Here is a 57671-nt window from a genome sequence, read left to right on the forward strand (position 1 = left end):
TGACGGTGCGAGAGGCTGAAAAACTGGTCAAATCAATACTGCAGCCTGCGCCCAAAGCCAATCGTATCGAACAAGCACAGTCTCGTGACGCTGAACGTCTAACCCAAAGACTGACCGATATGTTGGGTTCACAAGTTAAGCTTAAACATAAAAAAGATGGGCAGGGCAGTGTTGAGATTTTCTTTGAAAGTCAGGATCAGCTAGCCGCTTTAATCAAGCACATAGAAGGACAGTCTTAAGATAGGGTCGAGTTAGCATTTTCTGTTCATATACTGACTTGCCTGCATAGCAACGATAACGACGATAGCAACGATTTTTTCAACAACATGGAAGAAACTGAATATGTGGGAGTTGGTAAAAGCGGGTGGCTGGCTGATGACACCTATTGTTGTGTGCTCAATACTTGCACTGGTGATCATTATCGAGCGGAGCCATACCCTACAGTTCAACAAAATCGTTCCCAGCAGATTACGTGAGCAGCTCATTACTCGCCTGCGCGAAAATGGCGATATTGGCCGCACGCAATTGATGAATGTTCGAGAAAAAACGGCGCTTGGTGATATTCTAGCGACCGGCTTGCTGTATCGCCAGTATGGTCTAGAGTCTATGACCATGCATATGCAAAACCGTGCTAGTGTGCAAATACATCATCTAGAAAAAAACATCAATATGCTGGGTACGATTGGCGCGATTTCGCCATTGCTCGGTTTGCTAGGGACAGTACTAGGCATCATCTCCTCATTTTTAGCGATTACTGATGGGGCCATGCAAGACCCAACGATGTTAGCCGCTGGTGTCTCACAAGCGCTTATCACAACTGCTGCTGGTATGGTTGTTGCGATTCCTGCACTGGTGGCTTATCGATATTTTCAGCGCCGTATTATAGATATCAATGCTCAGTTTGAGACCCAAGCAGGGCTGATGGTGCAAGAGCTATACGATTATCAGTTGCTTGATTATGCTCATGTGGCGATGCCCGCTAATTATTTGCCAGTCGATGACAGTATGGCTGATGATCAGTCATTTGAAGGGTTAAGCTCAGACAAAACCAGCATCGCAGCACTATAGTGAGTGAGGTTTTTTATAGACAAGCATGCTCAATCCTATGATTGGCAGTTAAATTGAAGAGACGGATATGCGCTTTAGAAAACCGACGGTTGAGCCACTTGAAATTAATCTAACGCCGATGATTGACTGCTTATTATTTTTGATTGTATTTCTGCTATTAGCGACTTCATTTAACCACTTTAGTCGCTTAAATATTATTCTTCCTGACGCTGAAGGTGTCGCGCTGACCGAACAAAACAACAGCATTGAAGTCGCGGTACAAGAGGATGGCAGTTACTCAGTGAATGGCATCACCCTTGCCAGTAGCAATGAGGCTGAATTGATCAGCATGCTACAGCAAGAGGCAGGTAGTAATCGTGATATGCTCTTTGTGATTGCTGCTGATGCTAATGCCACTCATCAATCTGTGGTGCGGGTGATGGACGTCGCAGGAAAGCTAGGGTTTTTGAACCTTAATATCAGTACGGTTGTACCACTTGGTCAACCATTACCGCAATAGTATATAGTTGCTTTATATCACTGTTTTATATAGCTAATTTATATAGCCACTTTAGTACTACTAATAATCCTATGAAGCTGTGCTTTTAGCACAGTTTATTCATATCATAATACCCAAATCGAGGCTTTTATGAGCCAAATATATCAATCCGACTCAAAAGCATCCGCTAATAAACTGTCAGCGGAGCCATCAACGACGCCTAAACGTCAGACCCTACTTCGTCTACTAAGGTATTTAAAGCCGTATTGGTGGGCATTGGCACTGACTGTGTTAGGTTTTGCGATCAATGCTGGAACAGAGATATGGATTGCCAAGCTTTTGCAGTATATTACTGACGCTATCAATCAAGGCGATCAAAGCAAGCAGAACCTGTTTCCATTACTGATTATCGCATTGTTCTTCGTACGTGGTTTGGGTAGTTTTTTGGGTAACTATTATTCTGCTTTGGTCTCGCGTAACTTGGTGTATGAATTGCGAGTAGAGGTTTTTAACAAATTGCTGCGTTTACCAAGCTCATTTTATTTGGCCAACCCAGCAGGTACTATTTCATCAAAGCTGATATTTGACGTGGAACAGGTCACAGCAGCCAGTACAGAATCTATGAAGACGGTATTGCGTGATGGCTTGACAGTAGTGGCTCTGCTTGGGTTTTTGCTCTACAGCAATTGGCGTTTGACCTTAATTTTATTTCTGGTACTACCACCAATACTATGGCTTATTCGCATTGCATCTAAGCGTTACCTAAAATTGTCTAAGGGCATTCAAGAGACGATGGGTGATGTCAGTCATATTACCAATGAAGTCATCGGCGGCTATCAGGTGGTCAAAAACTATGGCGGACAAGCATACGAAGCCGAACGTTTTGATAAGACATCAAAAAAGAATCTACGCCAAGGTATGAAGGTCGTCGTTACCAATAGTATCAATACGCCAGCAGTACAGCTGTTGATGGCAATAGCGATGTCAGTTGTGGTGTGGCTCGCACTGCGTCCATCGGTGATTAATAATATTTCAGCCGGTGAGTTTATCTCCTATATTGCGGCGGCTGGTCTTCTGAGTAAGCCTGTCCGTTCGCTGACAGACGTGAACCAAAAGTTGCAAAAAGGCATCGCGGCTGGCGAGTCAATTTTTGCGCTTCTTGATGAGCCAGAAGAACAAGATACAGGTGTGCTCAGCTCAGCCTTAACCGGTGAGATGAAGCTTGATAATGTCAATTTGATCTATCCAGATTCGACAGTGGCACTGCGCGACTTTACGTTAGATATCCGTGCAGGAGAGACCGTTGCATTGGTAGGGCGTAGCGGGGCAGGTAAATCCTCCTTGGTAAACTTGTTAACACGTACGCTCACCACAACTTCAGGACAAATCACACTGGATGGTATGCCTATTGAAGATATAAAGCTTGAGAGCCTGCGTGCTCAAATTGCAATGGTCAATCAGCAAGTGGTTCTGTTTAATACGACGGTATTTAACAACATCGCTTATGGTAGCTTAGCCAATAAGAGTCAGTCCGACGTTGAGCGTGCTGCAAAAGATGCTTTCGCTCATGATTTTATTATGAAAATGCCGAATGGCTACCAAAGTGAAATCGGTGCCGAAGGTTTGCAGCTATCAGGTGGGCAGCGTCAGCGCTTGTCTATCGCTCGTGCACTACTAAAAGATGCGCCTATTCTTATTTTAGATGAAGCAACCAGTGCGCTAGACAACGAGTCAGAGCATTATATTCAGCAAGCGCTAGACAATGTGATGAAAAACCGCACGACGCTAGTGATTGCCCATCGACTGACCACTATCGAGTCTGCTGATCGTATCGCTGTGTTGGATGCAGGGCAGATTGTCGAGCTAGGCACGCATACAGAATTGATGCAGTTGCAAGGTCATTATGCACAGATGTATGACCGTGATTTTGAATAGCGTCATGTGATTCTGTTTCAATATACATCTTATGATAAAGCAGCACTGAATACATTTTATGATAAAGCGGCACTGAATTTATAGAATAAGTGGTCAATAAACATGAGCATTGAAACGACAGTGACAGGTGCATGGCAACGTAAAGCCCTTTGGTTGTGGCTATTGCTACCCATTAGCTGGTTGTACGGACTCATCACGATGCTCCGTCGTCAAGCTTATAAAATTGGGCTGTTATCAAGTTATCGTGCGCCTATTCCTATCATGGTTATTGGTAATATCAGTGTAGGCGGTAGTGGAAAAACGCCACTGATCATTGCATTGGTTGATTATTTACAAGACAAAGGCGTCAAAGTCGGGATTATCAGTCGCGGTTATGGTGGTGATACCAGTCAGATGCCAGCATTGGTCACTTTAGATAGCTCGCCCAGTGTGGTAGGCGATGAGCCCTGTTTAATCGTCAACATGACTGGTGTAGCGATGGCAGTCTGTCCCAATCGCCAGCAAGCAGTGACTACTTTATTAAATACCTATCCAGATTTACAATTAATTATTGCAGATGACGGTTTGCAGCACTATGCCTTACAACGTGATATCGAATGGATTGTCGTCGACGCCGCACGAGGTTTTGGCAATGAGCAACTACTGCCCACTGGGTTTTTACGTGAGCCGATGTCGCGGCTAAAAGGTGCAAATGTCATCTACCATGAAAAGTTAGAGACAGGCGCAAACGATAATAAAGGCAGTTTGCCTCTAGCCAATTGTTTGACTATGCATTTAATGCCTGACAAATTACAGCACCTGTGGCAACCTGAATCAACTGGTGCAAACAAAACTAATGCCAAAGTGAATAATATTGACAGGCCTGAGCTGGGTAGTCAGGTACACGCTGTCAGCGGTATTGGTTATCCGCAGCGGTTCTTCGATACCTTAGGTTCATTGGGTTTTGAAGTCATCGGGCATGCTTACCCTGACCATTATGATTTTAGCTTGACCGAGCTGTTGCAGTATCGCGATTATCCGATCGTTATCACTAGCAAAGATGCCGTGAAAATAAGAGCATTGTTAGTAGCGTATACAAGCAAGCAGGCACTGAGTGATGAATATAAAGAGCTGGTCAGTAGACTGTGGGTATTGCCGGTCACAGCCGTATTGTCTGATCGCTGTTATGATGATTTGTATCATCAGCTAAAGACGGTAGGAATTGATGTCGACGGCTAAGGCATGTCATCAATTCGAAAAACAACTGTTAAATTTGCACTTATTTATCTCATTTTTATCTCCATTTTCAAAATGAGGACGCGCCCTAATACTTGAGTTATATAAAAATTACTATAAGGATTAATCATGTCATTAGCGACCACACCTGCCAAAACTCATATTGTCATTCCTGCGCGCTTTAAAAGCACACGATTACCTGGCAAACCCTTGCTACAGATACATGGTAAGCCGATGATACTGTGGGTGGCTGAAAAAGCACAGGCTGCAGATTTCGCTGATGACTTGTGTATCGCAACCGATGACGAACGTATTGCTAAAGTATGTACAGAGGCGGGGTTTGATGTGGTGATGACCAGTAGCGAGCACGCTTCAGGTACAGATCGCTTGGCAGAAGTTGCCGCCATCAAAGACTGGGCGAGTAATGATATCGTTGTCAATATGCAAGGGGATGAACCACTCGTACCGCCTTTATTATTAGAACAGGTGCAGGCACTGTTGGTGGCTGACGAAGACAGTGTGATGGCGACGCTGTGTGAGCCTATCGAGGACTATGAGACATTCGTGCGACCTTCCGTGGTAAAAGTAGTTAGTCAGCAGGCCAATAATCGGCAGCGTGCGCTGTATTTTAGCCGAGCGCCGATTCCTTGTGACCGTGATGTTGCATTGGCAAACGAGCTGCAAACATCAGCCCCAAAAAATGCCTATCGTCATCTAGGGTTATACGCGTATAGAGTCAGTCTGTTGGAGCAGTTTGTGCATTGGCCACAAACGTCACTAGAAATCATGGAAAGTCTAGAGCAGCTGCGTGTTTTAGAAAACGCTGAGCATATTGCTATTGCCGTTGCGGCCTGCCAATTGCCTGCAGGTGTCGACACACAAGAAGATTTGGATCGCTTAAATGCGATGAGTTTGGCTGACTTTGATCTTAGCTAATGGGCGATATGGCTTCGCTTTAGTCAAATTTGATAGCTATCTAGTATATCGTTTTGAGCTGTGTCTTAACCAATCCCATCTGATAGAGCCCTCACTATGAATGATCTGACAGGAAGTACCCACGCACCAGAGATTTCTGATAGTGTATATTTTGCCCCGCTTTTGCCTTGGCAGCAGGGATTATGGTCACAGATGACAAAGCGAGTGTTGGCATCGCAGCAGTCGATACCCCATGCGTTACTAGCGGCTGGTATGCAAGGTATGGGTAAGCGCGCTTTTGTATGGAGATTGGTCGCGTGGCTACTGTGCCGCGAGCGTCATGCGCATCTATCTGGTGCTTGCGGTATATGTGAAAGCTGCCAATGGCTCAAATCAGGCACGCATCCAAGCTTGCAGGTATTACCTCTCATCAGCATGCCCATGCGTGCAGAAGACAGCACTACTAAAGAAAAACCAAGCAGTACCACAAAAGACAAGAAGGCTGCCAAAACAACCAGTAATACGGCTCTAAAGACAAAGGTAGATGATATTCGCGCTTTACAGCCTTTTATTTATCAAGGCGGGCAAGGCATGCGCATCTGTGTGTTAGATCATGCAGAACAAATGACCATTGCCGCGGCCAATGCCCTACTCAAAACATTAGAAGAGCCGCAGTCGCAAGTACATTTGTTTCTGATTAGTGATAGCCCAGCTCAGCTATTACCAACCATTAAAAGCCGGGTACAGCAGTTGGCATTACAGACTATTGAGTCATCTATCGCCGCTGATTATGTGACGCATGCGCTTGGGTCAACGATCAATCGTGAAGCAGTGGGCGATTCGGCGATCCATCAGCTTATACAGCTGAGCAATGGTGCGCCGTTAGCGGCAATCGCTTTAGCGCAGACACCATGGTACAGCAAACGTGCACTCTGGCTGACCACGTGGCAAGCATTACGTAGTGGCAAGCGCAGCAGCATTGCAGCTAGTGACTATTGGCAAAACCAGTTAGATATCAAGGCATTTATTCAATTGTCTGAGCTGATGCTATTGGATATACGCCGCGTTTGTCTTGGGCTAGATGAACTACAAAAAGACATGAGTCTGTCTGAAATTTTGGCTTCTTATCAACCTATAGACAGTGCTCTTGAGACGTTTGCCACTAGCTTACAGCAGACCAAAATTGCCCTACAACAAAATGTGCAAGAAAAATTTGCCTATGATAAGCTAATGCAAGAGTTGGCTTATTTGTAGAGCAGTATGCCAGAAATAAATCATGCCTAGCCACTCTTAAATGCTTTGATTTACATGGTATTAATGCCTGATAAACTCAATAACTCATAAAATATAGTAGACCCACTTAATCAAGGAAGCTGACTATGGCAATGCCAGGACGTGGCGGGATTTTGACCTGTCATATTGAAAATATCGAGATGCTGTATGCCAGCTATTTGTCTTTTGTGACCAATGGCGCTCTGTTTGTGCCTTCCGACCAACCGCAAAAACTTGGCAATGAGGTATTCATTGCAATCACACTTCCTAACTCAAGTGAACGCTTGCCTATGAATGGCAAGGTGGTTTGGATCAACTCTAAAGCGCAGGGCGGTCGACCAGCAGGTTTTGCCGTCCAAATCGGCACTGACGTTGCGGGACTCAGAATAAAGAACGAGGTTGAGCGGCTACTGGCAGGTAAAATTGATAGCTTACAATCGACTTATACGATGTAGTCTGTATGACTATCGATATTTTTACCCACTGTTATAATCAAAATAAATATCGCCATAAAAAAGCAGCCTTATACTTGATATAAGGCTGCTTTTTAGTAGAAGTATAGTCAGTGAACTACTAAACCGCTACGGTGTTACCCTTCCTAGAGGTACTATATTATGTACAATCTGCGGTCGGCTGCCTTGTAGCTGTTTTAGATTTCTTTGACTATATCAACAAACTGGCGGAATGTGAAAGCGTTCTAATAACGCGGCGGCACATACATATCGTTTGGGATAGGTTCACGGTAATATTCATCATCGCGCTTTCGATTGGGCAGTTCAACCTCGTCACGAGGCACTTCTTTATAAGGGATTTGTTCGAGCAAATGGGCTATACAGTTCAGCCTAGCACGTTTTTTATTATTGCCTTCAACGACCCACCAGGGTGCTTCAGGAATATGAGTGCGCTCAAACATGGTTTCTTTGGCTTTGGTGTAATCTTCCCAGCGCCGGCGTGACTGTAAGTCCATTGGCGAGAGTTTCCACTGCTTAAGCGGATCATATATTCGGCTCATAAATCGTGCATGTTGCTCATCATCAGTGATAGAAAACCAGTATTTTACGAGGCGAATGCCAGAGCGTACGAGCATGCGCTCAAACTCTGGTACCGATTGAAAAAACTCTTCATACTGTGCGTCTGTACAGAAGCCCATCACATGCTCAACACCGCCGCGGTTATACCAACTGCGGTCAAACAATACAATCTCGCCAGCTGCTGGCAAGTGAGCGACATAACGCTGAAAATACCACTGCGTCTGCTCACGTTCCGTGGGAGCGGGTAATGCGGCAACACGGCACACTCTGGGGTTCAAACGCTGAGTGATGCGTTTAATGGCGCCACCCTTACCAGCAGAATCACGCCCCTCAAAGATAACGACAATGCGCTCACCGCGATCAACGACCCAATCTTGTAGCTTTATGAGCTCTCGTTGTAGTCGAACCAATTCGTGGAAATATGTTCGTCTGTCTAGTTTTTCTTGTTCGCTCATCTCCCGTCCATCAAAACGAAAATCACGTGCACAGTCATCTATTTCATTCTCAAGCTCTTCATCATAGGTATCGATTAAATCTTGGTGCATTTTTCGACGTAACTCATCATCCAGAACTTCTTTTTCGATACGCTCCAAAAGAATCGATTGTTCTCGATTATATTGATCCACATGCTCTTTAGTCGCTAAAGATTCAAAGTCAGCCGTTGTACGCGGTTCTGTCATCACAAATTTCTCAGAACCAAAAATGACTTCCCTCAGCTTTTCTAATAAATATTTTGTCTTACCCATAAATATTACCTTTGTTTGGCATATTGGATTTTGTAAGATGGTGCTCCCTCGTTCACTTTTATAATAACAAAATACGGGCAATAAAAAATGCCCTTTAAGTTAATTAAAGGGCATTTTTACAGACAGATGCTGATTAAAATAATAAGTCAGGGTATCTCTCTTTTTAGACTACATACAATCCAGATTATTTTTCTAGAATACAAGTCACACCTTGACCACCTGCTGCGCAGATAGAGATGAGTGCACGACCTGAACCTTTTTGATCGAGTAGTTTGGCAGCAGTGGCTAAGATACGACCACCAGTAGCAGCAAACGGATGACCTGCAGCCAATGATGAACCATTAACGTTCAGTTTGCTACGATCGATAGATCCTAGTGGTGCCTCTAATCCTAGACGCTCTTCACAGAATTTCTCATCTTCCCATGAGGCAAGTGTTGACAATACTTGTGAAGCAAAGGCTTCATGAATCTCATAAAAATCAAAATCTTGCAGCGTCAGACCAGCACGTTCAAGCATACGCGGTACGGCATACGCTGGTGCCATTAGCAGGCCTTCCGTTGTGCCAGATTTACCAATGAAATCAACCGCAGCCGTTTCTTGATGCACGATATAGGCAAGCGGTTCTAGACCATGCTCTTTTGCCCACTCATCCGTACCCAATAGCACACAAGAAGCACCGTCAGTTAGCGGTGTAGAGTTGGCAGCAGTCATCGTTGGATTGGCGTTTCTTTTGCCAAATACTGGTTTTAGCTTCGCCAGTTTTTCTAAAGTGGTGTCTGGACGCAAGTTGTTGTCGCGAGTCAGACCTTTGTACGGCGTGATCAAGTCGTCAAAGAAACCTTCGTCATAAGCGCGTGCTAGATTTTGATGACTATTGAATGCAAGCTCATCTTGGGCTTCGCGGCTGATGTTCCATTCAAGCGTCGTGATCGCTTGGTGCTCACCCATTGACAAACCAGTGCGTGGCTCGCCATTTTGCGGTGAATCAATCAAGTCTTTTGGGTTTAGACCCATCAATGCTTTTAGGCGTTGTTTGTTGTCTTTTGCGGCACCCAGTTTGATAAGTACTTTACGTAGGCCATCGCCAACTGCGATAGGCGCATCAGAGGTCGTGTCTACGCCGCCAGTGATGGCTGAATCAATCAGACCAAGTGCAATTTTGTTTGCAGAGGCAAAAGTCGCTTGTAAGCCAGTACCACAAGCTTGTGAGATGTCATAAGTTGGCGTGTGCGGGTTCAATGCTGTGTTTAATGTTGCTTCACGAGTTAGGTTGATATCGCGGCTCAGTTTCATGACAGCGCCAGATACCACTTCACCTAGTGTCTCGCCTTGTAGGTTGTAACGCTCAACCAAACCATCTAAAGCAGCCGTTAGCATGTCTGTGTTGCTGACGTCGGCATAAGGACCGTTTGAGCGTGCAAATGGGATACGGTTACCACCGATGATGGCCACACGGTTTAGGCCTGATGCAGGCTTTGCTTGGCTGGCTTTTTTAGCGGTAGGCTTTTTGGCAGCAGGCGCATCTACTTTATCATCAGCTACTTTTTTGCTAGCAGTTTCTTTAACACTATTTTCTTTAGTAGCGGTTTCTTTTTTGGTATTGTCCGCTTTGGTACTAGTCGCTTTAACAACAGTGCTTTCAACAACAGGACTGTCTGGATGATTGTTTTTATTACTCATAGTATTATCCTTAAAAAGTATATGTAGAAAAAAAAGTTAAAAGATAGGCAACTTGTCTTAATCAATAAATATTAGCATTTATTATGTGACATAGATGCTTATCATAAGGTGTTTTTATTCAGTTAATGTATATCTTTAGCAAACGATGTGACGCTTGTATCAGGTCAATAATAAATTCATAACCATTATTCATCGCTTTGATAGACTGACTAGTAAGAAATATTAGCATTGCACAATGCTATGTTTGATAATATATTGTTATCAATTATAGGACATGCCATAACTTATTGGTCGGATTTTAACATGTTATAGTGTCCCTTAACGTGAGAAAAAGTGGCCGTCTTGTATACTGAGTTGTTTACAGATTGTTGTAGACATTGTCTGTTTTTGGACTTGTTTATGAGGTCAGTGTATAGTTAGGCAAGTTTTAGAGCGATTTACTAAATATCAATAATGATAATAACGATGAGCCTATATAATACGCCCATCGCATTTTCTATTTATTATTTTAACCATTAATTATAAGGATTATATTATGTCAGACCGTTATGGTGATTTTGTTCAGTCTTCTCTTGGCAAAAAAGTAGCTAAAAATCTAGGTTTACCAATGCCGACCACGCTTGATCGTTTTGAAAGCGGTGAGCGTCTGGTACGTGGTAGCGTGTTGGTTGGCCGTGCTAATGGTGATGACGCCAGCGTGAGCCAGTCTATTGCGCGCATCTTGTCAGATGTCCATGCTGAAGTATATGTGAACAGCGGCGATGATATGACTGATGCCCTAGCGGATGCAGGCGTTGAAGCAAAAGCCAACACAGGCGGTGATGACAAGTTCAAAGTCTTATTGTTTGATGCTAGCAATATCATCAATGCCGAACAACTAAAAGAAGTGTATGAATTCTTTCATACGGTTGCACGCCGCGTAGAGAAGTCTGGCCGTGTGATTATTGTTGGTCGTACGCCTGAGAGCATCACTGATATCGAAACGGCAATGGCTCAGCGTTCGCTTGAAGGGTTTGTAAAGTCAGTTGGCAAAGAGTTCAAGCGCGGTGTGACCGCACAGCTAGTCTATGTTGAGACTGGTGCTGAGCAAAACCTAGATTCAACATTGCGCTTTTTTACCTCAGCACGCTCAGCTTATGTTTCAGGACAGGTCATTCGCGTCAGCAAAGGCGATTCAGTTGACGTAGATTGGAATCAGCCTTTGGGCGGCAAAACCATGCTAGTAACCGGTGCTAGCCGCGGTATTGGTGAAGCCATCGCTCGCGTATTGGCGCGTGAAGGGGCGCATGTGATTTGCCTTGATGTCCCGCAGCAGCAAGCAGACCTACAAAAGGTGGCTAGTGAAATCAGTGGTTCTGTATTGACCGTTGATATCACCAGTGCTGATGCTGGTAAAGAGGTTGCAGAAGCAGCTGAAAAACGTGGTGGCCTTGATGCTGTGATTCATAATGCTGGCGTGACGCGTGACAAAACTTTGGCAAACATGGATGAGAAAAAGTGGGACATGGTTATCGACATCAATTTGGGCAGTATTGCCAGATTGAACCGCTATATGCTTGATAACGACGTGCTAAAAGACAGCGCACGTATCGTATGCGTATCGTCTATCTCAGGTATTGCAGGCAACATGGGTCAAACCAACTATGCCACGTCTAAAGCAGGCGTGATCGGTTTGGTTAATGCGACTGCGAAGCAGTTAGAAGATAATGCAAAAGGCATGACCATCAACGCAGTTGCTCCAGGATTTATCGAAACGCAAATGACAGAAGCCATTCCGTTTGCTATCCGTGAAGCGGGCCGCCGTATGAACTCAATGAGCCAAGGCGGCTTACCAGTCGATGTGGCTGAAACCATCGCATGGTTTGCATCACCTGCCTCTGGCGGCCTAAACGGCAACACAGTACGTGTTTGTGGTCAAAGCTTGCTTGGTGCATAATATCATTTAAGGTATGCTTACCAGATAATTGCTAATGAAGAGTAACAAAGCTGCCCATGGGTGGCTTTTTTATGATAAAAATACAAGAATCAATAGCCAAACGGTTTTTTGCTGATAGATATACTCATGAGGTTGATGAAATTTGATGCTTATTGGATGATTTAATAGTAGGCTTTAGTCAATGACTGTAGAATGTCTCTATATACGTTAAAAAACTTGTTCAAGCCACACTTAGGATCTATTTATGTCAGACAAACATTATGATGCGTTGCCAAAAGCGCACACCACTTATGCCAATATCGTCAAAAGCTTGCTGCCTATCGGAAACAGTGGCAAGGTCAGCAGAGACGAGTTACCACAAGCCACTTATTACGTGGATGATTTGCATATCGATCAAGACAATTTAGACGATTATCGTAAAATTTGTGGGTTCGCTGATGACGGTAAAGTACCAGCGACTTATTTTTCAGTATTGTCACAGACGCTACAGATGAATATGATGGTCAAAGAGCCATTCCCGTTTGCGATGTTGGGTTTGGTACACGTTGACAACAGCGTGACGCAGTACCGTCCGATCGGAGAGCGTGAAACAGTAGCATTGTCGGTCACGTTCGATAATCTGCGCGATCACGCTCAAGGTCAGCAATTTGACTTTATTACCATCGTCAAATCAGAAGACGAGGTCATCTGGGAAGGCACATCGACATATCTGTCACGTAGCAAAAAGCCTGCCAGTAGCAAAGACAAAAAAAGTGCACCGCGCCCAGCTGTGGTCAAACCAGAAGTTGACGAAGCAGGGGTACACAGTATATTTGAAGTACCAGAAGACATCGGTCGCCGTTATGCTTTTGTGTCAGGGGATTTTAACTTGATTCATTTGCACCCATTATCAGCACGTGCTTTCGGTTTCCCTAAAGCGATTGCCCATGGTATGTGGTCAAAAGCCAAGTGTCTTGCCCTAATGGGTGATTTACCTGATGCTTATACTGTTGATGTCTCATTTAAATTGCCTATCTTTTTGCCAGCTGAAGTAGAGCTGATTGCTGAGCCAGTCGCACAGCTTGCCAATGCAGACGACACTTGTGAATTTGGGCTATACAGCTCAAAGAATAACAAACCGCATTTGGCTGGTGTTATGAAATTAGAGACAGATAGCAAGTAACCGCTATCTTTTTATTCAATGACCATTCCTAACGAATATATTTATCATTATGACTGCACAAAGCACTATGACCTTACCAGACCATGAAACAAACACAGATCAATCAGTCGCGACGAATACCCTAGCTGCCAATGATACCTCAAGCAGTAAAGAAGGCAATGTCAGCAATGCTAGTGATGTTGACACTGACACTAATACTGACAATGGTGTTGATTTGGCTGTGATTCTCGAGCCGTATTTCCGTCCTGATGCCAATACCATTGTATGCGGTGCGCTAGATGATGAAAAAGTGTCGGCATTGGCGCAGGCTGGGGTTGAGATTGTTATCAATTTACAGCCTGATGATGAGCTGGGCTTTGATGAGTCAGCAGCGGTATTGTGTGCAGGTATGCACTATGAGCATTTACCTATCAATGGCGCTGCAGAACTAAAGCAGCTCAAAATATTGGCATTTGATAATATTTTGCGTCAGCACCACAGCAAAAAGATCGCTATGCACTGCGGGTCTGGAAATCGAGTAGGGGCTGCCATTGCGCTACGAGCAGGATGGCTGCGTGGACGCAAGATGGATACGGCTATGGAGCGCGGTCGCAGCCATGGTCTGACCAAACTTGAACAAGAAGTTCATAATCGTTTGCTCGTACCACGTTAAATATTTGCGTTGTATGAAAGGTTAATACTAAGCTAAATATTAGCATCATGATAAGATATCGTCATGATTGAGTAAGGAAAAGGCGACCGATGGGTGGCCTTTTTTATTGGTTAAGCATTTACCTCTATTAATACATAATCCAAGCAAATCAGACAGATCTTAAAATTAGAATAATTCAAAATAGGAGAAAGATAATAATGACGGGACACAGTGAAAAACACGTAAATACTGCTACGGATAGCATTTTACAATCACGTTTGCAGCAACTGCTGACTGACTTACAACTGGATGATGCACCGGCAGGGGGTGCGGTGGTCGTATATCAGGCAGGAGCATGTATTGCACAAGCGAGCACAGGCATGGCACGTCCTACTATGTCGTGGCAGCCTGATACATTGGCGATTAATTTCTCAACCGGTAAAGGGGTGTTGGCCACGCTGGTACACGTGCTAGCCTCTCAAGCATTGCTTGACTATGATGTGCCTATTGCTCATTACTGGCCAGCATTTGCAGCACAGGGCAAGGAGGAAATTACCTTACGCCATATGATGTCTCATCAAGCCAATTTATACTCTATTCAGAGCATTGATGCGGACAGCGAAACATTGCTGAACTGGGATGTGATGCTAGATAAAATTGCCGCGATGCCCGTCACACCGCCAGAAAACGCAGCCTCGTATGCTAGTGCTTACAGCGCATTGGTTTACGGCTGGGTACTAGGCGGCGTTATAGAAGCGGCCACTGAACTATCACTTGCTGAAGCATTGCGTCATTATTTGACAGAGCCTTTGGGCATTGCAGACAGTTGTTATTTTGGCGTGCCAAAGAGCAAGGTAGATCAAGTGGCACAGCTGACCAAAAACTTTGAAGGCGCAGATGAGCCTACCTCACAGCCTAGTAAAAGACGTCACAAACCTACGTTAAAAGCGGATTCAAAAGCTACGCTGCATACCTATGCCAGCCTCCCTAGCTATGCAAGCTGGCAACAAAAGATGCTAGATGATCAAAATGATGCCAATGTCGAGAACGCTGATAGTACTAATGATGGTGTCGATAGAGAAAATGCTAGTGATTCAAAGCCAGTGTTAGACACCGCTGCTATCAATCGTCTTTATCTTGATACGAGTACGTTAAATCTGAGAAACTATAAAGCGGCACTCATACCCGCAGGCACGTCACCAATTGATTATTATAGCGACGACACATTACAAGCGGTCATTCCAGCGGCCAACGGGGTGGCATCAGCGCAAGCTTTGGCTAATATATATGCCATGCTGGCAAATGGCGGTAAATGGCGTGGTCAAACGCTGATTAATCAAGCAATCTTTGAGCAGCTATTGACATCGAAAGTGACGGGTTTGGATGCTGTCATGCCGTCACAGATGCAATGGCGATTGGGTTACCATAAATTATTTAGCGTATGTGACAATCAGAATAACAATCAGAACCCTATGATCGACAGCGTTCATAATGAAAGCGCTGAGAACGAAAGCATAAAGAATGAAAGTGCCATCTCATCAGGGTTTGGCCATATGGGATATAATGGTTCGGTCGCGTGGTGTGACCCTGAGCGTCAATTGTCCTTTGCCTTTATTCATAACTTTGACACCACCATGCTCAACGACGTTCGTCAGTTTGCGCTGACAGAAGCAGTCTTAGCGTTGGTGGATGATGTAGTTTGAGTGAGATTGTATAAAAAGCCTCACTTTATAATATAGAGCTGATTTACAATAAATAAGCTGAATTCTTCATTAATGCGGCTTATTTGGTGTCATTTTAAGTAACTTAGTGGCACTTAAGCCATGAATGAAGATTGAGGTTAAAATCACAATTGAGCAGACAATCCATAGTTTAAGTGCATCTTCATCACCGAAGAACCCTTGATTTAGCGCGTAAGATAAATAATACAACGTCCCAATACCGCGAATACCCAGTGCTGAGATGGCGTATTTTTCGGTGCGAGGAAGGTTAAGTCCTGATAACGCAATAAACCCACCAATAGGACGGATGAGTAGCAAGAACGTAAAGCTCACGATATAGACACGCCATGTCAGTTCAATATCAGACTGCAAGCCTTGACCGATGAACATACCAAAAATCACCAATACCAATGACATTAGCAAGCCTTCAGATTGCTCGGCAAAGTCATGTAGTTTTTCATGATAAGTATGCTCACATTCTGAGCGTCGAAACGCAAAAGCCGCGACAAAAACAGCGATGAACCCATAACTGTGTACATACTCCGCTACCCCATAAGCCAAGAGGGTTAAGGCGATAACCACGTAGCCTTGTGAGATGGTGGTATCACGAGTGTATTTAGAAAACACCAGCTTGGCCAGTACCTTTCCAACCACAATACCAACCACCACCCCTGCGCCAATTTTCCACAGGACATCATGAGTAAACCATGACCAGAGCATCTCATAGGTAAAGACTTTACCCTCACTAAACGCCTCGGCAATTTTAATCGCTAAGTAAACGAATGGAAAAGCCAGACCATCATTCAATCCTGCTTCTGATGTGAGAGTAAAGCGCGGTGTGTCTTCGCCTCCTGTATTAGGAGGGCCCACTTGAATGCTAGATGCTAAGACGGGATCGGTAGGTGCTAAGACCGCGCCCAGTAAGATAGCAGCGCCCAAGCTCAAACCAAACGCATAATAGCCTAAAACCGCCATCGCAAAGATACCAATCGGCATGGTAATGAGCAGTAGCCTAACCGTGGGTCGCCATAGTTTCCAAGACAACTCAGTGTCGATTTTTATACCAGCCCCAACGAGTGAGACCAACACGACAATCTCAGTCAGCTTTTCGATTATTAAGCCATTACTTAAGGGGTCTAAAAAAGATAACGATGTCCACCAGTAACCCATCATCAAACCAAAGCTGACTTGCAGCATAGGTAGTGAGATTGAGGTGCGCTTAAAGACGATAGGAAACAGTGCCCCTAATAAAAAGGCAATACCGCAAATCAATAAGAATAAGTTGTAGTTTTCAATCATAGGGCTGATACACGTTTTTGTATGGTTGAGAGGGTGTTTAGCTTTAGCCCTTATCATGACGCCAAAAAAAATCAATTATCGCAAAAAATCGTTATCAAAACGTCTACTGCGTTGTTTTTTGGTGAAAAAAAACCTGCATAAGATATGCAGGCTTTTCATAGTTGTTCGGATTTATGTGTTTGAAGATAGCTCATCTACCTTAAAATACAGTGCGCACGTTTTAGCGTTCTACTTGGCTCACATCACGTATCGCACCCGTATCGGCACTGGTGGTCATAGCAGCATAGGCACGTAGAGCAGGGGTGACATAACGCTCACGGCTGACTGGTTTCCACGCATCACGTCCACGTGCTTCCATCGCTTCGCGGCGCGCCGCCAAATCAGCATCGCTGACTTGCATGTTGATAGTGCGGTTCGGAATGTCGATATGGATGGTATCGCCTTCTTCAACCAGACCAATGGCACCGCCTTCAGCTGCTTCTGGGCTGGCGTGACCGATTGATAGGCCTGACGTACCACCAGAGAAACGACCATCGGTGAGTAGGGCGCATTCTTTACCCAAGCCTTTAGACTTGAGATACGTCGTTGGGTAAAGCATTTCTTGCATACCAGGCCCACCTTTAGGACCTTCATAGCGGATGATGACCACATCACCAGCCACGATATCATCAGCCAATACCGCAGCAACAGCGTCATCTTGTGACTCAAATAGGCGCGCGCGACCAGTAAAGACCAAGATGCTGTCATCCACACCTGCGGTTTTTACCACGCAGCCACGCTCAGCGATATTGCCATACAATACGGCTAAACCACCATCTGCTGAATAGGCATGTTGGGCACTGCGAATACAGCCTGACTCACGGTTGACATCGAGGTTTGACCATTCTTTTGATTGCGAAAACGCCTCAGTGGTACGTACGCCACCCGGTGCTGCAAGGAAGCGCGCGCGCGCCTCAAGGTTATCAGCGTTCATGATATCCCATTTATCAATCGCGGCTTTCATCGTTGGACTATGGATGGTCGGTACGTCAGTGCTCAAGAGGCCGGCACGATCAAGCTCAGCCAATAGTGCAAACACGCCACCAGCACGATGCACATCTTCCATATGGTATTTCTGTGAGGCAGGCGCAACTTTTGCAAGGCAAGGTACACCGCGGCTTAGGCGGTCAATGTCATGCATTTTAAAGTCAATTTCCGCTTCGTTCGCTGCAGCTAATAGATGTAAAATCGTGTTGGTCGAGCCGCCCATGGCGATATCTAAGGTCATCGCATTTTCAAAAGCCGCTTTGCTCGCGATTGAGCGCGGTAATACTGAATCGTCATCTTGCTCATAACGGCGTTTGGCCAATGATACTATGGTGCGACCCGCTTCTAAGAATAGCTCGCGACGCAGTGAGTGAGTGGCCAGTAGCGAGCCATTACCCGGTAGTGCTAAGCCTAAGGCTTCGGTTAAGCAGTTCATCGAGTTGGCAGTAAACATACCAGAGCATGAACCGCAAGTTGGGCAAGCTGAGGCTTCGATAGCGGCCACATCTTCATCACTAATGCTATCGTCAGCAGCATCCATCATCGCATCGACAAGATCAAGCTTACGAATCGCGCTACTGTCACTGCCATCGGTATTATGGCTTTTGCCAACGGTACTGGCTAAGATTTTGCCGGCTTCCATTGGGCCACCTGAAATAAACACCACTGGAATGTTAAGGCGCATGGCGGCCATCAACATACCTGGCGTGATTTTATCGCAGTTAGAGATACACACTAGCGCATCTGCGCAGTGAGCATTGACCATATATTCCACAGAGTCAGCAATGAGGTCGCGGCTAGGTAGCGAGTACAACATACCGCTATGACCCATGGCAATACCGTCATCGACCGCAATAGTGTTGAACTCTTTTGCCACGCCGCCCGATTTTTCAATCTCGCGAGCGACCAGTTGGCCCAAGTCTTTTAGATGCACATGGCCGGGTACGAACTGGGTAAATGAGTTGGCAATGGCAATAATCGGCTTGCCAAAGTCGCCATCAGTCATGCCAGTTGCACGCCATAATGCGCGAGCGCCTGCCATATTACGACCACCAGTAGAGGTTTTTGAGCGATAATCCATGTGATATTCCTTACAAATAGGCGAGGTTTGTTAAAATGTTTAGCCTCAGCTGTGATATTGATAGTGTGCTTTTTATGATGCGTGAGGACTAGTGAATAATACTAAATGGCTACCATACCATTGGCTATGAGTGGCCCAAAATCGGCTGCCAACCATGATAAAGAATAGAGCGGCAAAGTGCTACTCTAAACGCTCTAATATGGCATTTTCAAACCAAGGCAGAGTGGTTTTATCGGCTTCTAGTTTGGCGATAACGATTAACGCATGTGCTGCAGGTAACAGCTGATAGTCACTACTCGCGTCAAGCGGTAGGATTGACTTAGCACTGGTGCGCTGCTCATCAATACTGACCAAAGGCAGTTTGTTATTTTTATAGAGGATATCTACACGACCAAAAAACTGCCACTCTTTTAAGGCGTTTGTCAGTGCATCTGCCTCATCTTTGGTATAAATCTGCTGTGTCTCTTTGCCTGTGTTGGTCCAATGTAGACGTACTGCTAGCTGCAGAGCCTCACTAAAGACGACCAATGAGCCAATAATTTTTACATGCCAAGGGCTAGCGAGTAGTGCAGCATCAATTCCTATGAGCTTGGCAGCGGCTTGTGCTGTCATGGGGGTATTGAACTGTGCTAATAGCGCAGGTGTCAGTGGATGCGTTTGTTTAATGGCCTCATCTAGACTGTCGTAGTGATATAAAAACAGTAGCGGCAAGTCTTGCGTAATGGTTTTTTTACTGATTTTACAGTTATGAATCCGCCAAGCGATTGTTTTATCAGTTAAGGCATCTGCCAAAATAATGGTATTGGGTGCAAGGGTTTGCACATTATCATTCGCATTGGTTTGCTCCGCATCGCTCACGGGCGCTGTGTCATCAGATACAGAGATTGATGGCGTGTCATTGACTGTGGAATGGGCGTAACTGTCATCTGATTGAGTCGTCAAGGTAGGCGAGTCCATAAACATCATGTTATTAAAATAGAGGGTTAATATAACATTTTAAGGGTGTGGCCCGCTAATAAATTGGTGAGCTGCGATAGTGAGTATGCAGCTTGATTTTCTCAACGATAATGGTGATAGTGACTTGTACTAACGTTACATTTCATCCACTATATTACAAGCTGTCTAAACCATTAAAAAAGCTACTTAATACCTAATAATCAAAAATCAAAGGAAAAATAATGACTGACATTAATCAACAGATTGCTTATGACGATAATAATATTTTTGCCAAAATGCTAGATGGTGACATTCCTTATCACAAAGTCTATGAAGACGAGCATACGCTTGCCTTTATGGATATCATGCCGCAAGCAGAAGGCCATGTATTGGTCATACCTAAACAAAAGACGGCTGACTTGGCAGATCTTGAGCCTGAATATGCTGCTGCTGTTTTGATGACATCTAAGAAAATTATGCAAGCCCAGCGCCAAGTGTTTGCGCGCGAAGGAATTATTCAAATGCAATTGAATGGCGCGCAGGCAGGGCAGACTGTGTTTCACTATCATATACATTTGATTCCTAGCAGTATCCATGAGCTAGGACGTCATGCCGCTGTGATGGCTGACCAAGAGCAGTTGGCCAATTTGGCTAAGCAGTTGGCAGTAGTGATTGATGCTGCATGATGCCAGTACAATGCTTTATGGTTTTGACATCTATAGCAATTTATAGATTTTGATCATAAATTGTTAACTTAATAGCACATATAAGATAAGAGGGCAGCTAACAAGCTGCCTTTTCCGTTTTCTTGGTAATAGTCATGTAACAATCGTTAAAGTCATGTTACAAGTTGAACGCTTGCCTAGGGTTTTTGAAAGGAGTGTGATAGATATGATGCTTATTTACTAACCATCTTACATTCCAGCTTTGTCTTTACTAATAAATCATTCTAAAAAAGGCAGAGCTCACTTCTGAGGAAACCATTTTTCATGAGCAAGTTACCTCGTTCTACTATTTTATTGCCAGTCTTTGTACCTGCAGCGGTCATTATGCTGTTGTTGGTCATCGGTACTGCGATCAATCCTGAAGCAGCTGGTGCGCTATTCAGTGATGTGCTTGCCTTCACGACCGAGACGTTCGGTTGGTTTTATATGCTAGCAGTAGCATTGTTTTTGATGTTCATCATTGTACTGGCATTTTCGTCCTATGGGAGTATTAAGCTGGGCCCTGATCATGCGGAGGCGGAGTATAAGTTCCTTGAATGGTTTGCCATGCTCTTTTCGGCAGGTTACGGGATTGCGCTACTGTTCTTTGGGGTAGCAGAACCAGTCATGCATTTTGCCAGTCCGCCACTCTCCCAGCCCCAAACCATTGCGGCAGCAAAAGAGGCGATGCAAATTGCGTATTTCCACTGGGGTTTTCATATTTGGGCGATTTACGGTGTGGTGGGTTTGTCACTAGCCTATTTTGCGTTTCGTCATGGTCTGCCATTATCCATACGTTCGACGCTATATCCGATTATCGGTGACAGGATTTATGGCCCTATTGGGCATACGGTCGATGTGTTTGCCATATTAGGTACGATGTTCGGTATTGCCACCAGTCTAGGTTTGTCGGTATCGCAAATCAATGCGGGACTCAATTATCTGCTACCAGATATTATCCCAGTGAATACGACTGTACAGGTGATTGCAATTGCATTGGTGACAGCAGCGGCACTGGTATCAGTGTTGGCAGGGATGGATAAAGGCGTAAAACGCTTGTCTATCTTAAATATGGTATTGGCGACAGCGCTGATGTTGTTTGTGTTTATTGTGGGCCCGACCATCTTTATTCTGAACGCCTTCATGGAAAATACGGGCAGTTATTTGGGTAATATTGTCGAGCGTACCTTTAGTTTACAAGCGTATGAGAACAGTGATTGGATCGGTAGCTGGACATTGTTTATTTTTGCATGGACGATTGCATGGGCACCTTTTGTAGGTCTATTTATTGCTAAGATTAGCCGTGGCCGTACCATCCGTGAGTTTGTACTGGGTGTGATGCTCGTACCGACTTTCTTTACGTTCTTTTGGTTTGCCGTGTTTGGTGATACCGCGTTACATATGATTATGGTTGATGGTTATACCTCGCTAATCGGTGATGTACAGGACAACCAAGCGATTGCCTTGTTTAAACTGTTAGAGAACCTACCATTTACTGAATTTGTGTCGTCATTGACCATTTTATTGATTATTACCTTTTTTGTGACATCGTCGGATTCTGGCTCATTAGTGATTGATTCGCTAGCGGCTGGTGGTCGCAGTGATACGCCGTGGTGGCAGCGCAGCTTTTGGGTAGTGACCGAAGGTGCTGTTGCCGCTGTACTATTGATTGCAGGCGGCTTGACGGCGCTCCAAACGGCAGCCATCGTTAGTGCGCTACCGTTTGCAGTTATCATTCTTATTTCAATGTTTGGTATGTGGCGTGCGCTGCGTATCGAAGGGCATCGTAATCAGAGCCTCGGTCAAAACAACAAACTTCCGCCACATCTACTCAAACCGTCTGCATGGCGTGAGCGTATCGATTATATGACCGTTAAACCGACGCGTGGCAAGGTGCTTAGTTATATCAAAGACGTGATTATGCCGTCGATGATGGAAGTGTCGTCTAAATTTGCAGAGACAGGCTGGACGACTGAGGTCAACTACGACGCGGTCAATAACCGTGCAGTGCTTGAGTTGCAACGTGGCGATGATGTCGAGTTTTGGTATGAGGTGCGCTTATCTGAGCATGATGCGCCCGATTACTATACAGAAGACAGCGCAGATACCTTGCCACAAGAGCACCATCACCGTGCTGAGGTGTATCTACGCCGTGGTGGTCAAACGTATGACTTGTATGGCTATGAGACAGAGGCCGTCATTAATGACATCATCGATCAATTTGAAAAGTACTTACATTTCCTCAATGTGTCGCCTGATAGTTTACCGTGGCGTATGCAAGAGCATGATGAAGACATCACGTTAGAGCAGGGCAGTGTGCTCGATAAATAATAGAGTGAATGCGTTAAGAGTCATCATGCAAGCTGTTCACGTTAATAACTTGCAATAAACTCAGGATTCCTTAGAATAACGGCTTGTTTTTCTTACAAATCAAGCCGTTTTTTTATGTCTATTGATTCTTCTGTTTTACCTGCGCATTCGCCAGTGTCTGATCATCCATTATTGCAGCCATTGAATATCGGTGGTCTGACGATTGAAAACCGTCTGATGGTCGCACCAATGGCTGGCGTGACAGACAATCCTTTTCGCCGACTATGCAAATCATTTGGCGCAGGTCATGCGGTCAGCGAGATGATTATCGCTGATACAGCGCTGTATACGCGCAAAAAATCCCTGTATCGTGCCAACTTTGATAATGAAATTGCGCCTATCTCTGCGCAGATAGCAGGGGCTGAACCGGATAAACTGGCTCAAGCGGCTCGTTATCAAATTGATAATGGCGCGCAGATTATTGACATCAATATGGGCTGCCCTGCCAAAAAAGTCTGCCGTAAGCTGGCAGGCTCTGCATTGCTACAAGACGAAGATTTGGTCGCACGTTTGCTTGATGCAACTGTCAATGCGGTCAGTGCCCCAGTCACCCTAAAAACACGTTTAGGTTATGAAAATGGCCGTGAAAATATCTTGCGAGTGGCCAAGCGGGCGGAGCAAGCAGGCATTGCCGCGATTGCCATTCACGGGCGTACGCGTGAGGATATGTATACTGGCGAGGCGCGTTACGAGCTCATACGCGAAGTCAAAGAAAGCATCAGTATTCCTGTCATTGCCAATGGTGATATCGATAGCGCGCAAAAAGCGCAGCGCGTTTATGAGTTGACGGGATGCGATGCAGTGATGATTGGACGAGCAGCCCAAGGTCAGCCTTGGATATTTCGCGATATTGAGAACTTTTTGCGTACTGGTGAGACTCTAGAGGCGCCTAGTGTAAGCGAGATCAAAGAGATCGTGCTGGCGCATTTGCAAGAGTTATATGGCTTTTATGGTGAGTACTCAGGCTGCCGCATCGCCCGCAAGCATATTGCTTGGTATACGACAGGTATTCCCAACTCCAATGCCTTTAGGCAAGCGATGTATGGAGAAGAGAGCACCGCAGGACAGTTCCGAGTCGTCGAGACTTTTTTGCAGGCGCATGAGTAATATAAGCTGAAGGCTCATTCGATGCATTTATGCGTATGAATGCTGCATAAAAACTATTCGAGCACTGCTAGGTTTTTTCTACCATTGCTGTGTCTGGATTTGCTTCCGAGGCAGTTTTTTTGTTTTGCCAAGGGAACCGGCCTTCTAACTCAACCTGTAGTGACAAGCTCAAAAAGGTTCGAATAAGCACGATAATACCTAATACTAATACGCTGCGTAGCGACGGCTCTGTCACGACAGTAGCCACAATATCAGCAGCGATTAGCACCTCTAGTCCTAATAGAATAGACTTGCCAATGGTCTGCCTGATTTCTACGTACGTATTATGATTGAGGCCACCCGATAGCCGAAATGCCCTATAAAAAGCAAAAAACAGTCCAAAAAACATAATCAGCACGCCAATGACTTCGATTATCTTGGCAATTAAATCGACATAATGGGTCAACGTTTCTATCAAAGTATATTCTCCTCGGTATTAGCCAGAAAAAGCATCATAAGTAGCATCACCATTATTATATGATTAGATACGGCTGCAAACCCCTAAAACCCTCAAATTAACTGTCAGTTACTGGTGTTTTGTTCACTTTGTGTGATATTTTTTTGCTATGCTATAAATGAATATTCATTGGTATAGGACAAAAAAAAGGAACTTTTATGGCAAATCCCTCGAAAAAAGCAATAACTAAAGCAGTAAAAGGTAAGAATATTATTATTACAGGGGCTTCAAGTGGTATTGGAGAACGTACGGCTTTTTTATTAAGTGAGTGCGGTGCACAGGTTATCTTATTGGCACGTACTGAGGATAAGCTAAAAACAGTAACAGAAAGTATTGAGATACTTGGTGGCAAAGCCAGTTATTACCCTTGTGACTTGACCAATATGGATGATATTGAGAAAGTCAGTGAGCAAATTTTGGCGGACTTTGGCCATGTTGATGTCTTAGTCAATAACGCTGGTCGCTCGATTCGTCGTTCAGTTCATGAATCGGTCGATCGTTTTCATGATTTTGAGCGTACGATGGATATCAATTACTTTGGCGCTGTTAAAATCGTTCTTGGGTTTTTGCCGACGATGATTGAGCGTCAGACGGGTCAAATTGTCAACATATCCTCGATTGGTGTATTGGCGAACAGTCCACGCTTTGCCGCTTATGTCGCCTCAAAATCAGCATTGGATGCTTTTAGTCGCTGCTTAGCTGCCGAAGTAAAAGGGGACAATGTGACGATTACCAATATCTTTATGCCATTGGTTCGTACGCCTATGATTGCCCCAACCAAGCTATACCGCTACATGCCTGCGTTAATGCCTGATGAAGCGGCGTTGATGGTCGCAAGAGCCATCGTCGATAAGCCAAATAGTATCGCCAGTAATATGGGTAAATTTGCATCGGCCACGTATTCACTGGTGCCAGCATTTAACGTCGGTATCCAATCAATTGGCTATCGTATTTTCCCAAGCACCCGCGCTGGACTGACTACCGATAAGAAGCCAAACCTTGCTCAGCGTGCCTTTGCCAGAATCCTTCCGGGTGAGCATCACTAAATTTCCGGTTTCATGTGCTTTGAGTCATAAAAAAGGATGCTACGGCATCCTTTTTTAATATCTCTCAAGGTATTAATACTTATATGAATGGGTAGAATAGCGATGCTTTTTAGCTATCTGATGACCAGAACTATCAGATTTTTAGATGCTTTAGGATTGTATTTTTAGTACCTTAAAATAGATGCCTCATTTACGATGCTAACCAAGGCGACTGAGAGTATATAGTCAATCCTCTATAAAAGAGTGACAGCGTTAACCTTGCTTGAAGTATCACGTATACATCTGCACTCGGTTGCTTTGTATCTCTTTTAAACTGAATCAACTGTAGTAGAATGAGTTTACCATGGCCTAATCGTCTCGACTCTCATGCTCAATGAGATTAAGCTTTGCATATCGAAAATTTGAACACCATACAAATATACACTAAGCACTCATTCTCTGAGTGTTAAAGAATCCACAAAAGATAATTTGAAGAGGTAAGAATGTTAATTAAGTTGCTACGAGAAGGTCTAGGAAGAATTATTGCGGGTATCAGTGTCATGACACAAGGTAATGCCATGAAACGTACTGAAGAAGAACAAGCTCTTGTTAATAAGGCTGGTGAAGATCTATCTTTATATCAATTTCAATCTTGTCCTTTTTGCGTCAAAGTACGTCGTCAAATTCATAAGTTGAATGTGCCTGTTGAGCTTCGAGATGCAAAAAACAATGAGCAGTTTCGTAATGAGCTTGCTGCGAACGGTGGGCGGATAAAAGTGCCTTGTCTACGTATTCAAAAAAACGACGACGTCCAATGGATGTATGAATCTAATGATATCAATGCTTACTTGCAACAGCGTTTCGGCTAGGGCGTGCTGCAGTTCGAACAACAACTGTTAAATGGGCTAAAAATGTCTAAGTCATCGCCAAACTGTGTCAAGTAGCTTGTTAATATCTCGATATTATCTGTAATACTTTGCTTGTTTGGCGGACATTTATCTCATTTTTATCCTATTTTCAAAATTAGGACACACCTTAGTATGTTTAATAATAGCCTCTGAGGTTGAATCAGCTTATATCTGAATGTACTCAACGATTGGGCAATTCACCACTAACTATTCGACATATGTTTCAGTACTGGCAACCCAATAAAGGCTCATATCTTCTTTTTTCAAGGGTACAGTCGCGAGTGTACGACCTTCATTGTCAGTGAATTCAATTTCATATACGGGAGGAGTCACATCAAAAATATGTACTACAGTTCCCACATCACCCGCTCTGATATTCTCTTGAATATCTTTTGATACTCTAATAACATCGTTTATATTCAACATATGGCTAGTCCTTATTTGTCATAAAGTCCGTTATGAGAATAATTGAGGTTTTAGTGTTATTTGCGCATAGTCTACCAATGATATGAAGTAAAAGATGATAAAGACTTATCAAGCCTGTGCTTAATAAGTGCTAATTAGTATCGGTAAAGGAATAGGACTATCAAAACTAAAATCAAACTTACTCTCTGGGTACTTTTTTCTCTATTTTTATCTCTACTCTTATATAAGCTTACTGGCTGTGCTGACACTGGTACACCAGAGGAGCGTCAGGCGCGGCGCATTGCGGCATGTCAAGAGATGCTCAATACGACACGCCCTATGCCAACTGATCATCTACCTTTAACAGAGCGAAGCGAGGAAGTTGAATTTAATGCTAAATGGGAACGTTGCCGCGCGATGATTGAAGATAAGTGGCTCCCTAACGAACAACGAGAAAATAATTGGCTGAATGGAAAACAGTATCATTATGTCAAACTTGGAAATCAAGTCATCAAAGGACCAGCGAATCATCTAAAAGTTGGGGCCAATGCATTTGCTGTTGAATATAAATGGAAGCACAGCTATATCGAATACGACATCGAAGCTAGAGAATACTATTTGGCACCGCCTGATGCTCGCAGTGGTGTGTATTTCGATATGTATTCAGTCAATAATTTAGCTTATCAAAGTGGAATAGCGATAACGTCTAATTATGATGAAGTCTGTGAGAAGTCAAAAACAGAACCAGATGAAGCAGGCGCATTTATCTGGAACGGTATCTTATTTGCTACATTAACTCGCATAGAGTACAAGGGTGACAATCAAATTAATTGGCAAGAAGAATGGCAACGCATTTGTCCAATAGCAGTAGAAGCAGTGACTAACCAATTAAAAATCATCAAAACACAACCACCAACGATGATAGAAAAGTAGATATATAGATAAAGCAGATATGATTACTAGGTATTTTGGTACCCTAGTGAGGACTTGAACAATAGGCTGTCGGCTAATGATATCAACGTTTTAACTCGATGAAATAGTCACGGTGTACTTCATGGTGTACATGCAGTGAGCTTTTCGTGGGCACATCAAATTACCCTTGATAATTGTGACAACCAGGACAGCTGCAATGACATTTTATTTAAAAGATAGCGACCAAGAGTATTTCAGCAAGTTTTGGGTGCAAGAAAGAAAATATCTAAGCGAAGTTGGTGGACGGTTATTAACCGTAGATGAAGCAAATACTCACCCATTTAATGATCTATTAATTACAGGGTCTAAAGGGATAGTGGGGATCGATGCTATGAAGCCTAGGCTAACTCATAGCTACCATTACTTTTGTATTCCCTATGAGCTAGGAGAAGAAATAGAGGAAGGTTTAGTACCTGAAACTATAATAGCTCAATTAATCAATGATAACTTGAAGTGTGCTATCTTTATAGCATCAACCGATGCCAGTTTTGGTTGTTTTGGTGAGTGCTTTCACACAAACGAGGAAATAATTTGGAATTTTTCATCACCACACTTAAATACACCGTTTCTTATATTTGATAATGAAAAGAAAGTGTTTGCGCTGATAGACTATGACTTACCCTTACAAATCATTGGCTATAAAACCCCTATTTTAGATAGAAAGGACTACATTAAAAGTAAAATAGGTCAAAATGGATGGGATACTGTATTTGAAAGGTATTCCCATTATACGAACATGCCACACTTTTTTAATGAGTATTATAAGTTTCTATTGCCCGATAAAGTAGTCAAGTTTTTAGATTCTAGAGTGATACCTCCTCCAGTGAACTGCACTCAAAAATAGAGTTTTATGGACATCATCATAGTCAGATATAACTCCTAGAGTGAATATTCAAAAAATTGTGTTCGGTGCGCTATACAGGCATCTAACTTCTAGTGCTAGAAATAACTTCAATGACTAAGGAATTGATAGCATAGCTTAATATTAGTCATGCTGATGAGATGCAAGGTAAGAATATACCTGATGATCTAATAGAAGAAATGCCAATGTTTCTTGATAAAAACAGAAGTCAATAGGAGTAATTATGGACGAACATAGAAAACTAAGAATGAGAATTTTTAGGCTTTTTAAACAAGGTCAATTAAAAGAAGCTGTTGAATTATTTGAAAGTAATAATATGGACTACTTTGAAACAGCTCCAACTGATAAATGGAACTGGTTACATCAGCTCTCAATGGGATTTAATCCAGATGAACCACCGAAAAGAACTATTGAATTCTTTATTGAAAAAGGAGTGCCTATTGATGCTCAAGACATTTATGGCATGACACCACTTCATTATGCTATGCGAGGGGAAAATGCAGAAGCGGCGATTGCCTTATTAGAAGCAGGAGCAAATCCAAACATTCCTAATAGAGATAACCTTATACCTCTGAGAATGACTTTGCTGATGCCTGATAGGTTAGATGTACTAGAACTGATGTTAAAAAATGGTGGGGATGTTAACTACTATAATGGAAAAGATTACTTACTTGAAGCAATTAAAGGCTTTCGAGGTGATCATCCTGATTTTCAAGAATTAATACAAATGCTTGAAAATTATTCAGGTGAGTAAAAAAATTGTAAGAGAAATGATTGAAAATAGGTATACCCCAAGGGAACCAGTCAAGCAGACCTCTTAAACTATTAATAGACCACTTAAAACAGACCACTATAATGGAACCACTCATAACAGACTCTGTTAGGATTTCTAGTATCTAAATGGTCACACTCGACAGCTAATAATAATGTGAGTGAGATTTTGCAGTAGATATATCGATTTCACCTCAGTCATTTAGCCAAACACACTACGTAGTATGAAAAATAACCCTATCATTACGACAGCGATGACGAGCAATCGTTTGAGCCAAAAAGGGAGCAGCGGCTTTTTATAACCCAAGTCGTTGAGCTGACTGTCAACCCCGGCTTGTAAGCGCTTAAATCCTTGGCTCTGCTCGGTGGTTTTGACACGGTTCTTAACCAGTGGCTGTGGCGGCTCTGCCGTAGGCGCTCTATCGAAACTGATGGCTTCGTTAGGAATCCCCTGTTTATTGGCGATAGTCGTAAGCTTCTGCTGTTGTTTTACTTTTAGCGCCGTCTCATAAGCATCGATCCTATCTTTGGCATCATCCATGCTGATGTTTTCATCTTCAGCCAATGTTTTGATCGCCATGACCAAGTTGTTTTTTTCGATCATCATCATGACCGCTTTTGGCAGCTTTGCATTGACTATTTTTGAGCTGGGGTCAGAGTTAAACATGATTGTCCTTATGACAGCATAAAGGTGTGAGTAGATAATTAGCCTAGTGCTAGATAGTATGGTTATTCATTATAACCATTTTATATCAGAAAAATTCAAGCAAAAAAATACCGCAATCATAATCATGACTGCGGTATTTTAATATCTATCTTATCAGTATTTCTGCCAATCTTTGATAAATTATAGATCTTTCCAACGTTGGATAGATTTTTTGATTACTTCTTTGGCTTCTGCAACATCATCCCAAGACTCAACCACTGTGCTACCTGGCTTTTTCAGATCTTTGTAATGGCTGAAGTGGTATTCTAACTGGTTGATTAGCTGTTTTGGTAGATCGGCTAGGCTGTTGTAAGCATTACCAGTGTCACGGTCGTCAGCAGGTACGACAACGATTTTGTCATCTACTTCGCCATCATCGACAAACTTCATAACGCCGATTACTTTGGCTTTTAAGAAGATACCAGTCGGTAAAGGCTGCTCAGTTAGCAACAATACATCTAACTCATCGCCATCTTCGTCAAGGGTTTGCGGGATAAAGCCATAGTTGCAAGGCTTAGCAAAAATCTGTGGATCAATACGATCAAGCTCAAATACGGCTAGCTCGCGATTCCATTCGATTTTGTGGCTGCTACCAGCTGGAATTTCTACGACTACGTTGATGATGCCGCCATCTACGTCGCCTGCGTCTAGAATTTTATTAAAATCTGCCATAAAATACTCCAATTTTCTTTTGTTTTAAGTGTTTGAATAGTCAATGATAGTCAAAGTGTTGAGCTGGGAGACTAGCAAAAGGATTGCAGCACCCGATTTGTACTGCATGCGATTATAGCAAGTTTGATGCAAATTTTCTCATAATGCTTAGTCTAAGCGCGCAAGAGATTATGCAAAAATGGACTCAGAGCATTTATTGGGGCGCGATTGCTCGTAACTCAATCAGTCCAGCGTGACGTTTGGCAATATTATCAACCAGCTTCTGAGTCACTTGCTCATAGCTCAAAGCGTTGCTTATCTGTTGAGTGTTTTGTGCACTTGGCGCTTTTTGCATCGATACAAAGTCAGACAGACGCAGCATTTGCATCCCTGCATAACCGCAAGGATTGATGGCGTTAAAAGCGGCCAAATCACAATTTAGATTGATTGCAATACCATGATAACTAAAGCCATGCTTAATCTTAAAGCCTAGAGAGGCCATCTTGCCTAGCATGATTTTATCATCAACAGGTATGTCGTTGGTTTGCGTGTCGGTACTGCTATCTGATTCAGGGATATCTGAATACAAGTAAACCCCTGGCGCATCACGACGAGCATGGGCACTGAAACGAGCACTGTCAGATAGAGGCATGCTATATAAGCACTCGTTAATGACATCCTCGATGGCTTGTTCGGCATGAGAGACTAGATTGCGTACGCTCCATTTGAGACTATTCAAATCAAACAACCAGTAAAGCACCAGTTGCCCGTGTCCGTGCCATGTGACTTGACCACCGCGATCAGTCTTGATAATAGGGGTATTAGTGCGCTGTAATATGTGCTCTTCTTTGCCCGCTTGCCCAAGTGTGTAAACGTCATTGTGATCAACAATCCACAATTCATCAGGTGTGCGGACACCTTGCTCTTTTTTTAAAACAATACGCTCAAGCGTACGCTCAAGCATTGCATCGTGAGTCGGGTTATAGTCAGCTGCTGATAGGGATTTACTGATCAGCATATCGTTAAGCGGCTGTGTGGCATTTTGCATAAGGGTGTCTGTCTTATTGTTATTGAGTATAGAGATAAAGATAAATACTACTGATAGGCAGTGTAGCAGTTTTGACACCTATCACTCAAAACTATTGCTCAAGTTATGGCCTAAAGCATCGTTCGATTCGTTGACCAAAGCCATATAGTGGATAGTACATATCCTATAACACGCCCTAATATATAATGACCTGATATAACAGGTTAGGCCTCCACAAGCACAGACGCAGCAGTCGACCAAAGATGCTGTTCATTGAGTGGGTGATGCGCTACATTAAAGTATGATGAATGGAATCTGAGTAGGACGCGACTTTTTAAAATAAGCTCCTATTCTAGGGTCAGGATATGCCAACAAACCGCGCACCCTAATATACCCAATTGATGCCAATAAATACGACAAGGAAGAACAAATGACAGACAGCAATCAACATATCCATGATCAGGCGTTAACCGGTACAAGCCTTGCACGTTTGCCCGAAGCCCTAAGTACCGCCACGACGATTGATGAGATGAAAGCGCAGTTCTCGCGCTTGCAAGCACTGAGCCGTACGCAGCCGATAAACGATTGGCAAACTCGTGAAAACCAGCTCGATAACCTAGAGATCATGCTCAGCGATAACCAAGAGAGTTTTGCCACAGCGATCAGCGCAGATTTTGGCTATCGTAGCCAGTCAGAGACTCAGTTTGCTGAGCTGTTTCCTAGTTTTACAGGCATCAGTCACGCCAAAAAACACGGTAAAAAATGGATGAAGCCGCATCGTGCGCCTATTTCTGCCCTATATATGCCAGCCCATAATGAAATTCAGCCACAGCCACTAGGGGTGGTTGGTATCATGGTTCCTTGGAACTATCCACTGTTTTTGGCGATTGGACCCATGATTGATGCGCTCACCGCAGGCAATCGCATCATGGTAAAAATGAGTGAAGCCGCGCCGCAATTTGCTCAGACATTCGCTGATGCGATAGCGCGTTATTTTTCGCCAGATATGATCTGTGTGGTATTGGGTGAGGTTGATATTGCGGCCGCCTTTAGTGAGTTGCCGTTTGACCACCTATTATATACAGGCTCTACTGCAGTAGGTAAGAAAGTCATGGCCGCTGCTGCACCGAACCTAACACCCGTGACGCTAGAATTGGGTGGTAAGTCACCAGTGATCGTATTAGACGACGCCAATCTAGAGTCTGTGGTCAATCGTGTGATGATGGGCAAGACATTAAATGCTGGTCAAACCTGTATTGCCCCTGACTATGTATTAATTCCGCGCCAATATCACGAGCAGTTTATTCACTTAGCAACAGAGTGGATGACAAAGCACTATCCTAATATTGAAAGCAACCCTGACTACTCACGCATCATCAATGGTGAGCAGTTCAAACGGGTCAAAGGCTACCTAGATGCATTATCAGCTGAGGAAGTACATGCCCTCACAGCGGTTGAATCAGATATAGAGACACGTCTGATGCCGCCAGTGATTGTATGTGAGCCTGCTCCTGATAGCGATGTGATGCAAAACGAGATTTTTGCCCCGATTTTGCCGCTTATGCATTATGAGACACTTGATGAGGCGATTGCGTTTGTGAATGCACGTCCACGACCATTAGCCTTATACATTTTCGGTGATAACTATGGTGGTATCGAAAAAGTGCGTAATAACACTGTCTCTGGTGGTCTATGTATCAATGAGGTTTTGATACATGTGGCTCAGCATGATTTACCGTTTGGCGGTGTCGGTGAATCAGGTACGGGTGTTTACCATGGTAAGGATGGATTTGAGCGTTTAAGCCATATGAAGCCAGTGTTTGTTCAGTCTAAACTAAACGGACTGAACCTCTTATTACCCCCTTATGGTGGACTGTTTAAAAAAGCCATGGCGCTGTTTTTAAAATAGCCATTGAACGATATCGGATTTAGAGTGAGCAGTTTATACGCATATGACTTGCAACAGTTCTAGGACTAGTCATTGAGTTAGTGTCAGCAATAGCGTGATCGATAGCACTTATGCATATAAGTGCTATTTTTTTGTCTACGACATCGCGTATCGGATGCTATGTCAAAATAAAGCATCATTAGGGTCAGGTTTTTATTCTTACGACAGAGCTGTTATCTACTCTCATAACTGACAAATAAGCATTTGTCATGACTCTGATAAATCGCTACACTTTGTAGTAAGTCTACACAACAGTAAGTAATCTTTGAATAAGCTAGGGATGTCATCGATGGATATGACATCGTAGGATCTATATTGAAACTTACTTTGTGAACCAGCCTTTTATGCGATATAAAACAAAAAATAGGACAGCGCATGCGCCAATGGATTGCTTTAAGTTTACTGTGCATGAGTGCGTTGCTGCTGCCTGTATCGGCATCAGCGGCTTGTGACTCGCCCATCAAATTTGGGGCACTGACATGGGAGAGTGGCCAATTTATCTCAGGTGTGCTCAAATATATCGTAGAAGATGGCTATGGCTGTACGATTGAGGAAGTACCTGGAGCAGGGCCTGCATTGGATACTGCGCTGTCACAAAATGACATTCAGGTGATTGGTGAGCAGTGGATTGGGCGTTCTCCTATCATGGAGCAAGCGATTGAACAAAACAAAGTGGCCGTCATTGGAGATACGCTAAAAGGCGGGGCGACCCAAGGGTGGTATGTCCCGCGTTATGTGCTAGAGGAAAACCCAGGTCTGCGCCGCTATCAAGATTTGCCAAAATATGCTGAGCTGTTTAAAGACCCTGAAGATCCAAATAAATCACGTTTTATGAACTGTCCAACTGGTTGGACGTGCGAGATATTCAATACACGATTGCTCAAAACCACAGGTTTAGAGCGCGTTTTTAATAACGTTCACCCGGGCACAGGGGCTGCGCTTGATGCCGAGATTTCATCGGCTTTTGAGCAGCATAAGCCACTATTATTTTACTACTGGCAGCCTACAGGTCTGATGGCAAAGTATGATTTTGCGCCATTGGGTTTTCCAGCTCATAACGACGCCTGTTGGCAGGATTTGTTACTAGCAGAGGGTACTATGGATTGTGTCTCTGGATTCCCTGTATCGCCTTTAGGTATTGCAGTCTCTACGCCATTTATTGAGTCTAATCCTGAGCTGGCGAATGTCTTCAAAAAAATACAGTTTACTTCTGATGAGCTCAATGGCGCTATCTTAGAGATGAGCGAAAGCAAACGTAGCGGTGACGAGCAAGCATTGGTGTTTTTGCGTGAGAACCCGAATGTTTGGCAAGGATGGTTGACCGATGAGGCTGCTACCAATCTTGCGGCGAAGTTAGGTATCAGCTTAACAGGCGATGCTATCGACAATACGGCTTTTAATAATAACTCTGCCAATGATAATCAACTCGGCCTCGCATCAAGCTTTCCTTTATGGTCACTTGAGACTCCTCTCAATAACGCTTTAGCAAGCGTCGTCCAAAACTATGGGGGTGTATTCCGTACTATCAGTACCATGGCACTCACATATCTATTGCTACCTATTGAGCGGTTGTTAACCGCTATCCCGCCTTGGCTGATTATTGCATTTGTGACTGTGCTTGGTTGGTTTGGTGTCCGCAAGATTTGGTTTGCGCTGGCATGCGGTGCAGGATTGTTTTTGATTGGAGCATTTGGCTTATGGGGTGCATTGATTGATACGTTGGCATTGCTCATCGTCTCGGTGCTGGTCACCATCGTGATGGGTATTCCTATCGGTATTGCGATGTCAAGCAGCCAGCTGCTGCGCAAAGTGGTGACGCCTGTACTGGATGTCATGCAGACCATGCCAAGCTTTGTATATCTGATACCCGTGCTCATGCTGTTTGGCATTGGCAAAGTGCCTGCGCTATTTGCCACAATTATTTATGCCTTGCCGCCACTGATTCGCCTCACGATGTTGGGTATCACGCAAGTCAATCATGAGATGGTAGAGGCGGGTCGCTCATTTGGTAGCACTCATATGCAGCTGCTTATCTGGATTAAGTTACCACAGGCATTGCCCAGTATCATGGCGGGTGTTAATCAAGCGGTAATGATGTCGCTCTCTATGGTCGTACTGGCCTCGATGATTGGTGCCCCTGGTCTGGGTGAAGATGTGTTGCAATCCATCCAAACGCTCAATATCGGTCAAGGTCTACAAGCGGGTACAGCCATCGTTATCGTTGCCATTATTATCGACCGTATCACCCAAGCGTTTGGTCAAGGCAAGCGTGCCCGCCAAAAAACCATTCAAGCAGGCAAACGTCCGATTGGGTAAGGTTTGTTTAGCGGTGACCATGCAAAGCTATAATAATAAAATCCACCTAAACAGTGAGAGTCATAATGAGCCATATCCAGCTAAAAAATATCAGTAAGATTTATAATGCCACTCGTACGCAAGCGCAGTCTGCATTGGCACTATTGGCTGACGGTATGGATAGCATCGAGGTGAAAGCAAAAACGGGTTATTCGGTGGGTCTTTATGACATCAATCTGGACATCGAGGCGGGTGAAGTACATTGTATAATGGGGCTGTCAGGCTCTGGAAAATCTACGCTAGTACGCCATATTAATCGCTTGATTGATCCAACCAGTGGAGAGATATGGGTAGATACGGCGAGCAATACTAACGTTAAAGCTGGCAACAAATCTGGTAATAAGACAGACATCGACGCGACTGATTCTTCCCACATAGCCACTGATACACCAGCAATGGCTACTGCCACCAATGCTATTAATATTTTAGCGCTGAATGACAAACAGTTGCAGCAGTATCGTCAGCAATCGATCAGTATGGTCTTTCAGCATTTTGGTCTGGTGCCGCACATGACCGTCATACAAAACGTTGCTTATGGTCTACGTGTGTGTAAAATGAGTGTTAGCGAACGTCATGAAACGGCAAGACATTGGCTGAATGAGGTGGGGCTATCAAATGTAGAGGGTAGCTATCCGGATGAGCTGTCTGGTGGTATGCAGCAACGTGTTGGACTGGCGCGTGCACTAGCAACAGACAACCCGATATTGTTGATGGATGAAGCATTCTCCGCCCTTGATCCGCTCATTCGCGCCCAACTACAAGAGCAACTGTTAGCGCTGCAAGATCGCCTAAACAAAACCATTGTCTTTATTACTCATGATATTGATGAGGCAGTCAAAGTAGGTCAGCGCATTAGTATTCTAAATGGTGGTCGTTTGATCCAAACAGGTACGGCACATGAGTTGCGTCATCACCCTGCAGACCGTTATGTCGAGCAGTTTATGAGCATAAAGTCATAATTGGCATTGCTTATTATAGTCAATCCTCTATAAAAGAGTGACAGCGTTAACCTCACTTGAAGTATCACATATACATCTGCGCTCGGTTGCCTTGACTCTCTTTTGAACTGAATCAACTATAGTGAAAAATCGATGAGTAGAGCATGTTCTAATGAAAGAGGTTAAGCCTTACTAGGTACAGACTATTTGCTGTTCTTATTGAGATGCTATTTTGTGTCAATCATGCGCGAACTCTGAAATAAACCACAAACTTCGTTATACTTGACGGCTTATCGATACTTCATCATTTTTGGCTTTGTCTTATTTGTTATCCATATATAACGTCGCTTGGTCTATCAGGTGACATCTATTTTTACTTTTGCACTTTTTAAGGCCATAGCATGACCGCTACTTATGCACCTATTATTACCTCATTGCTTGATAATGATTTGTACAAATTTACCATGCTACAAGCCATGCTACACCAGTTCCCGCAAACACATGGCGTCTATCGTTTTCGCTGCCGTAATAATAAAGACACCTCATACCCACTGGCGGATATTCAGCAGGATTTAGAGCAGCAAATAGACAGCCTGTGCGAGCTACGATTTTTGCCAGATGAGCTAGAATACCTGCGCAGTTTACGTTTTATTCGCTCAGATTTTGTCGATTATCTGGAGCTGTTTAAGCTAAAGCGCCGTTTTATCACGGTCAGTACGGATGACAAAGGCCGCTTATCTATCGATATCGAAGGACCGATGATTCAGGCGATGTTCTTTGAAGTATTTGTACTGGCCATCGTTAACGAGCTTTATTTTAATGCACTCTCCAGTGAGAGCGTGATTGCTGAGGGTCAGCATCGCCTTGATGAAAAAGTGGCGTTGCTGCATCAATATGCTGGCGAGCAGAAAAAAAATGGCCAAGACAAACCGCCATTTATCGTGGCAGATTTTGGTACGCGTAGACGATTTAGCAGACGCTGGCAGGCCCATGTGGTCGAGACATTATATAAAGCCGAACCAAAAATTGTGAGTGGCACATCCAACGTCTATTTGGCTAAGCAGCTTGGAATGACACCGATAGGCACGATGGCGCATGAGTTTATGCAGGCTTTTCAGGCATTGGATGTGCGTTTGCGTGACTCACAAAAGGCCGCGCTGGAGTCATGGGTGCACGAGTACCGTGGCGACTTGGGCATCGCGCTGACAGATGTGGTTGGGATGGATGCTTTCTTACGTGATTTTGATTTATATTTTGCCAAGCTGTTTGATGGGCTGCGTCATGACAGCGGTGACCCTTACATCTGGGGTGATAAGGCGATTGCCCATTATGAAAAGCTCAAGATAGACCCAAAGACCAAGATTCTGACCTTTAGTGATGGGCTAAATCTAGGAAAAGCGTGGGAGCTGCACCAATACTTTAAGGATCGCATTCGAACCAGTTTCGGTATTGGCACCAATCTCACCAACGATATGGGCATCACGCCGATTAATATTGTGCTGAAATTGGTGGAGTGCAATGGTCAGCCAGTGGCTAAGCTGTCTGATAGCCCCGGTAAGACCATGATCAATAACGACACGTATCTTGCCTATCTTCGTCAAGTGTTTGAGGTTGATGAGCCTGAGTAAACGAAAGGCAGAGCCCAAATGAGCTTGATGCGCTTGGTTTGACTAATCAGCTGCTATCTAGTGGCAGGTTTTTATTTAACTATCAATACTGCTAGTAGATTTTTCTTCGGCAAAGGCGGCGTCTAATGCTTGTTGTACGGCGTTGATACGGGTCTCGCAAACTCGATAAGCGGCAATAGACTCTTCGACCGTGGTCATGAGATTGTCAATATCAGGCTCGTCTTGCTGCTGTAGTTCAGCGGCATTGGTTTTTAAAATATCGTAAGCCGCCTTAAAGGTCTTTGGGGCGGCTTTTTTGCGTCTGCGAGTTGTGGTTGTCATAGAATTTCCTAATTTTTAAAGGTAAGTAAATCAGTAATCGTTAGATATTATTATGTGGTTAAGTTGGAATGTCTGAGGTTTCCGTCGCTTTATTATCCATATTGACATCAACAATCTGTGCTGTTGCATTGCCATCTTTTAAAATGATATTGACGGTTTGCTCGGGAGAGAGTTGTGTGCTACTGGTGAGTGTCTGTTTGTTTTTGACATCCGTTAGCATGGTATAGCCTTGTTTGAGCACGCGGGAAGGGCGATGTAATAGCACAATGTCACGTAGATGTTCGCTATCACGCTGCGCTTGTATGATTTGCTGCTGCGCGCTATGCATGATGGTTGTTTGGTGGTTTTTGCTAGCAGTCGAGGCTACCGTTAATTGCTGCTGAGCCAAGGTTTGCGTTTGCTGATAGTGCTCAGCTGTTAGTCTGACTACTTGTTTGACTTGTCGCTGGGCACTTTGCTGAATACTACGCCATGCATAATCACTGTCTTTTTGTAGGGCAGTCAATTGCCCGATAGTTTGCGATTGTATTTGGCTTAACTGGCGTGCAGTTTGTTGCTCAGCAGTATTTAGTTGACGCTGTGCAGCTTGCTTGATTTGCGCTTGGTATTGCAGCGTCTGAGTAATGAGCTGTGCTAAGTGGCTACTAATGGCAGCGATGACTTTTGATGGTGTATCAAAACTGGTATGCGCCACTTCGTCTAAAATCACTTTATCACGCTCATGGCCGATGCCCACCCAGACAGGAATAGGCTGCTCAGCAACCAACGCCGCCAGTTCATAATCATTAAGATAAGCCAAGTCCCCAACCGCACCGCCGCCGCGAATAATTACCAATAGATCCGGCAGGTGCTGATAGGTCTCATAAAACTGCTGCTGAGCACTGACGATGGCTTGGCGGATTTCGCTTGGCGCATGATTGCCTTGAAACGTAGCGTTATGATAATGGAAGTGACAAGCACCTGTACTGGCTAAGCGATCCGCATCTGCTTGAAAGTCTCCCAATCCGGCTGCCTTTTCGGGAGCGATGACCAGCACATGCTCGATATCAAATGGCGCGGGAAGCTGTTGATTGAGATGCAATAGCCCTTCACCTGTTAAGCGGTCGACCATTTCTGCATATTGCCGTGCCAAGTCGCCTAGTGTATAGCTAGGGTCGATGTCTTCAATGGTGATTGAAAAACCATACTGAGCATGAAATCCTGCCGATACTTTGAGTAGTACGGTCAAGTCACGCTCAAGTGGCATACCCGTTGCCCGCTCAAACTTGGCCAATACACGGGCAGCTTTAAAGCGCCATAGATTACCACGGCAGCTGGCGACCACTTTGCCATCATCGTCTTTTTCGGCCAACTCAAAATAGTAGTGACCACCTTTACTCGATAGATTGCGGATTTCTGCTTTGACCCATACTCTATGATCAAAGGTTTGTTTAATGACCATCTCAACCGCTGATAGATAGTCACTCAGGCGCAGGACAGTATCTTCTAAATTCACTTCAAGATTGTTTTCTTGCTCAGCGAGTTCGGCCTCTAAAGTCGCCAAATCTTTGGCAGGCGTTAATACTTTGGCTTGTTTGGTGTTTGAAAGATTGGGTTTGCGCATGATAAAAGACCAAAGATAAGTAAGACGTAAAGGCTGATGAGGACATGTTAAATACAATAGAAGTAGTTTAACGTAAAAGAGAGCACACAAAAAGCGATGCCAACAAGCTTTGATTGATATATTATCTATATCGCAGTTTGTTGGCTACTTGCTTAGTGGATATTGTATGTCATTTGATATTGGCGGTTGGATCTTAAGCTTGGTTTCGCCTACAGACAGCTATCGTATAAAGAAAGGCAGTTCGCTATTTATTGGCCTATTGGCAGCGAAAGTTAATGGTATATTCATAATCGTCATCGCGTGATAAGTCTGGTGTTCCCGTGCCAAATATCGAGCCAACGACAGCACCTACTTGACCAACCATACGGCCAGTACTCTCATTTAAGATGCCATTATATTTTACATTGTCATCGACGATGATCACTTGCTTACTGCGACAAGTTTTTTGCGCGCTATCTATCGCATTTTGCTGCGCTTTAACTTTAGTCTTGGCGATGCCTGTTGTCTCATAGATAGAGTTGGCACGTTGAATCACTGGTGATGAAGGTGTGCTCTGGCAGGCACTCAATACGAGTACAGCCGCTAACGTGGTGGTCAAACCGGCAGTTTTATTGAAAATATTCATAAGTAATTCCTAAAGTTTATAAACAGAACCTATTTCTCACGCAAAACGATAGCAGTGATAAGCAAGTCTCATGAAGATAGCCTATCTACGTATTAAGTGTCTAGACGGTTATTGTGTGCTGTATTACAGTGGCATTGCCAGTGAATGCTATTATGCATGACACATTTGTGCATGATACATTCCAAAACAAGTAACATCGCACGTCTATCGATAGACAGTATGAGTCTAAAATGCACCCGTACACAGCAAACCACTTGAAATATGCCTCATATCTAGGATAATTGAGCCATTCGTTTTTTACTAACTTCCATTTTTATTAATAAGTAACTTTATGCAATTGATTCCTGCTCCTGCTGGTGTGCTCGAGGTCGACGCACTATGGCAACAAGACAATCCTAACGACCCAAATACAGATACAGTAGCGCTGCTTTGCCATCCAAATCCGCTATTCGACGGTACGATGAATAATAAAGTCGTTACGACCATGTATCGTTTTGCCCGTGATAATGGCATGCATGTGGTACGCTTCAACTTTCGCGGCGTTGGCCAGTCGACAGGCGAGCATGACTATGCCGAAGGTGAAGTGGTCGACGCAATGACCGTGCTACAATGGATCGCCGAGCAAACCAATGCCCGCAAGCTCTGGCTGGGTGGTTTTTCTTTTGGTGGTTATGTCACGGCACGCGTGGCTGAGCAAGTTCTGGAGGCCTCACATATATGGGGCGTGAGCGATTTTGAGATATCAAAAATCGCCCTTATCGCACCGTCAGTTGAAAAAAATGACAGCAGTGATATCAGCTTGCCCGTTGATAAAACCTTTGAGATTTATGGTAATGCGGATGAGGTGATCGAACCTGACAATATGCAAGCATTTGCTGATCGCTTAGGTATTGAGGTAAGCGTTGTGGATGGCGCGGGTCACTTTTTTCATGGCCGTCTATCAGAGCTGAAAGGTTTATTGGAAAAGCATAGCTTTGGACAAGACAGCTAATTTGTTTGTTACCTAGCTCAGCTTTATATTTTTCGTTTTGATATGGTTTAGTATGGCTTGCTTGGTAGCACCAGCACCGTGCTAAATAGTTCCACTATTTTGACATTTATTTAATCCAACGATGAGTCGTATTATGAGTTTATCTCCATTGCAACGTTACGAGAAAGCCGTCAGTACCGATGAGTTTACTCGAGATGAGCAGCAATTTCAGGCCATGAGCTGTCTTGATGAGATATATCATCAGCTCATTAATAGCGCACCGCAAAAGAAAGGCTTTTTTGGCTTTTTAAAATCTAAACCGGTTGCACCAATGGGTTTATATATGTGGGGCGGCGTAGGGCGCGGCAAAACGTGGATGATGGATATGTTTTACGACTCATTGACCATTGAGCGTAAAATGCGTCTGCACTTTCATCACTTTATGCAGCGAGTTCATAAAGAGCTAAACAAGCTACAAGGCGAAAGTAATCCGCTTGAAAAAGTGGCTGATATCATCTATAAAGAAGCGGTTATTATCTGCTTTGATGAGTTTTTTGTCTCTAACGTTTCTGATGCCATGATACTGGGTGATCTGTTTACCATGTTGTTTGAGCGCGGTATCACTTTGGTCGCCACATCAAACATTGAGCCATCTGGGCTGTACAAAGACGGCCTGCATCGTGACCGTTTTATGCCAGCTATTGCGGAAGTTGAAAGTCACACTGCCGTGATGAATATTGACTCTGGTATTGATTATCGTCTGCGTGTCTTGCAGCAAGCAGAGTTATATGAATCGCCCCTGACTAAAGCCAACTACCATTGGTTGGCCAACCGTTTTGCTAGCCTATCAAATAACCAAAAAATTAGTAAAGAGCCCATTACTATCAACGGCCGTGAGGTCAAAATTAACGCTCGTACCGAAGATATTTTGTTTTGTGATTTCCGTCATCTATGTATGGCACCGCGCTCAGCTGCTGATTTTATCGAACTTGCCAAGCAGTTCAGTACGGTGTTGGTGGATTCAGTACCAGCGCTAGATGATGACCTACGTGATCCAACGCGCCGTTTTATTTATCTGGTTGATGAGTTTTATGATCGCCGTGTCAAACTGCTCGTGCGAGCAGAGCAGTCGATTTTGGACTTGTATCAAGGAGAAAAATTGGCCTTTGAGATTGAGCGTACTCGCTCACGTTTGCTTGAGATGCAATCAGAGGACTATCTGCGATCTGATCACCGCGTTGAAGATGCAGCGTAGCTGACAATGTTAAGAGTTATTAGCAAAAAATAGTAAGAGATAACGATAAATGAGGATAGAAAATGACGGTCATAGACGAAAACAACCAAGAAATAGATGACAAAAAACTGTCAGTTAAAAACGTAGCAGCAAATGATATATCCTCTACCAGTGATGAGCTGATTGGCTGGATTAATTCAAGACGCAGTATGGGTAATCTGGATATGCCTGCGCCCACACGTGCACAAATTGAATCTGCTATTGAATGTGCGACGACCGCGCCAGATCATAAAAAACTGACCCCATGGCGTTTTATTGTGACGCAAGGCGCGGCACGTCATGAGTTAGGTCAAGCATTGCTCAAAGCAGCTCAGGAGCAAGCAGTAAGGGATGGAGAAGAGTTGTCTGAGAAAACCATACAGAAAACCCAAAATATGCCGTTACGAGCGCCTCTGATCATAACGGTCGTGACTCAAATGCAGGTGCACAAAAAAGTGCCGTCTTTTGAGCAAATGCTAAGTGCGGGCGCTGCAGTGCAAAATTTAATCTTGGCTTTGAAGGCTCAAGGATTCAGTACCGTATGGCGTACTGGACTGCTATGTAATGAGCCTGCAGTAAAAGAGTATTTCAACGTGGGTCCAGATGATTATGTGACCGCTTTTGTTTATACTGGCACCAGTCCAAAAGATGAATCCAAACGCAAACCTATAGATATCGAGCCATTGGTACGCTTCGAGTCATGATTTGACCAAGCCCAGTCTTTTGGTCAAAAGCTTTCAAAACAATTTTGCCTATACGAGTAGGCTGAAGACAGCATTTAGCACCAAATATCGGTTACTAGCACTAAATATCAGTTACGATGGGTTTTATTGATAATACGTCAGTCAACATGGATAAAAGAACATGACAAGTCCTAACAATAGTAAAAAAGACAATGACAGCGATAACAAGGAAGTGGTCAAAAACACATCTGAAAAACAAAATGGTATGCTGGCAGGTATCCTTGAGCGGGCAACAAAATCAGGTATCGGCCGCAAAAAACTGAACCCTAGTGCAGTAGAGTCAGCAGTGGCAAAAGGCATGGCAGAGATTCATAGCAACCCTACTAAGCTGCGTCTAGTATTTTTGGGCGGCGGTAGCTTCGGTACGGCAATGGCAAACTTGGCTGCTCGTAATGGCTGTGATACTACGCTGTGGGTACGAAACAAGCGTACCGTTAAGGCGATGGCAAAAACCCAAACCAATAAGAAGTATTTGCCTGGCTACAAGCTGGATGATCGCTTGAAATACAGCCACGATTTGGCCGCATCAGTCAAAGACAAAGACATCATCTTCATTGCTGTACCGGGTCTGGCATTTCGAGAGACCCTAAAAAGTATTGCCCCTTTTATCAGTGGGCAGTCTATTGTCTCATTAACCAAAGGCATGGAAAAAGACACCTTTGCGATGATGAGTGATATTATCAAAGAAGTGTTGCCAGAAGTGAATTTCGGTGTCATGTCAGGGCCGAATTTAGCCATTGAAATCATGAAAAATATGCCATCTGCGACCGTGATTGCTAGTGAATCTGAGCCTCTGCGTCACGCGGTGCAAGCAGCACTGCACAGTGCCTTCTTTAGAGTATTTGCGAGCGACGATGTCAAAGGTGTCGAGCTTGGTGGCGCTCTCAAAAATATCTATGCAATTGCTATGGGTATGGCAGCAGCTTATGAAGTAGGCGAAAATACCAAAGCGATGATACTGACGCGTGCATTGGCAGAAATGAGTCGTTTCGGCGTTGAAGAGGGAGCCAACCCGCTCACTTTCTTAGGCCTATCTGGCGTAGGAGATTTATATGCCACTTGCAGCTCAGAGTTGAGCCGCAACTATCGTATCGGCAACATGCTCGGTCGCGGTATGAGTATTGATGCAGCGGTCAAAAAGCTTGGCCAAACTGCTGAAGGGGTCAATACCATTCAGCAAGTACACGAAAAAGCCACCAAAGCTGGTATCTATATGCCGATCACCCATGCGCTTTATGCTGTGATTTATGAAGACAAGGCCGCACTGGGCGTTGCATTACATCTGATGGAAGCCGGTTTCCGTAGTGATGTTGAGTTTGTGATGGCGCACGATCATAGCAATGCGGCACTGACGGCTCACATGAAAACCTCTAATAGCGGTGCCAAGAATAAAAGTGATGCTGATAAGTAAAATATATTACTAAGAGGTAGTATTAAGAGACCGTATAACTCAGTGTGCCAAGGAAGGTTATGAAAATTATATTAGTACGTCATGGTCAAGCAGAAGATGAGACGCGCCCAGATAGTGCGCGTCAGTTGACAAGTTTTGGTCAGCAGCAAGCCGCGCAAACGGCAGCGTATCTCACCACTCATTATCGTCCAGATTATTTTGTGGTCAGCCCTTACACTCGGGCGCAGCAAACTCTAGCTGTGCTGCAATCGCTTGTACCAGGCGTGCCTTCATCGATACAAGACAATATCACACCCTCTGATGATGCCCGTCAAGCGCTGATAGATATTGGCAATATTGAAGCTGAGTGTCTGGTCGTGGTCTGTCATATGTCTATCGTGGCTTATATCGCCGGACTGCTCACAGGTGAGTATCCTGAGTCATTCTCGTTGGCAGAAGCGAGAGTGTTTGAGATGGATTTTGTGATGACTGGCATGGCAACTGAAATTGATCGTTTTGTGCCTGATCAGCCTTATTAGGGCGTGTCCTCATTTCAAAAATGGTGATAAAAATGAGATAAATTGCAGTCAGACAAGGAAAATAGCGCAGATAATATCGAGATATTAGTCAGCTATTTGACGCTGTTTGGCAAGATTTAGCCATTTTTAACCCATTTAGATGACTATCGATTGAATTGAGGACACGCCCTAGACTGGTTGATAGATTTACTGCTTAGATGTGAGCGATAGAAAGTATTGTATAACCGCCGCAATAATTGAGGACACGCTTAGTGTTACATGTTTGGTTAAGAGCGCAGCATAGTCCACTAGCTGTCTGGCACGAAGATATACAGCAATGGCAAACGGTTGATGGGTGGCAACAGCTGCAAACCATCTATGGTAACTATAAATCCAATGGCCAAAAAACGCTTTGTTTATACTTTCCTTCAAGCCACGCACTGCAAGTGGATACTGAGCTCAATATTGCCCAACTCAAACAATTGGGTAATACTGGTAAGCAGTATTTGTTTGAAGAGTCGTCATTGACGCCTGTTGAGCAGCTGTCTATTCGTCAATTGAATCATGCGGATGATACGCAACTGTATGCACTGGCGCAAAGTGACATTGAGGCATGGCAGCAAAGTGCCGAGCTGGTTGGCTTACATATCGCTGCGCTGCTTCCAGATTTTTTGTTGCTGTCGCCGCCAGAAGAGGGGGCAGGTCAGCAAGTAACCCTTTATCAAGATGAGCATACGATACTACTGCGCCAATCATGGCGTCAGGGTATGGCCGTTAGTTATTTGCCATTGATATTTGAGCGGTTTTCTTATTTGAGTGAAGTGATGGTATTGCCAGCTATTGAGGCTGCAGAGGATCCTTTAAACCCATCAATGCCAATGAGTTTTGTGGCACAAACAGCCGCACTTGTTGCAGATCATCAGCTTTTACTCACGACATTGGCCACGACGCCCAAGCCAGTCGACAATCCTGAACGTCATGCGCTTAACTTCTTTATCAAGTCAACGGATTCGCAGTTGTCACCGTATCTACGGGTTGCGATGGTGGTGGCGCTATCTGCCTTAGTGCTACAGATGGCAACCGATGGCGTGCAGTGGTATCAATATAACGCAGCGAGTGCTGCGACTAAGACCGAAATTGCAGCGCAGTATCAATCTTGGTTTGCCGACGAGCCGCTGAGCACACGCACCAAACTCCAAGTACAGCTGCAACCAAAATTGCGTAGCGATAGCCAAGCTGCGGCTGCACATATGGCAGTACTATCACGGATATCACCGCTGATTAAGCAATCTTCATTGCGTGCGCAGGCCTTAGTCATGCAGCCCTCAGCCCTCAGCTTTACGTTAATTGCACCAGATCGTGATAGTTTGGATAAGTTTGCAAGTGCGCTTGTCGAGCAAGGATTGAGCGCCAAGCTAGAGCAAGTCAATAGCAATGAGCAAGGTCAATTTAGCGGTCAAGTTACTGTCAATGTGGTAGAAAACAATGTCGTAACAAGCAATGCGTCATAATTCATCAAGGTATTGGTAATAAAGGTCAAAACATGAAACGATTACAGCGCCGACCCAAACGCAGTGCAGCTGTCTCTACAACCAGTACTAAAACACATGCATTTTCAGAGCGTGTGAGCAGTTATCAAAATGGATTGGCGACGCGTTGGCATCGGCTGCCTGCACGTGATCAGTTGGCATTGGCTGTATTGTCAGTATTTTTACTGTTATTTATCGGTGGCTATGGTGGTTATAGTGTTCATCAAGCAGCCAATGACAGTAAACGCGGCTATCAGGAGCAAGTAGCAGATTATTTTTGGTTACGTGCTCAAGCAGGTAATATCGATAATAAAGCATCGAGTGCGGCTACTACAGTTGATGGAGAGGCTGATATGCCACCTGCTAGTCGTATTAACGCGTTGTTGAATGGTTCTGGCATTGCAAATGCTCAAGTGGTTGCAGCTGGTGATTCAGTACAATTGAGCTTTACGCATCCGAGCCAAGCAGTGGTCAGTACGGCACTTGGCAAACTTGAACAGCAAGGTTGGCAGTTCACGCAATTGTCTATGCAGCAGGATACAACCAACAAATCGATTCAGGTACAGGCGACAGTCGCTTTATAGAATGCGTCAGACAGATGCTTAACTCTCAGTCATTTTTATACCATTGCATTTTGTATTTGATTTCGAACTAGGGCGTGTCATCAATTAGATTGTGAGGCTTAAAATGAGAAAAGTTGTAGATAAACAAGGAAGAAATTGCCGTTAATATGAACATATTGACAAAATTACTGACGATGTTTAGCAAAATTTAGCCATTCTAAGGCCACTAAATGTATTCATGTGCTAATTGATGACATGCCCTAGGGCTTTATCCTTGGTATCATTGAAAAGCCACTCATCTAGCACCATTAAATGTGTATTAGCCAAACACATATAAATTATAAACAATCGCTCGATAGCCAATCCGATCAGCAGTCACATCACTAAACTGCCTCTACCTATAGCGATTAATGAGCACAAATACGACCTGTAAGGAAAAAACCCTATAATGAGTGACAGACTGAGAAACGATACGCAGCGTTCTTTGACTACTTATAATCACATCACTTATTTTCTATATGTGATCAGTTACTTTACGGCAGGTCTACTGTGGATTGTGCCGATTGTCATGAACTATGCCAAACGTCACGATGCTGATGGAACCTGGCTGGCCACGCACTTTGATTGGCAGATTAAGACTTTTTGGTACAGTATTGTTTGGTTCATCGTTGGCATTATTATCATTACCTTTGCATTTGGTGGCTTTGGCGTCAGTATGCTGGCTGATAGTGGTAATATTGCTATCGGTTCGGTATTGTTGGCAGGGGTGGGTTTACTTATTATGACCTTTACCTTTATCTGGCATTTATATCGTATCATTCGCGGCTGGATTGCGTTGACCGATGGTCGTCCTGTGCCCTGATAGCGATTAATCTGTATTCACTACAGCGTGAATATAGAAATTTACCGCATGAAACTTTGCTCTTATTTCTGTTAAGCTGATATAATCGCTGCGCCTGATTTCATTCGCATTATTCATTCACTTTTTTTCGAGCAGGGTCTGTCATTACTATGTCTTATGCCTTACTTCGTCCTTTTTTGTTTAATCTGGATCCCGAGCACGCCCATGAGATGACGCTGTCTTTATTGGATAAAGCGCATAAAGCGCGTGTGCTAGGCTTGGCATATGGTCAGTCGATGCAACCGACGGATTGTATGGGATTGCAGTTTGCTAATCCCGTTGGTTTGGCGGCAGGGCTGGACAAAAACGGTGACTATATCGATGCACTCGCAGAGTTGGGATTTGGTTTTATCGAAGTAGGGACAGTGACACCAAGACCGCAAGTAGGTAATGACAAGCCAAGACTGTTCAGACTCAAGCAAGCAGATGCGATTATTAATCGTATGGGCTTTAACAATGAAGGTATCGATTACCTGATAGACAATGTCAAACGCTGCAAGTATAAAGGCAATATTGGTATCAATATTGGTAAAAACGCCGATACGCCAGTAGAGCAAGCTGCCGATGATTACGTCTATTGTTTAGAGCGCGCCTATCCGCATGCCTCATATATCACGGTCAATATCTCATCGCCGAATACTAAGAATTTACGTGATTTGCAAAGCGGCGAGGCCCTAACTCGTTTGATGGATACCATCAAAAACCGTCACAGTCAACTGGCCACTGAATATGGCTTTTATGTGCCACTGGTGCTTAAAGTTGCTCCTGATTTAGAGCCATTACAGGTGGACTATATCTCACAGCAGCTGATAGATTTTGAGATTGATGGTTTGATTGCGACCAATACAACCTTGAGCCGTGTCGGCGTTGAAGATTTACGTGATGGCGATCAGATGGGCGGTCTATCAGGTCGACCAGTGAGCCATATTAGTACCCAAATTTTACAACAGTTCTCTGATCAGCTAGAGGGTAAAGTCGCTTTGATAGGTGTGGGCGGTATCGATAGCGGTGCCAAAGCCGTCAAAAAAATCGAAGCAGGCGCGGACATGGTACAGCTCTATACAGGACTCATATATAGAGGCCCTGGGCTGGTGCAGTCTTGTATCCAAGCAATCGGTGGCTATTATGATGCCATGGAGAGCTAGCCATATGAATAAAATGATGGGTCATAGCATATGAGTGGTTTAGATATTGTGATTGCTATTGTGGTCTTGATTGGCTTGTGGCGCGGCTTTCAGGTCGGATTGATTAAAACAGCGATAGGCTTGGTAGGGTGGTTTATAGCCCTCATTGCAGCGACTCGGCTCGCAGGCGTGGTATCACCGCAACTGACTGGTATCGTACAAAACCCTGTATTACAAATGGCCATGGCGTTCTTATTGGTGGTGATTGCCATATTGGCTATCATGCACCTAGTGGCTTTTGTGTTCTCAGGGGTACTCAAGACGCTACGTTTGGGTGTCTTAGATAAAATGGCAGGCGGCGTACTGGGTGCTGCCAAAAACGTATTGATGGTCTTAGTTGTACTGAGTGTTAGTGCGCCATTATTAGTACAGATGCCGCAATGGCAGACCTCAGTACTAGCACCTGAGCTGCTTCCTTATGCACCGATGGGCAAGGCTTTGGTATCAGATGTATTGGGTATGGCTTGGAATCAAGTCAATCAATCGTAGTTCTCCCTATTTTTCATTCTTTTAACACTTCTAAATATTTGCGTGTGTCATTAATTATCCAAAACAGATTACCAAAAATTCTCGTTAAATTTTTTACAAAATCATCAGGTTAGCGGCGGGCGATGGCGAGTGGTTGTAGCAATATACTGCCGTTAAGTTTGCCGTTATTGTCGTACTAATGTATGAGTCAAAATAGGATATAGCTATTATGTGTGGAGTCATTGGAGTTGCAGCTCACGAGCCAGTCAATCAGATACTTTATGACGGTTTGACGATGCTACAGCATCGCGGGCAAGATGCAGCGGGTATTGTCACTTTGCAAGATGGACGACTCTATCTACGTAAAGAAAATGGCATGGTGCGTGACGTGTTTATGAATCGTCATATGATGAAACTGGTTGGCAAATTTGGTATCGGTCACGTTCGTTATCCAACAGCGGGTACTTCAAGCAGCGCTGAAGCTCAACCATTTTATGTCAACTCACCTTATGGCATTACCCTTGCGCATAATGGTAACTTGACCAATGCTGAGAGCTTGGCCAAATCGTTGTATATCGAAGATCGTCGCCATCTTAATACAGATTCAGATTCTGAAGTACTATTGAATGTATTAGCGCACGAGATGCAGAATCTTGGCAAAACGCATCCAACGGCTGATGATATCTTTGAAGCGGTCAAAGCTGTATATAAACGCTGTGAAGGCGCTTATGGCGTAGTTGCTTTGATTACTGGCCATGGCCTGCTAGCATTCCGTGATCCAAACGGTATCCGTCCGCTTATCTTTGGTAAGCGTATGGCACCGAATGGGGGCACTGAGTATATGGTGGCATCAGAGTCAGTGGCATTAACGGGGTCAGGCTTCACTATTGTTCGTGATGTCAGACCAGGTGAAGCTATTTTCATTGATCTCAACCATAAGTTGCACACGCATCAATGCGTCGAGCAAAAAGAATATACGCCTTGTATCTTTGAGTATGTGTATTTTGCCCGTCCAGACTCCATCATGGACAACATCTCAGTCTATAAATCACGCCTCCGCATGGGTGAAAAATTGGCAGATAAAATTCTTGCTGAATGGGGTGAGGATCATGATATCGATGTGGTTATTCCGATTCCAGATACCTCACGTACCTCAGCGATGGAGCTTGCGCTCAAAATGAACGTCAAGTACCGTGAAGGGTTTATGAAAAACCGCTACATCGGTCGTACGTTCATTATGCCAGGTCAGCAGCAGCGCAAAAAGTCGGTTCGCCAAAAGCTCAGCGCCGTTCCACTAGAGTTCAAAGGCAAAAATGTACTGTTGGTTGATGACTCAATCGTCCGTGGCACGACGTGTCATGAAATCATTCAGATGGCGCGTGATGCTGGCGCAAACAAAGTATTCTTTGCGAGTGCATCGCCACCTGTCAAGTTCCCGAACGTATATGGCATTGATATGCCTGTACGTACTGAGCTGATTGCGTCAGGCAACAGTGTCGAAGAAGTGCGTGAGATTATTGGTGCTGATCGTTTGATTTTCCAAGACTTGGATGATTTGATCGATGCGGTAAAAGACACCAAGCACAGCAAAGTTGAAGGTTTTGATTGTGCGGTATTCAATGGCTGTTATATCACCGGACAGATCAATGAAGCGTACCTTGATCACTTGCAAGAGCAGCGTAACGACACGGCTAAGACAGGTAAAAAAGGCGTACAAATAGTAGCTGATACCCCAGTTGATATGATGGGTGTTGAAGAGCTTTAAGCTGAACTAAAGCCATTATTTTTAGCTAGGTCTTAAATAAAAAAAGCTGGATTCTTGATAGAATCCAGCTTTTTTGTGCTTTAACTACCGCTAAAAAATAGTATCAGTCCAAAATATTTTTAACCCAACAGCTGGCTAAATAACCAAAACAGCCCATTGATGGCAGCAATACCCACAATCATACTGACCAAGAGCTGACGGCTGACATGGTATACCAATAGTACCAAGCAAAGCGCCCCAACTTGTGCCATTAATAAATGTAGCTCTGCATTATTTAGGGAAATATCTGTCGATACACCGGAGTAGGTTAGGCTCGTAAAAATGAGCAATACCATAACCGATAACGGTAAGCTCTCATTCAATCGGTGTAGCCACGGCGTGTCTAGCACTTTTCTAGGTATCAAGGAAGGCAAGGCACGCGTGATAAAAGTGACAGCGGCCATCGCAAAAGTGGCGAAAATAAGATAACTGCTACTCATGATTTGCTCCTGCCTTATACCGCTCTATCCAAAACCCACGTGCCAATATCATCAGCATGCAGATGGTAATCGCGACTAAGAGTAACCAATCGCTGGTAAATAAAGAGGCGACGACTAAGCCAATGATAGCGATGCCAATTGGGAAATAGCGTTTGATACTTTGAAACTGCTCATAAGCCAATATCGCAAACAAACAGACCAATGCAAAATCTAAATTTGGTACTAAGTCACTGAGCGTACTACCGATTATTACGCCAACCGTGCTCGCAATGACCCACCAGCTTTGATTAAACAAGCTGATAGGGAGTATCAGTGCTCGTCGTGACTCATTAGGCAAGCTGGTCATTACCGAGAATGTCTCATCAGTCAGGGCAAACAGACAATACGTTTTGGCCAGTTTGTTTTTTGGTAAGTATTGCAACAGCGGCATACCATAAAATACGTGACGCAAATTAATCGCGGCAATATTGGTTGCGATATTGCCAATCGGTAAGCCTGCGCTTAGCATCGGCAGACAAGCATATTGCGCCGCGCCAGCATATAACACGATACTAAGCATAATCGTGGCCCATATAGGGATGCCGGCGACTTGAGCCAGTACACCAAAGGCAATACCAGCAGGTAAATAGCCCATCGCTACGGGTAGGCTTTTTTTAAAGCCCTCAGCCCAGCGATAGCTAAATGCTTGCTGAGTGCCTATTTCATTTGAATGAGTTGTCACAGGACATCCTATGTTTTTGCGATATTTTATAAAGATATGGGTTTAATGAGGACACGCTCTAATAATGACAAAAAATGATGCTTTTGGTTATAGTCTTTGATAGCTACCTGATCGATGACCGCGATATAAAAACCCGCCCAAAATGATGAGCCTTAATAGCAATAGACACCAGACACTGAGCCAAATACCCGTCATATCCCATTGCTGATACAGCAGCCAGCTCAGCGGGAAGAAGATGGCAGCCAGTATCAGCGCCGCATTTCTAATCACGCTGCCAGCCGTCAGACCAAAAAACACACCATCGAGCCAATACGCGCCAACGCCGACAATAGGTAACAGCACTGCATAAAGATGATATTCATAGGCGAGAGTAAAGACTGGTTCGATATTGGTCATAAATGCTAGATAAGTTGGCATTGCAAGCCACCAGATGAGGCTCAACATGATGGCAAGGCCGTAACTGACGACGCCAGTACGCCTGACAATCGTACGAAAACGCGGCCAATCACGTCGTCCTGCTGCCTGACCACTTAAAGTTTCCGCAGACACAGCAACACCATCAAGGGCAAAGGCAGAGATGCTTAATACTTGCAGTAAAATCGCATTGGCGGCCAATATAACATCGCCACTTTGTGCCGCAAGTCGAGTAATCCAAGCAAAGCTCACAGTCAATATGAGCGTACGAACAAAGATGTCTTTATTTAAAGAGAATAGCCTAAGCATTTTATCTTTCGTGAAATACTGTCGATCGGCTTTGAACAATGCTGTCCAAGATATGCCTAAATGCTGACGGCTTAGCCATAGTGCCAGTAGTACACCTGCCCAAAAGGCAAGGGTTGTACCCAGTGCCACACCCACCAAATCCATTTGCAGACCGAAGACAAAAAATAGGGTCAACACGATATTGAGTACAGCGATAAAGCCCTGTTGATAGAGCATGTAACGCGTCTTGCCTTGTCCGGCAAACCAGCCAATAAACGCAAAGTTCATTAGCTCAGCGATCACGCCCCAAAAGCGCACATCCAAATAAGTCTTTGCAGCGGTGCCACTGTCGGGATTGGCTGACAATGCTTGTAGGCCAATGTCAATCAACCACGGCTTTGCTAGTAGTAGCACTGTCCCAATGGCAAATGCCAATAATAAGGCGCGTTGTAAAATAGACAATAAAGGCGTGGGCGCTGACACTGCTGATGTACCGTCAGCATTACCAGCTAGCTGTCCTAATGCCTGTGCGGCCAGTCCAGATGAGGCATACTGCAAGAAGTTAAAGCTAACCAGTAATAATGACAGCAATTGTATGGCCAAACCCATGCCAGCCAGTTTGGCCGTCTCATTCATATTGCCCACAATCGCTGTATCAATGACGCTTTGTAATGGCATGGCCAAATTGGCCAATAATACAGGCAGCGCAATCGCAACAATACGCTTATAGCTTGTATTAATCGGCGGCATTGCATTAGACGTTGACGTGTTAGCTGACATTGGGGGCTCGTTGATACGTAGGCGATAAAGAGGATAGTCTGTTTTTTGAGTGTAGGTAAAGCCGAGCTGCAACCCATCGAACATATGAGACAAAATAGCTATAAAGACAAAAGCACCTAGACTCACTATGCATGAGTCAGGTGCCTTTATTCAAACATCATTACTATAGTCAATCCGCTATAAAAGAGTTACCGCGTTAACCTCATTTGAAGTATCACATATACATCTGCGTTCGGTTGCCTCGTACCTCTTTTAAACTGAATCAATTATACTTGCTAAATAAATATTCTAAGCATCGTAATGCGCTATATCAGTGCATTATCTAACCCGTTAGATGTTATCTTGCTCAAACATTTTTGGGTCATTAAAGGTAACGATTTCTTCTTCAAACTCTGGTTTTACTTTGACAATAAAGTCATCGCGCGACAGACCCATACGTAATGGAATCGAGCTTGCGATATAAGTCGATGAGTAAGTACCCGCAATTAAGCCAATAAATAGTGCCACTGAGAACCAGTACAGTCCATCACCGCCTAAGAATAGCATAGCCAACACAACCAATAATACGGTTGAGATGGTCATAATGGTACGGCGTAGGGTTTCGGTCAACGACAAATCAATCGTCTGTTCTGGTGTAATACCACGAACACGACGGAAGTTTTCGCGGATACGGTCATAAACAACAATCGTATCATTAATAGAATAACCAACCAGTGCCAAAATAGCAGCTAAGACGGTTAAGTCGAAAGGAAAGCCAAATAAAGCAAAGATACCAATGGTCACGATAGCATCATGAAAGAGCGACAATACGGCGCCAAGGGACAATTTGAACTGGAAACGCAAGGCAACATAGCCAAGCATACAGACCAATGCCAATACCAACGACATGACAGAGTTTAGGTAAACTTCGTTACCAACCTGACTACCGATGATGTTGACGTTACTGATCGCAGCAGTGTTACTTGGCAAGGCAAGTGCCTGAGTCAGGCTAGTGCTGAGGCCATCAACATTGTCTGATTGCGGTGGCAAACGTACCAACAGCTCTTCTCGCGTTCCTAAATACTGTACGACTGCATCATCGAATCCATTGTCAGCAAGTGCTTGTACCACTGCTACTTGTTCGACAGGCTGCTCATAGCGCACATCTGCAGACACACCACCCGTAAAATCAAGACCTAAGTTCAAGCCGTTGACGGCGATCGCAATGATACTAGCAATGACCATAAATAAAGATAGTAATGCCATCGGCTTTTCTATCTTCATAAACGGAATGATACGCTTATCGCCAAGGGCTTTGATACCGCCCTCAGCAATGGCTGCAGCATCATCGGTAGCATCACTTGACAATATCTCAGGATTCACCGCAGTCGATAATGCTTGGCTGTCTTTGTTAGCTTGGTCTTTACCACCACGACGACTGCTGCTTTTAGTAGGTTTTGCGGTCGTTGGGTTATTGGTCTTGGTATTGCTACCTTTACCATCACGGCGTGGTTTATTGCGGCGACGCGTGCTTGTACTTGCCGTGTCACTGTTTGAGCCACCTGAGCCATTTCGATCTGGGGTGTTTTGCTGTTCTAAAGGCTTATTTTTATCGATTGCCATAGTGTTCTCCTAACCGATGCTCAGACGTTTGATGGATTTACGCTTACCATAAGCAATTTGTATCAGTGCACGTGTCACCAAAATAGCGGTGAACAATGAGCTGACAATACCAATAGCTAGCGTAATCGCAAAGCCTTTAATCGGACCTGTACCAATCGCAAATAAGATAAATGCGACCAATAGAGTTGTGATGTTGGCATCGAAAATACTACTAAATGCTCGATCAAAACCTGCCACGATGGCGGACTTCGGTCGTACACCATTTGCAATCTCTTCGCGTATTCGCTCAAAGATTAGGACGTTGGCATCAACTGCCATACCGATGGTCAATACAATACCAGCAATACCTGGCAAAGTAAGTGATGAACCCAAAATCGACATAATAGAGATGATGATGATCACGTTAACCGCTAAAGCGATGTTGGCAATGACACCAAACAGGCGATAGAAGATAATCATAAACGCAAAGACTAAAAGATACCCGACCTGTGTAGAGAATAGGCCTTTATCGATGTTTTCTTGGCCTAG

Annotated in this window: 53 protein-coding genes (2 of these 53 only partly in view); 35 read left to right on the forward strand and 18 right to left on the reverse strand. The window is 44.1% G+C overall.

Features of this window, described 5'->3' with window-relative positions:
* The 8 genes from IP510_RS01600 to IP510_RS01635 form a co-directional block, all read left to right on the forward strand.
* Positions 1–239 carry the 3' portion of a ParB/RepB/Spo0J family partition protein gene (locus IP510_RS01600; RefSeq protein ID WP_194363044.1) on the forward strand. It extends 919 nt beyond the left edge of the window, so only the last 239 of its 1158 coding nucleotides appear in the window; its start codon lies beyond the left edge, outside the window; the stop codon is at positions 237–239.
* 103 nt (positions 240–342) lie between these two features.
* Complete coding sequence (locus IP510_RS01605; RefSeq protein ID WP_194363045.1) at positions 343–1068, forward strand: MotA/TolQ/ExbB proton channel family protein; 726 nt, start codon at positions 343–345, stop codon at positions 1066–1068.
* Positions 1069–1135: 67 nt separating this feature from the next.
* A complete protein-coding gene (locus IP510_RS01610) occupies positions 1136–1567 on the forward strand; it encodes an ExbD/TolR family protein (RefSeq protein ID WP_194363046.1) in 432 nt (143 codons plus the stop codon).
* 129 nt (positions 1568–1696) lie between these two features.
* The gene (gene msbA, locus IP510_RS01615) at positions 1697–3481 is read left to right on the forward strand and encodes a lipid A export permease/ATP-binding protein MsbA (RefSeq protein ID WP_227669411.1); all 1785 of its coding nucleotides are present in this window, start codon (positions 1697–1699) and stop codon (positions 3479–3481) included.
* A 102-nt stretch (positions 3482–3583) separates the two neighbouring features.
* Positions 3584–4699 carry a tetraacyldisaccharide 4'-kinase gene (gene lpxK / locus IP510_RS01620; RefSeq protein ID WP_194363047.1) on the forward strand — a complete coding sequence of 372 codons (1116 nt, stop codon included), beginning with the start codon at positions 3584–3586 and terminating at the stop codon, positions 4697–4699.
* A 126-nt stretch (positions 4700–4825) separates the two neighbouring features.
* Positions 4826–5632: a 3-deoxy-manno-octulosonate cytidylyltransferase gene (gene kdsB, locus IP510_RS01625; protein WP_194363048.1), complete on the forward strand. Its 807-nt coding sequence runs from the start codon at positions 4826–4828 to the stop codon at positions 5630–5632.
* Positions 5633–5728: 96 nt separating this feature from the next.
* On the forward strand, positions 5729–6865 hold the full coding sequence (locus tag IP510_RS01630) for a DNA polymerase III subunit delta' (protein WP_194363049.1): 1137 nt from the start codon (positions 5729–5731) through the stop codon (positions 6863–6865).
* 125 nt (positions 6866–6990) lie between these two features.
* On the forward strand, positions 6991–7338 hold the full coding sequence (locus tag IP510_RS01635; protein WP_194363050.1) for a PilZ domain-containing protein: 348 nt from the start codon (positions 6991–6993) through the stop codon (positions 7336–7338).
* Between the two features lie 242 nt (positions 7339–7580).
* Here IP510_RS01635 and ppk2 read toward each other — a convergent pair whose 3' ends face one another.
* The gene (ppk2, locus tag IP510_RS01640) at positions 7581–8660 is read right to left on the reverse strand and encodes a polyphosphate kinase 2 (RefSeq protein ID WP_265087548.1); all 1080 of its coding nucleotides are present in this window, start codon (positions 8658–8660) and stop codon (positions 7581–7583) included.
* A gap of 184 nt (positions 8661–8844) precedes the next feature.
* Positions 8845–10341, reverse strand: coding sequence for an acetyl-CoA C-acetyltransferase (locus IP510_RS01645; protein ID WP_194363051.1), 1497 nt, complete (start codon positions 10339–10341; stop codon positions 8845–8847).
* Between the two features lie 535 nt (positions 10342–10876).
* Between IP510_RS01645 and IP510_RS01650 the strand changes: the two genes are divergently transcribed.
* From IP510_RS01650 to IP510_RS01665, 4 genes are all read left to right on the forward strand, one after another.
* Positions 10877–12277 (forward strand): 3-oxoacyl-ACP reductase, encoded by a 1401-nt coding sequence (locus tag IP510_RS01650; protein ID WP_194363052.1) that lies wholly within the window; start codon positions 10877–10879, stop codon positions 12275–12277.
* Between the two features lie 244 nt (positions 12278–12521).
* The gene (locus IP510_RS01655) at positions 12522–13439 is read left to right on the forward strand and encodes a MaoC family dehydratase (RefSeq protein WP_194363053.1); all 918 of its coding nucleotides are present in this window, start codon (positions 12522–12524) and stop codon (positions 13437–13439) included.
* 49 nt (positions 13440–13488) lie between these two features.
* Positions 13489–14091, forward strand: a complete 603-nt coding sequence (locus tag IP510_RS01660; RefSeq protein ID WP_227669412.1) for a beta-lactamase hydrolase domain-containing protein — start codon at positions 13489–13491, stop codon at positions 14089–14091.
* Positions 14092–14288: 197 nt separating this feature from the next.
* A complete protein-coding gene (locus IP510_RS01665; protein WP_194363054.1) occupies positions 14289–15773 on the forward strand; it encodes a serine hydrolase domain-containing protein in 1485 nt (494 codons plus the stop codon).
* Positions 15774–15842: 69 nt separating this feature from the next.
* On the opposite strand, the gene IP510_RS01670 is transcribed toward IP510_RS01665, so the two are convergent.
* From IP510_RS01670 to IP510_RS01680, 3 genes are all read right to left on the reverse strand, one after another.
* Positions 15843–17090: a cation:proton antiporter gene (locus tag IP510_RS01670; RefSeq protein WP_194363055.1), complete on the reverse strand. Its 1248-nt coding sequence runs from the start codon at positions 17088–17090 to the stop codon at positions 15843–15845.
* Positions 17091–17310: 220 nt separating this feature from the next.
* Positions 17311–19197 (reverse strand): dihydroxy-acid dehydratase, encoded by a 1887-nt coding sequence (ilvD, locus tag IP510_RS01675; protein ID WP_194363056.1) that lies wholly within the window; start codon positions 19195–19197, stop codon positions 17311–17313.
* A gap of 180 nt (positions 19198–19377) precedes the next feature.
* Positions 19378–20139, reverse strand: coding sequence for a hypothetical protein (locus IP510_RS01680; RefSeq protein WP_227669413.1), 762 nt, complete (start codon positions 20137–20139; stop codon positions 19378–19380).
* Positions 20140–20375: 236 nt separating this feature from the next.
* On the opposite strand from IP510_RS01680, the gene IP510_RS01685 reads away from it, so the two are divergent.
* From IP510_RS01685 to dusB, 3 genes are all read left to right on the forward strand, one after another.
* On the forward strand, positions 20376–20819 hold the full coding sequence (locus tag IP510_RS01685; RefSeq protein WP_194363058.1) for an HIT family protein: 444 nt from the start codon (positions 20376–20378) through the stop codon (positions 20817–20819).
* 303 nt (positions 20820–21122) lie between these two features.
* On the forward strand, positions 21123–23168 hold the full coding sequence (locus tag IP510_RS01690; protein WP_194363059.1) for a BCCT family transporter: 2046 nt from the start codon (positions 21123–21125) through the stop codon (positions 23166–23168).
* 114 nt (positions 23169–23282) lie between these two features.
* Positions 23283–24314: a tRNA dihydrouridine synthase DusB gene (dusB, locus tag IP510_RS01695; RefSeq protein WP_194363060.1), complete on the forward strand. Its 1032-nt coding sequence runs from the start codon at positions 23283–23285 to the stop codon at positions 24312–24314.
* Between the two features lie 67 nt (positions 24315–24381).
* Here dusB and IP510_RS01700 read toward each other — a convergent pair whose 3' ends face one another.
* Positions 24382–24771: a DUF1622 domain-containing protein gene (locus IP510_RS01700; RefSeq protein WP_227669414.1), complete on the reverse strand. Its 390-nt coding sequence runs from the start codon at positions 24769–24771 to the stop codon at positions 24382–24384.
* A gap of 197 nt (positions 24772–24968) precedes the next feature.
* On the opposite strand from IP510_RS01700, the gene IP510_RS01705 reads away from it, so the two are divergent.
* Both IP510_RS01705 and IP510_RS01710 read left to right on the forward strand, forming a co-directional pair.
* Positions 24969–25856: an SDR family NAD(P)-dependent oxidoreductase gene (locus tag IP510_RS01705; RefSeq protein ID WP_194363061.1), complete on the forward strand. Its 888-nt coding sequence runs from the start codon at positions 24969–24971 to the stop codon at positions 25854–25856.
* Between the two features lie 482 nt (positions 25857–26338).
* Positions 26339–26704 (forward strand): glutaredoxin family protein, encoded by a 366-nt coding sequence (locus tag IP510_RS01710; protein ID WP_194363062.1) that lies wholly within the window; start codon positions 26339–26341, stop codon positions 26702–26704.
* 246 nt (positions 26705–26950) lie between these two features.
* Here IP510_RS01710 and IP510_RS01715 read toward each other — a convergent pair whose 3' ends face one another.
* Positions 26951–27169, reverse strand: coding sequence for a DUF4926 domain-containing protein (locus tag IP510_RS01715; protein WP_194363063.1), 219 nt, complete (start codon positions 27167–27169; stop codon positions 26951–26953).
* 318 nt (positions 27170–27487) lie between these two features.
* Between IP510_RS01715 and IP510_RS01720 the strand changes: the two genes are divergently transcribed.
* From IP510_RS01720 to IP510_RS01730, 3 genes are all read left to right on the forward strand, one after another.
* Positions 27488–28081 (forward strand): hypothetical protein, encoded by a 594-nt coding sequence (locus IP510_RS01720; RefSeq protein WP_194363064.1) that lies wholly within the window; start codon positions 27488–27490, stop codon positions 28079–28081.
* A gap of 196 nt (positions 28082–28277) precedes the next feature.
* Positions 28278–28964, forward strand: coding sequence for a hypothetical protein (locus IP510_RS01725; RefSeq protein WP_194363065.1), 687 nt, complete (start codon positions 28278–28280; stop codon positions 28962–28964).
* A 241-nt stretch (positions 28965–29205) separates the two neighbouring features.
* Positions 29206–29736, forward strand: coding sequence for an ankyrin repeat domain-containing protein (locus tag IP510_RS01730; RefSeq protein WP_194363066.1), 531 nt, complete (start codon positions 29206–29208; stop codon positions 29734–29736).
* A 219-nt stretch (positions 29737–29955) separates the two neighbouring features.
* Here IP510_RS01730 and IP510_RS01735 read toward each other — a convergent pair whose 3' ends face one another.
* From IP510_RS01735 to lipB, 3 genes are all read right to left on the reverse strand, one after another.
* The gene (locus IP510_RS01735) at positions 29956–30420 is read right to left on the reverse strand and encodes a hypothetical protein (RefSeq protein WP_194363067.1); all 465 of its coding nucleotides are present in this window, start codon (positions 30418–30420) and stop codon (positions 29956–29958) included.
* 180 nt (positions 30421–30600) lie between these two features.
* Positions 30601–31131 (reverse strand): inorganic diphosphatase, encoded by a 531-nt coding sequence (locus IP510_RS01740; RefSeq protein ID WP_110923013.1) that lies wholly within the window; start codon positions 31129–31131, stop codon positions 30601–30603.
* 193 nt (positions 31132–31324) lie between these two features.
* Entirely contained in the window at positions 31325–32158 is an 834-nt protein-coding gene (lipB, locus tag IP510_RS01745; protein WP_194363068.1) for a lipoyl(octanoyl) transferase LipB, read from the reverse strand.
* A gap of 409 nt (positions 32159–32567) precedes the next feature.
* Here lipB and IP510_RS01750 point away from each other — a divergent pair, with 409 nt between their 5' ends.
* The 4 genes from IP510_RS01750 (at position 32568) to pncB (ending at position 39006) form a co-directional block, all read left to right on the forward strand.
* Positions 32568–34046: a coniferyl aldehyde dehydrogenase gene (locus IP510_RS01750; RefSeq protein WP_194363069.1), complete on the forward strand. Its 1479-nt coding sequence runs from the start codon at positions 32568–32570 to the stop codon at positions 34044–34046.
* 414 nt (positions 34047–34460) lie between these two features.
* A complete protein-coding gene (locus IP510_RS01755; protein WP_194363070.1) occupies positions 34461–36401 on the forward strand; it encodes a glycine betaine ABC transporter substrate-binding protein in 1941 nt (646 codons plus the stop codon).
* Positions 36402–36466: 65 nt separating this feature from the next.
* Positions 36467–37399 (forward strand): ATP-binding cassette domain-containing protein, encoded by a 933-nt coding sequence (locus IP510_RS01760; RefSeq protein ID WP_194363071.1) that lies wholly within the window; start codon positions 36467–36469, stop codon positions 37397–37399.
* Between the two features lie 380 nt (positions 37400–37779).
* Positions 37780–39006, forward strand: coding sequence for a nicotinate phosphoribosyltransferase (gene pncB, locus IP510_RS01765; protein ID WP_194363072.1), 1227 nt, complete (start codon positions 37780–37782; stop codon positions 39004–39006).
* Between the two features lie 75 nt (positions 39007–39081).
* Here pncB and xseB read toward each other — a convergent pair whose 3' ends face one another.
* From xseB to IP510_RS01780, 3 genes are all read right to left on the reverse strand, one after another.
* Positions 39082–39327, reverse strand: coding sequence for an exodeoxyribonuclease VII small subunit (gene xseB / locus IP510_RS01770; RefSeq protein WP_194363073.1), 246 nt, complete (start codon positions 39325–39327; stop codon positions 39082–39084).
* A 58-nt stretch (positions 39328–39385) separates the two neighbouring features.
* Positions 39386–40930 (reverse strand): exodeoxyribonuclease VII large subunit, encoded by a 1545-nt coding sequence (gene xseA / locus IP510_RS01775; RefSeq protein ID WP_194363074.1) that lies wholly within the window; start codon positions 40928–40930, stop codon positions 39386–39388.
* Between the two features lie 256 nt (positions 40931–41186).
* On the reverse strand, positions 41187–41555 hold the full coding sequence (locus tag IP510_RS01780) for a hypothetical protein (protein ID WP_194363075.1): 369 nt from the start codon (positions 41553–41555) through the stop codon (positions 41187–41189).
* A gap of 331 nt (positions 41556–41886) precedes the next feature.
* Between IP510_RS01780 and IP510_RS01785 the strand changes: the two genes are divergently transcribed.
* From IP510_RS01785 to purF, 11 genes are all read left to right on the forward strand, one after another.
* A complete protein-coding gene (locus tag IP510_RS01785) occupies positions 41887–42546 on the forward strand; it encodes an alpha/beta hydrolase (RefSeq protein ID WP_194363076.1) in 660 nt (219 codons plus the stop codon).
* 133 nt (positions 42547–42679) lie between these two features.
* Positions 42680–43780, forward strand: a complete 1101-nt coding sequence (gene zapE / locus IP510_RS01790) for a cell division protein ZapE (RefSeq protein WP_194363077.1) — start codon at positions 42680–42682, stop codon at positions 43778–43780.
* A gap of 62 nt (positions 43781–43842) precedes the next feature.
* Complete coding sequence (locus tag IP510_RS01795; RefSeq protein WP_194363078.1) at positions 43843–44502, forward strand: nitroreductase; 660 nt, start codon at positions 43843–43845, stop codon at positions 44500–44502.
* Positions 44503–44662: 160 nt separating this feature from the next.
* Positions 44663–45952: an NAD(P)H-dependent glycerol-3-phosphate dehydrogenase gene (locus IP510_RS01800; protein WP_194363079.1), complete on the forward strand. Its 1290-nt coding sequence runs from the start codon at positions 44663–44665 to the stop codon at positions 45950–45952.
* A 59-nt stretch (positions 45953–46011) separates the two neighbouring features.
* A complete protein-coding gene (locus IP510_RS01805) occupies positions 46012–46470 on the forward strand; it encodes a SixA phosphatase family protein (RefSeq protein WP_194363080.1) in 459 nt (152 codons plus the stop codon).
* 251 nt (positions 46471–46721) lie between these two features.
* Positions 46722–47960 (forward strand): type II secretion system protein GspL, encoded by a 1239-nt coding sequence (gene gspL / locus IP510_RS01810; RefSeq protein ID WP_194363081.1) that lies wholly within the window; start codon positions 46722–46724, stop codon positions 47958–47960.
* A 32-nt stretch (positions 47961–47992) separates the two neighbouring features.
* A complete protein-coding gene (gene gspM / locus IP510_RS01815) occupies positions 47993–48562 on the forward strand; it encodes a type II secretion system protein GspM (RefSeq protein WP_194363082.1) in 570 nt (189 codons plus the stop codon).
* Positions 48563–48989: 427 nt separating this feature from the next.
* Entirely contained in the window at positions 48990–49403 is a 414-nt protein-coding gene (locus IP510_RS01820; RefSeq protein ID WP_194363083.1) for a DUF4870 family protein, read from the forward strand.
* 149 nt (positions 49404–49552) lie between these two features.
* A complete protein-coding gene (locus IP510_RS01825; RefSeq protein ID WP_194363084.1) occupies positions 49553–50587 on the forward strand; it encodes a quinone-dependent dihydroorotate dehydrogenase in 1035 nt (344 codons plus the stop codon).
* Positions 50588–50617: 30 nt separating this feature from the next.
* Complete coding sequence (locus IP510_RS01830; RefSeq protein ID WP_194363085.1) at positions 50618–51115, forward strand: CvpA family protein; 498 nt, start codon at positions 50618–50620, stop codon at positions 51113–51115.
* A gap of 208 nt (positions 51116–51323) precedes the next feature.
* Complete coding sequence (gene purF / locus IP510_RS01835) at positions 51324–52859, forward strand: amidophosphoribosyltransferase (protein WP_194363086.1); 1536 nt, start codon at positions 51324–51326, stop codon at positions 52857–52859.
* Between the two features lie 119 nt (positions 52860–52978).
* On the opposite strand, the gene IP510_RS01840 is transcribed toward purF, so the two are convergent.
* The 5 genes from IP510_RS01840 to secD all read right to left on the reverse strand — a co-directional run.
* Positions 52979–53338, reverse strand: a complete 360-nt coding sequence (locus tag IP510_RS01840) for an AzlD domain-containing protein (protein WP_194363087.1) — start codon at positions 53336–53338, stop codon at positions 52979–52981.
* A complete protein-coding gene (locus tag IP510_RS01845) occupies positions 53331–54059 on the reverse strand; it encodes an AzlC family ABC transporter permease (RefSeq protein ID WP_194363088.1) in 729 nt (242 codons plus the stop codon). Before IP510_RS01845 ends, IP510_RS01840 begins: the two co-directional genes overlap by 8 nt.
* Before the next feature lie 87 nt (positions 54060–54146).
* Positions 54147–55541, reverse strand: coding sequence for an MATE family efflux transporter (locus IP510_RS01850; protein WP_194363089.1), 1395 nt, complete (start codon positions 55539–55541; stop codon positions 54147–54149).
* Positions 55542–55871: 330 nt separating this feature from the next.
* Positions 55872–57143 (reverse strand): protein translocase subunit SecF, encoded by a 1272-nt coding sequence (gene secF, locus IP510_RS01855; RefSeq protein ID WP_194363090.1) that lies wholly within the window; start codon positions 57141–57143, stop codon positions 55872–55874.
* Positions 57144–57152: 9 nt separating this feature from the next.
* A protein-coding gene (secD, locus tag IP510_RS01860) for a protein translocase subunit SecD (protein WP_194363091.1) crosses the window boundary here: on the reverse strand, positions 57153–57671 show its 3' end. The gene runs 1359 nt beyond the window's last position; only the last 519 of its 1878 coding nucleotides appear in the window; the start codon falls outside the window, past its right edge — the gene reads right to left on this strand; it ends in the stop codon at positions 57153–57155.

Source organism: Psychrobacter sp. NG254 (assembly GCF_015277735.1).
Classification (GTDB): Bacteria; Pseudomonadota; Gammaproteobacteria; order Pseudomonadales; family Moraxellaceae; genus Psychrobacter.

Excerpts from the sequence above, each read along its gene's own strand:
- ilvD (WP_194363056.1), bottom strand. The coding sequence starts at position 19,197 with ATGGATTATCGCTCAAAAACCTCTACTGGTGGTCGTAATATGGCAGGC.
- IP510_RS01850 (WP_194363089.1), bottom strand. The coding sequence starts at position 55,541 with ATGTCAGCTAACACGTCAACGTCTAATGCAATGCCGCCGATTAATACA.
- xseA (WP_194363074.1), bottom strand. The coding sequence starts at position 40,930 with ATGCGCAAACCCAATCTTTCAAACACCAAACAAGCCAAAGTATTAACG.
- IP510_RS01830 (WP_194363085.1), top strand. The coding sequence starts at position 50,618 with ATGAGTGGTTTAGATATTGTGATTGCTATTGTGGTCTTGATTGGCTTG.
- IP510_RS01710 (WP_194363062.1), top strand. The coding sequence starts at position 26,339 with ATGTTAATTAAGTTGCTACGAGAAGGTCTAGGAAGAATTATTGCGGGT.
- lpxK (WP_194363047.1), top strand. The coding sequence starts at position 3,584 with ATGAGCATTGAAACGACAGTGACAGGTGCATGGCAACGTAAAGCCCTT.
- IP510_RS01665 (WP_194363054.1), top strand. The coding sequence starts at position 14,289 with ATGACGGGACACAGTGAAAAACACGTAAATACTGCTACGGATAGCATT.
- IP510_RS01635 (WP_194363050.1), top strand. The coding sequence starts at position 6,991 with ATGGCAATGCCAGGACGTGGCGGGATTTTGACCTGTCATATTGAAAAT.
- IP510_RS01690 (WP_194363059.1), top strand. The coding sequence starts at position 21,123 with ATGAGCAAGTTACCTCGTTCTACTATTTTATTGCCAGTCTTTGTACCT.
- purF (WP_194363086.1), top strand. The coding sequence starts at position 51,324 with ATGTGTGGAGTCATTGGAGTTGCAGCTCACGAGCCAGTCAATCAGATA.
- dusB (WP_194363060.1), top strand. The coding sequence starts at position 23,283 with ATGTCTATTGATTCTTCTGTTTTACCTGCGCATTCGCCAGTGTCTGAT.
- IP510_RS01720 (WP_194363064.1), top strand. The coding sequence starts at position 27,488 with ATGCCAACTGATCATCTACCTTTAACAGAGCGAAGCGAGGAAGTTGAA.
- IP510_RS01725 (WP_194363065.1), top strand. The coding sequence starts at position 28,278 with ATGACATTTTATTTAAAAGATAGCGACCAAGAGTATTTCAGCAAGTTT.
- IP510_RS01785 (WP_194363076.1), top strand. The coding sequence starts at position 41,887 with ATGCAATTGATTCCTGCTCCTGCTGGTGTGCTCGAGGTCGACGCACTA.
- IP510_RS01645 (WP_194363051.1), bottom strand. The coding sequence starts at position 10,341 with ATGAGTAATAAAAACAATCATCCAGACAGTCCTGTTGTTGAAAGCACT.
- IP510_RS01735 (WP_194363067.1), bottom strand. The coding sequence starts at position 30,420 with ATGTTTAACTCTGACCCCAGCTCAAAAATAGTCAATGCAAAGCTGCCA.
- lipB (WP_194363068.1), bottom strand. The coding sequence starts at position 32,158 with ATGCAAAATGCCACACAGCCGCTTAACGATATGCTGATCAGTAAATCC.
- IP510_RS01605 (WP_194363045.1), top strand. The coding sequence starts at position 343 with ATGTGGGAGTTGGTAAAAGCGGGTGGCTGGCTGATGACACCTATTGTT.
- IP510_RS01750 (WP_194363069.1), top strand. The coding sequence starts at position 32,568 with ATGACAGACAGCAATCAACATATCCATGATCAGGCGTTAACCGGTACA.
- IP510_RS01660 (WP_227669412.1), top strand. The coding sequence starts at position 13,489 with ATGACTGCACAAAGCACTATGACCTTACCAGACCATGAAACAAACACA.
- msbA (WP_227669411.1), top strand. The coding sequence starts at position 1,697 with ATGAGCCAAATATATCAATCCGACTCAAAAGCATCCGCTAATAAACTG.
- IP510_RS01755 (WP_194363070.1), top strand. The coding sequence starts at position 34,461 with ATGCGCCAATGGATTGCTTTAAGTTTACTGTGCATGAGTGCGTTGCTG.
- IP510_RS01705 (WP_194363061.1), top strand. The coding sequence starts at position 24,969 with ATGGCAAATCCCTCGAAAAAAGCAATAACTAAAGCAGTAAAAGGTAAG.
- IP510_RS01825 (WP_194363084.1), top strand. The coding sequence starts at position 49,553 with ATGTCTTATGCCTTACTTCGTCCTTTTTTGTTTAATCTGGATCCCGAG.
- gspM (WP_194363082.1), top strand. The coding sequence starts at position 47,993 with ATGAAACGATTACAGCGCCGACCCAAACGCAGTGCAGCTGTCTCTACA.
- IP510_RS01800 (WP_194363079.1), top strand. The coding sequence starts at position 44,663 with ATGACAAGTCCTAACAATAGTAAAAAAGACAATGACAGCGATAACAAG.
- IP510_RS01715 (WP_194363063.1), bottom strand. The coding sequence starts at position 27,169 with ATGTTGAATATAAACGATGTTATTAGAGTATCAAAAGATATTCAAGAG.
- IP510_RS01685 (WP_194363058.1), top strand. The coding sequence starts at position 20,376 with ATGACTGACATTAATCAACAGATTGCTTATGACGATAATAATATTTTT.
- IP510_RS01650 (WP_194363052.1), top strand. The coding sequence starts at position 10,877 with ATGTCAGACCGTTATGGTGATTTTGTTCAGTCTTCTCTTGGCAAAAAA.
- ppk2 (WP_265087548.1), bottom strand. The coding sequence starts at position 8,660 with ATGGGTAAGACAAAATATTTATTAGAAAAGCTGAGGGAAGTCATTTTT.
- secF (WP_194363090.1), bottom strand. The coding sequence starts at position 57,143 with ATGGCAATCGATAAAAATAAGCCTTTAGAACAGCAAAACACCCCAGAT.
- IP510_RS01820 (WP_194363083.1), top strand. The coding sequence starts at position 48,990 with ATGAGTGACAGACTGAGAAACGATACGCAGCGTTCTTTGACTACTTAT.
- zapE (WP_194363077.1), top strand. The coding sequence starts at position 42,680 with ATGAGTTTATCTCCATTGCAACGTTACGAGAAAGCCGTCAGTACCGAT.
- IP510_RS01740 (WP_110923013.1), bottom strand. The coding sequence starts at position 31,131 with ATGGCAGATTTTAATAAAATTCTAGACGCAGGCGACGTAGATGGCGGC.
- xseB (WP_194363073.1), bottom strand. The coding sequence starts at position 39,327 with ATGACAACCACAACTCGCAGACGCAAAAAAGCCGCCCCAAAGACCTTT.
- IP510_RS01760 (WP_194363071.1), top strand. The coding sequence starts at position 36,467 with ATGAGCCATATCCAGCTAAAAAATATCAGTAAGATTTATAATGCCACT.
- IP510_RS01840 (WP_194363087.1), bottom strand. The coding sequence starts at position 53,338 with ATGAGTAGCAGTTATCTTATTTTCGCCACTTTTGCGATGGCCGCTGTC.
- IP510_RS01630 (WP_194363049.1), top strand. The coding sequence starts at position 5,729 with ATGAATGATCTGACAGGAAGTACCCACGCACCAGAGATTTCTGATAGT.
- IP510_RS01780 (WP_194363075.1), bottom strand. The coding sequence starts at position 41,555 with ATGAATATTTTCAATAAAACTGCCGGTTTGACCACCACGTTAGCGGCT.
- IP510_RS01655 (WP_194363053.1), top strand. The coding sequence starts at position 12,522 with ATGTCAGACAAACATTATGATGCGTTGCCAAAAGCGCACACCACTTAT.
- kdsB (WP_194363048.1), top strand. The coding sequence starts at position 4,826 with ATGTCATTAGCGACCACACCTGCCAAAACTCATATTGTCATTCCTGCG.
- IP510_RS01610 (WP_194363046.1), top strand. The coding sequence starts at position 1,136 with ATGCGCTTTAGAAAACCGACGGTTGAGCCACTTGAAATTAATCTAACG.
- IP510_RS01670 (WP_194363055.1), bottom strand. The coding sequence starts at position 17,090 with ATGATTGAAAACTACAACTTATTCTTATTGATTTGCGGTATTGCCTTT.
- IP510_RS01730 (WP_194363066.1), top strand. The coding sequence starts at position 29,206 with ATGGACGAACATAGAAAACTAAGAATGAGAATTTTTAGGCTTTTTAAA.
- IP510_RS01805 (WP_194363080.1), top strand. The coding sequence starts at position 46,012 with ATGAAAATTATATTAGTACGTCATGGTCAAGCAGAAGATGAGACGCGC.
- IP510_RS01795 (WP_194363078.1), top strand. The coding sequence starts at position 43,843 with ATGACGGTCATAGACGAAAACAACCAAGAAATAGATGACAAAAAACTG.
- pncB (WP_194363072.1), top strand. The coding sequence starts at position 37,780 with ATGACCGCTACTTATGCACCTATTATTACCTCATTGCTTGATAATGAT.